The sequence below is a fragment of the Pseudomonas sp. 21 genome, from assembly GCF_000955805.1.
Lineage (GTDB): Bacteria > Pseudomonadota > Gammaproteobacteria > Pseudomonadales > Pseudomonadaceae > Pseudomonas.
Map to the genome: position 1 here is coordinate 1 of NZ_JYOA01000008.1, position 42,537 is coordinate 42,537.

Consider the following 42,537-nt stretch of genomic DNA (forward strand, 5'->3'; position numbering starts at 1 on the left):
TCGTTCTGAAAATGGAACGCTAGAAGCGATTTTTGCCGTCTGGTGGAGAAAAGGCGTCGAAATTAATCTCTCTTCCCATGCAGTGACGCACTGCAAACCCACTTCCCGGCTCAGCCGGCACCCACTGAAAGCAAATCGAGGATTTCACCATGACCAACGCCACCTACAACCGCCTGGACAAAGACAATGCCGCCGTCCTGCTGGTCGACCACCAGGCCGGCCTGCTCTCGCTGGTCCGCGACATCGATCCGGACAAGTTCAAGAACAACGTCCTCGCCCTGGGTGACCTGGCCAAGTTCTTCAACCTGCCGACCATCCTCACCACCAGCTTCGAAACCGGCCCCAACGGCCCGCTGGTCCCCGAGCTGAAAGCGCAGTTCCCGGACGCCCCGTACATCGCCCGCCCCGGCCAGATCAACGCCTGGGACAACGAGGACTTCGTCAAGGCGGTGAAGGCCACCGGCAAGAAGCAGCTGATCATCGCCGGCGTGGTGACCGAGGTCTGCGTGGCGTTCCCGGCGCTGTCGGCCCTGGCCGAAGGGTTCGATGTGTTCGTTGTGGCGGACGCCTCCGGCACCTTCAACGAGATGACCCGCGACGCCGCCTGGCGCCGGATGGAAGCGGCCGGTGCGCAACTGATGACCTGGTTCGGCGTGGCCTGTGAGCTGCACCGCGACTGGCGCAACGATATCGAAGGCCTGGCGGCGCTGTGCTCGAACCACATCCCGGATTACCGGAACCTGATGACCAGCTACAACGCGCTGACTGCGGGCAAGTAACTCTCCCGGCGTAACCAAAACCGGAGCCTCCTGCAGGCTCCGGTTTTGCTTTTTTGTAGGAGCGAGGGGCACGCCTAGTTCTTGCTCGCGAACCGCCGTGGCACGGTGCCTGTTCGTAGGAGCGGACTTTGTCCGCGATGTGTCTGCCTCGTGCCTTTGTTTCCTGCGCCGCTTCGGCGTGCGCGCGAACTTCCTGTTTCGCCCCCTCGGGCGAGTCACTTTGCCAGACGACGCAAAGTAACCAAAGGTCTTGCCCCGGACATCCGGTTTTTCGCTTGGGGCGAAAAATACCCTCGCTGAATCGAAGTTTCAGGGGCACGCCGCGAAGGGCCATCCCTGGCCCATCGCGGCTCTCGCGGCATCCATGCCGCTCAACCCCTGAAACTCCAATCCAACGAGGCCTCCTGAACGGGGCGATCCGGAGTGCGCGGGTGTTTCTCTGGAAGACTTCTCAAGCCAGAGCCAGAGCCAGAGCCAGAGCCAGAGCCAGGGCGCGGCGCATGGAGTTCCTGTAGGAGCGAGCTTGCTCGCGAACCTTTGAACCGAGGTCGCTGGCTGGCCAATCGCGGACGGAGTCCGCTCCTGCAAAAACATCAGGCTACGTGGGAGCGGACTCCGTCCGCGATCGCCATCCAACTGCAGAGGAGTAACGTCAGGCAACTCAGCGCGTAAAGTCCTCCGCACTGTGCCGCTCCGGCAACGCATCATCGCCCCAGGTACGGTTCACCCGCCGTCCGCGCTGCACTGCCGGGCGCGCGGCGATTTCGTCGGTCCAGCGGCGCACATGGGTGTAGCTTTCCACGTCGAGGAACTCGGCGGCCTCGTACACCTGGTTGTTCAGCAGCGCGCCGTACCAGGGCCAGATCGCCATGTCGGCGATGCTGTATTCGTCGCCGGCAATGTAGCGGTTCTCGGCCAACTGGCGGTCGAGTACGTCGAGCTGGCGCTTGACCTCCATGGCGTAGCGGTTGATCGGGTACTCGTACTTCTCCGGCGCGTAGGCGTAGAAGTGGCCGAAGCCGCCGCCGAGGAAGGGCGCACTGCCCATCTGCCAGAACAGCCAGTTCAGCGTCTCGGTGCGCTTGGCCAGGTCCCTGGGCAGGAAATGGCCGAATTTCTCCGCGAGGTAGACCAGGATCGAGCCGGATTCGAAGACGCGTTGTTCCGGCGTGACGCTGGTGTCCAGCAGGGCCGGGATCTTCGAGTTCGGGTTGATCCCGACGAAGCCGCTGCCGAACTGGTCGCCGTCGCCGATCCTGATCAGCCAGGCGTCGTACTCGGCGCCGGCCACGCCCAGCTCCAGCAGTTCCTCCAGCAGGATGGTGACTTTCACGCCGTTGGGCGTGGCCAGCGAATACAACTGCAGCGGGTGCTTGCCGCGTGGCAGCTGCTTGTCATGGGTCGGGCCGGCGATGGGCCGATTGATGCTGGCGAAGGCGCCGCCGTTGCTCTTGTCCCAGGTCCAGACGCGGGGTGGAGTGTAGGTATCGTTCGCCATCTCGAAATCTCGCTTCAGGGTTGACTGTGGGGATGCTAACCGCCCGCTCGCCAGCACGTCAGGCGCTTTTTTCTCGGCCACTGTTGCTGGGCGAACAGTGGCGGGGATCTCGGCGAGGTGGTTGTTAGCTTATGCATAAACGATATTAAAAATAAGTTGATGCATGATTTGAGATTATAAAAGAATCGCCGCTCAGTCCAATGGCGAAGCTCTGAAATGGCGCTCTCGCTCTTCCGCGCCGAATCGCGTCTCGTACAGAGAGCCCCATGTCCGCCCAGCTTGCTCCCGCCGCATTCATCCGCCTCGAAGGGGTCGGCAAGTCCTTTGCCGACAACCGCGTGTTGGCCGATCTGGAGCTGGATATTCGCCCCGGCGAGGTCCTCGCCCTGCTTGGCGCCAACGGCGCGGGCAAGTCGACGCTGGTGAAGATCATCGCCGGCTCCCACGGCCACGATGCCGGGCAGTTGCTGATCGATGGCGAGGCAGTCCGTTTCGCCTCGCCTCACGATGCCCGGCGCCACGGCATAGTCGCGGTGCACCAGCAGGTGGAACAGGGCGTGGTGCCCGGCCTGAGCGTCGCGGAAAACCTCCTGCTGGACGAGCTCTGCGGCGCCTCCGGCTCCCTGGTCTTCCGCCCGGGCGAAGCGCTCAGGCGCGCGGCCGAAATCGCCGCCGGCCTGCAGTTGAAGCTGCCACTGCAGGCACCCATCGAAAGCCTCGGCACCGCCGAGCGGCAACTGGTGATCCTCTCCCGCGCGCTGGCATTGAAAACGCGTCTGCTGATCCTCGACGAACCCACTGCATCGCTGTCGACCGTCGAAGCCGAGCGCCTGTTCCATCTCATCGACCACCTGCGCGAACGCGGCGTGGCGATCCTCTACATCTCCCATCGGCTGTCCGATCTACAGCGCGTGGCGGACCGTGCGTTGGTCCTGCGGGACGGCCGCCTGGTCGGGGAGTTCGCCGCACCGCTGGACCTCGCCGCCGCCGTGGAATCCATGCTCGGCGCCGCGTTGGGCGACGTGCAGTTGCAGCCGCCGGAGCGGGGCAGGACCGTGCTGTCCCTGCGCGACTGGCAGCTCGAAGCCCGGAACGCGGCATTCGAGCTGGACCTGCACGAAGGCGAGGTGGTCGCCCTGACCGGCCTGCTCGGCGCCGGCAAGAGCGAGATCGCCGAAGTGCTGTTCGGCCTGCGCCGCCACCACGCCGGATCGATCCGCCTCGATGGCCGCGACTGGCTGCCCCGGACGCCGCGCGAAGCGATTTCCGCGGGCGTTTACTTCGCCGCCGAAGACCGCGCGCGCAATTCGCGGGTGCCCGGTTTCTCGGTGCGCGCCAGCATGACCTTGCCATTCCTGCGCAGCTTCACCCGCTTCGGCTTCATCGACCGCAACGCCGAGCGCACCAAAGTCGCCGAGCAGGTCGCCGCACTCGGGATCAAGGGGCCCGGCATTGAGTTCCCGCTGGAGCTGCTTTCCGGCGGCAACCAGCAGAAGGTCATTCTCGCCCGCTGGCTGCTGGGGCAGGGCCGCGTGCTGATCCTCGACGAACCCTTCCAGGGCGTCGACGTGCGTGCCCGCCGCGACATCGGCCAACGTATCCGCGCCAGTGCCGCCGGCCGCGCCACGCTGGTGATCTGCAGCGACCCGGACGAGGCCCTGGAAATCGCTGACCGCATCCTCGTCGTGCGCGACGGCGCGGTGGTCGCCGAGCTACCCCGGCACGACCTGCAGCGCAGCGAAATCGTTGCCCATCTCACCCCATCCAACCCTTCACGCCAGGAAACTGCGCGTATCTAGAAAGGAGCCGTGCGTGTCCAGAACTGCCGTGGGCAGCCCAGCGACGTCGCTCGTCGCACGCTTGCTCGACTTCCTCATCCACTACGCGCTGCTCCTGCTGCTGGCCCTGCTGGTGCTGGTGTTCGCGCTGCTGGAGCCGGCCTTCCTGCGGGTCGGCAACCTGTTCCTGGTGTTGCAGTCGGTGTCCATCGTCGCGCTGCTCGCCCTGGGCGTGACCCTGAGCATGGCCGTGGGCGGGCTGGACCTGTCCATCGGCGCGGTCGCGGCGCTGAGCCTGATGAGCGCCAGCTACGTGATGGTGGTGCTGGACTGGGGCCCGCTCGCGGCGATCCTCGTCAGCCTCGGCCTTGGCACCCTGGTCGGGCTGCTCAATGGCTGGCTGATCGTGCGCATGCGCGTGCCGGACATCCTCGCCACGCTGGGCAGCATGTTCCTGGTGGTCGGCGTGCAGCTGATCCCCACCGGCGGCCGCTCCATCGCCGTCGGCATGACCCTGCCCAACGGCGACGAAGCGCCAGGCGCCTTCGCCAGCTGGTTCCTCGCCTTGGGTCGCGCGCAGCTGTGGGACCGCGTGCCGGTGCCCGTGGTGGTGATGCTCGGCTGCGCGCTGCTGGTCTGGCTGTTCCTCGAACGCACGCGGCCGGGTCGGCTGTTCTACGCCATCGGCGGCAACGAGCAGGCCGCGCGTCTCGCCGGCGCGGCGGTCGAGCGCTACAAGCTGCTCGCCTACGTGCTCTCGGCGCTGCTCGCTTCGCTGGGTGGATTGCTGCTGGCGGCGCGCCTGGGGCGGGGTGATGTCAGCTCCGGCAACGGACTGGTGCTCGATGCCCTCGGTGCCGCGCTGATCGGCTTCGCCGTGCTCGGCGCGCAGAAGCCCAATGCCTTCGGCACCCTGGTCGGCGCGGTGCTGGTGGCGACCCTGCTCAACGGCCTGACCATGCTCAACGCGCCTTACTACGCGCAGGATTTCGTCAAGGGCGCCGTGCTGGTCTCGGCCCTGATGTTCACCTTCGGTCTGGCCCGGCGCGGGCGCTGATCGTCACCTTATTTCGGAGATTCAACGGATGAAGTTCACCCCTGCCAAATCCCTGCGCGCACTGTTCGCCGCCGGGCTTTTATTGTCCGGCGCAGCTACTGCCGAAGCCGCTGGCCTGCCCGGCGCGCCGGCACCTTTCGACAAGGGCGGCGTGCAGATCGCGCTGGTCGGCTACCTGTTCTCCGGCGACTTTCCCGAGGCCTACCTGCGCGGCGTGGAGAAGCAGGCCGACGCGCTGGATGTGAAGTTGCGCGTGTTCGATGCCCGCCAGCAGGCGGCCACCCAGCGCGAGATGCTGGAGCAGGCCATCGACCTGGGCGTGGACGGCATCATCGTCCAGCTCGGCCTGGCGGAGACCCTCAAGGATTCCATCGACAAGGCGCTGGCCAAGGGCATCAAGGTGGTGACCTTCGACGTCGACGTGAACGACCCGCGCATTACCCGCGTCGAGCAGGATCACCGCGAGCTGGCACGCCTGGCGCTCAAGCAGGTACTGCAGGACAACGGCAACAAATTCGACGCTGGCTATGTGTACATCGACGGCTTTACGCCCATGGAGCGCCGCGACGAAATCTGGCGCCAGGTGAAGGCCGAGAACCCCGGTATCGTCGAGAAGGCGCGCTTCGGCACGCTCAACGCGCCCATCGCCAACTCGGTGGCCGACCAGGCCAGCGCGGTGTTGCGGGCCAACCCTGGCATCAGCGTGTTCTTCGCACCCTTCGACGAGTTCGCCAAGGGCGTGAAGATCGCCGTGGACGAAGCCGGGCTGGGCAAGCAGGTGAAGATCTACAGCGCCGACATCTCCACGGCCGACATCCAGATCATGAAGGAGGAGGGCAGCGCCTGGAGCGCCACCGCCGCGGTCAATCCCGAAGTGGCCGGTGCCATCAGCGTGCGCAGCCTGGCGCTGCGCATTGCCGGGGAGAATCCCGGCGAGCAGGTGCTGGTGCCGCCGACCCTGATCACCCGCCAGCAACTGCTCGACCTGGACGTGAAGAACGTCCGCGACCTGGCGCGCAAGGTGCCGGCCTTCGGCGAGGCGCAGAAGGTCGCGCAGGCGCCGTGGATCCCGCTGGCGAACTGAGGACTGGGCTATGCACGACAAGGCCCGGCGCCTGAAGAAGGCGCGCTCGCCCAAGGGCGACCCGCGTTACGGCGAGCGCCTGCCGCCGGGGCAGGTGCTGACCGAGCGCTTTCCGATCCTCCATGAGGGCGAGGTGCCGGAGTACGCGCGCGAGACCTGGCGCTTGCGCCTCTCCGGCGCGCTGTCGCACAGGCTGTCGCAAGAGCCGCCGCAGGCGCTGGAACTGAGCCTGGACGACCTGCTGGCCTTGCCGCAGCGCGAGCTGGTCTGCGACATCCATTGCGTCACGCGCTGGTCGAAGTTCGATACCGCGTGGCGTGGCGTGCACCTGGCCGACCTGCTCGCGCACTACGGTGTGGAACCGACTGGGCAATTTGTCATGGCCCATGCGGATCACGACTACGAGACCAACCTGCCGCTGCAGGACCTGTTGCGTCCGGACAGCCTGCTCGCCACGCACTACGCCGGCGAACCGCTGACCCCGGTGCACGGCTGGCCGCTGCGGCTGGTGATCGCCGGGCGCTATTTCTGGAAGAGTGCGAAGTGGCTGCGCGAGCTGCACTTCAGCGACAGCGATCGTCTCGGATTCTGGGAACGCAATGGCTTCCACAACGAGGCTGACCCGTTCCGTGAGGAGCGTTTTTCTGGCGCGGCGCTGGATATTCCCGAGGACGAATGGGAGCGCAAGGCCTTCGATTGAAAGGCCCGGCTGTTGCTGGGCAAACACCCGGGGCTGTTGCTGGGACAACACTGTAACTAGTTATAAACAAAGCATTTTTTATTCGTTTGAAAGCATTCTGCCACTAGCTAGGATGACGCCTTCCCCATCGGGTCAGGGATGACCCGCGATACCGAGAGCCGCGCCTTTTCGCTCATCACGAAAAGAGACCGGCCGTGACACCTGGAGCGTTTTCCCGAGCACTGTTTTCTCCACCTGAGCGGAGGACAGTCGCTCGCGGTTTCCGGACTTCCGACACCAGCCGCTCAAGTCAAAAGAACCCAAAAAGCGGAGTTCCGGACTCGCCGCCAACGGCGAGTGGCGCTCTTTAAGCGAGACAGGAGTATTTCGCGTGTTATCCCGTTCCCTTATTGCCGTTGCGGTGGCCTCGGTCATCGCCCAGGCCTCCGCGCATGCCGACGAAACTTCGTCGACCCCCGAGGCCACCACCAAGCTGGAGACCGTGCTGGTCACCGGCACCCGCGGAAACAACCGCACCCTGCTGGATTCCCCCGTACCGGTCGACGTCCTTACCGCGCAGGACCTGCAATCCACCGGCGCCGTCGGCGGCGAGCTGGGTCAGGCCCTGGCGACGCTGCTGCCGTCCTTCAACTTCCCGCGCCAGTCCAACTCCGGTGGCGCCGACCACGTGCGCGCCGCCCAGCTGCGGGGCATGAGCCCCGACCAGGTGCTGGTGCTGATCAACGGCAAGCGCCAGCACACCTCGGCGCTGGTCAACGACTCGTCGAAGATCGGCCGCGGCACCGCGCCGGTGGACTTCAACTCCATCCCCATCAGCGCCATCAAGCGCATCGAAGTGCTGCGCGACGGCGCCGGTGCGCAGTACGGCTCCGACGCCATCGCCGGGGTGATCAACATCATCCTCGACGATGCCCCCGAAGGCGGCGAGGTCACCACCAGCTACGGCGCCTACCACACCCACCAGGACGCCATCGGCAAGACCACCACCGACGGGCAGAACTCCTACACCGCGGCCAAGGCCGGCACGCGGCTGGGCGAAGACGGCTTCATCCGTGGCGGCGCCGAATTCATCAACCGCGAACCGACCAACCGCGCCGGCTACGACGGTTTCGCCGACACCCCCGGCCAGCGCAACTACGTGATGGGCGATGGCCTGGCGCGGGACGTCAACGCCTGGTTCAACGGCGACCTCGCGCTGGGTGGCGGCAAGCTCTATTCCTTCGGCCTGTACAACGAGCGCCACACCACCGGTGCGGAGTTCTATCGCTACCCGGACGAGCACCCGGAGATCTACCCCAACGGCTACCTGCCGCAGTCCCTGGGCGACAACCTCGACCTCTCCGGCACCCTCGGCTACAAGGGGCTGATCGCCGATACCTGGGACTACGACGCCAGCGTCACCCACGGCCGCAACCGCTTCGAATCCTCGACCCGGCGCACGCTCAACGCCTCGCTCGGCGAAGACACACCGACTCGCTTCGACACCGGCGACTACGAGCTGCGCCAGAGCGTCGCCAACCTTGACCTCAGCCGCGAGCTGAGCCTTGCCGGGCGGCCTTTCGTGCTCGCGCTCGGTGGTGAATACCGCTACGAAAACTACCTCACCACCGCCGGCGACGAGGCCTCGTACTACGGCGTTGGCGCAGACGGCGCCAACGGCCTGCGCCCCAGCGAAGAGTCGGATATCGACCGCAATGTCTTCGGCACCTACATCGATCTGTCGGGGGATCTCACCGACCAGTTCTTCGTCGATGCCGCTGCCCGCTGGGAGCGCTACGACGATGCCGGCAGCAAGCTCACCGGCAAGCTCAGCGGGCGCTATCAGCTGACTCCGGTACTGGCCCTGCGCGGCGCGGCGTCCACCAACTTCCGTGCGCCCTCGCTGGCCCAGGTCGGCTACCAGAGCACCACCAGCAACTTCGGCGACGGCGGCACGCTCACCGATATCCGCGTGCTCTCGGTGAACGACCCGATCGCCCGCGCGCTGGGCGCCGAGAAGCTCGACCCGGAGACCTCGAAGAACTTCAGCCTGGGCCTGACCGCGCAGCTCAATGAGCGTTTCGACCTGTCCTTCGACGTGTTCCGCATCGACGTCGACGACCGCATCACCCTGTCCCAGCGCATCGGCAGCGATGCCATGGAACAGTTCATCCAGGACAACTTCGGCGTGGCCGGCGTGCATGACGTGAACTTCTTCACCAACGCCGCCGACACCCGCACCGATGGCGCCGAGCTGGTGCTCAACTACCACCAGCCCTTCGTTGGCGGGCAACTGGGCGTGACCACCGCGTACACCTACAACCACACCAAGGTGCGCAGCACCAAGGCCACTCCGCAGCAGCTCTCCAACCTGGGTATCGGCGAGGACGCGCTGGTCGGCGTGGAGGAGCGCAACACCCTGACCGATGCCGCCCCCAAGGATCGCTTCATCCTCACCACCACCTGGAGCGACGCGCAGTGGAACCTGCTCGGTCGCCTGACCCGGCAGGGCGAAACCACCCGCGTGTTCGACTTCGGTGATGGCTACCACCCGGAGCAGACCTACGGCGCGGTGTGGCAGCTGGATGCCGAGGTGGCCTACAAGTTCACCCCGCAGTTCAGCCTGGCGGTGGGCGGCAACAACCTCACCGACAACTACCCGGAACGCTCCAGCTCCGAGATCAACTACGGCGGCAACCTGCCGTACGACGTGCTCTCGCCGATCGGCTCCAACGGCGCGTACTACTACGCCCGCGCGAGCTATTCGTTCTGATCCGCTCTTCTGAAAATCACGGGGGCCGCATTGCGGCCCCGACTCCTTTTGCGGAGCCGACTCATGGCTGACAACTTCGCCGCTGACAAGCCGGCCGGCCCGCGCCGGCACCTGGGCGCCGTCCACGCGCTGCTGCTGACGCTGGGCATGGTGATCACCAGCGACATCCTCAAGACCGCGCCCACCGTGGCGCTCAACGTCGGCCAGGAGCACTTCTACCTGGTGTGGATTCTCGGCGGCCTGCTGTCGATGGTCGGCGCGCTGTGCTACGTGGAAATGGCCTCGGCCTTCGCCCATCCCGGTGGCGACTACCACTTCCTCGAACGCGCCTACGGCCAGCGGGTGGGCTTCCTGTTCGCCTGGTCGCGCTTCGCCATCCTGCATACCGGGTGGATCGCGCTGATGGCCTTCCTCTTCGCCGATCACTTCAGCGCCTTGCTCGGCCTCGGCCAGTTGGGCAACGTGCTGCTGGCGGGCGGGTTGGTGGCCGCGCTGGTGGCGCTCAACCTCGTCGGCTGGCGGACCAGCTTCGGCACCCAGGCCGGGCTGGTGGTGCTGGTGGCGGCGGGCTTTCTCGGCATAGTCGGGGCCGGCCTGTGGCTGGAGTGGCGCGGGTTCGTCCCGCCCGTTGCACCGCCGGTGGAACCGGAGCAGGTCGGCGTGGCCGGGTTCTCCGCCGCGCTGATCTACGTGTTCCTCGCCTTCGGTGGCTGGAGCGACGCGGCCACGCTGTCAGCGGAGCTGCGTGACAACCGCCGGGGTATCTTCACGGCCATGCTTGGCGCACTGGCGGCCTTGCTGCTGATCTATCTGGCGCTGAACTGGGCGTTCATTCGCGGCCTGGGCTTCGACGGTCTCGCCGCCAGCGGAGCGCCGGCCCTGGAACTGCTCGGGCTGGCCTTTGGCGCGCCGGGTATCGGCCTGATCATGGCAGTGGTGGTGGTCTCCGCCGTCGCCAGCATCAACTCCACGCTGATCGTCGGCAGCCGCACGACTTACGCCGCGGCGAGCGATGTACCGGCGCTGCGTGTGCTCGGCCGCTGGGACGTGCGCCACGGCGTACCGCGCGCCGCACTGCTGGCCGAGGGTGTGGTGGCGCTGCTGCTGATCGCGGTCGGCGGCTGGAGCGGCCACGGCTTCAACACCATGGTGGAGTACATGACCCCGGTGTACTGGCTGTTCCTCAGCCTGAGCAGCGTGGCGCTGATCGTCCTGCGCCGCCGCCACCCGGAAGTGCCGCGGCCGATCCGCGTGCCGCTCTACCCCTGGCTGCCGCTGGGCTTCCTCGCCGTGTGCCTGTACATGCTGTATTCCAGCGTCGCCTTTGTCGGCTGGGGCGCCTTGCTCGGCGTCGGTGTGCTGGCGCTGGGCGCCGTGCTGCAACTGATCCTGCGCCCGCGAGCGGCGCAGGCGCAAAACTGGTCGGAGGAGGGGGCGTGATGCGCGCGAAGGCACTCTGGCGCAATGGCGCCGTGGCTGTGCTACTGGCGGCGTTGGTCGGCCTGTGGCTCAATGAGCCGTCTGCCAGCGCCAGTGGTGAAGCCAGCGGCCGGCGCATGCTGCGCACCGAGCTGTACCTGGAAGCGGTGGAACTGTCGCAGTGGGAAGACTTCCTCGCCCGCGAGGTGACGCCGCGTTTCCCCGATGGCCTGAGCTGGCTCGACTTGCACGGCCAGTGGCGCGGCCCCAGTGGCGGGCCGGAGAAGCTGCCGTCGCGGATGCTGATCCTCATCCACGCCGACAACCCCTACACCCGCCAGGCGCTGGCGCAGATCGGCGCGGACTTCAAGCAGCGCTTCGGCACCGCGGTGCTGCAGGTCAGCAGCCCGGTTCGAGCGCGCGACCCGGACTGGACGCCGCAGCGCCTGGACAACCCTCAGCTGTCGCGCTGAAGCCCGGCCTCGATCAGGTCGAGCATGTAGCGCGGCAGGGCGAACGCCGCCTGGTGTACCTCGGGGGTGTAGTAGCGGGTCACCAGGCCGCTTTTCGCGAAGCGCTGGCGCAGGGTTTCCAGGTCGGTGCGGCGGACCTTCTCGCTGTTCGACGCCCAGCCGAAGGCCATGCTGCCGCCGATGTAGGTCGGCACCGCGGCGTGGAAGAAACCCCAGTCGGCGAAGTTGTCCGCCAGCTGCCGCGCCGTGCCGCCCAGCTCTTCGGGCTGGAGGAAGGGCACGCCATTCTGTGTGGCAAGGATGCCGCTGGCGCCCAGGCGTTGCTGGCAGTTGCGGTAGAACGCAGCGGTGAACAGGCTGGCGGCCGGGCCGCCTGGATCGGTGGAGTCGCAAAGGATCAGGTCGAAGCTCTCGCGGCTCTGCGCCAGGTACTCCAGGCCATCGGCGTAGATCAGCCGCAGGCGCGGGTCGTCCAGCGCGCCGGCCGAGTGATTCGGCAGCAGCTCGCGGCACAGTTCGACCACCTGCGGGTCGATCTCCACCGCGACGATTTCCTCGATGCCGGCATGCCGCACGATTTCCCGCAGGATGCCGCCATCGCCCACCCCGATCACCAGCACGCGGCGCACCGCGCCATGGGCGAGGATCGGCACATGGGCGAGTATCTCGTGGTAGACGAACTCGTCCGCCTCGGTGGTCTGCACCACGCCATCCAGCGTCAGCACACGGCCGAAGCGCCGGTTGCGGAACACCTGCACCTCCTGCTGGCCGGTATTGCCCTGGTAGATCGGCTCATCGACGCTCAGCGCCTGCGCGTAACCCTCGTACAGCGTTTCGCGGAATTCACTCATCAGAAGGAAACCTGCGCTGGTTGCGACAGCCGCAGCACGGAGAGGTCGCCGGTGATGCGCTTCCACGCCAGGCGAATCGCCTCGATGTCCTGGCCACGCGCGGCGCTGTCCTCATGCAGGATCACGATCACCTTGGTGCTCAAGCGCTCCGGCGCCGGCGCGCCGTGGTCACGCCACTGACCGTAGGCATCGTAGGCGGTGAAGCCGTCCGGGAAGCGCGGCGTTACCTCCTGGTCGAGGAACTGCCGCCAGCGCTGCTCGCTGATCTTCTCCTTGCCGTTCTCCTGGCCCAGCGCGAAATACAGCTCGGTACGCAGCCACTGCGCCTGTGCCGGCCGCGTGGGATCGCCCTGGAGGGTGGAAGTGGAAGGATTGGTGGTATGGACGGAAGGAGCGGGCGGGGTGGCACAGCCGAACAGCGCCAGGGCGAGGCTGGCGGCGAGCAGGTGGCGGAGCATGGGACTTCCTTGCGATGGGATGACAGTTGGACCAGATCGCCACTATAGAAGCTCGTCTGTTATTTCCTTAAATATTAAAAAAGCATTCTCATATGCCGGAGCTTGAGACTCGTGAATTGTCATGGAAGCGCTCTAGGACGAGGATAGCCGCCCGAAGCGAAGTTTTTGCGAGTTGGTTAGATTCAATATTCACTACGGTTCTTTGCTAAGCGCTGGATGGGATATCCATGTTGCCGAAAGTCACTTCAAGGATTCGCTGGAATTCGTTTTAGAGTCGTAACTGAAACTATCACGAACAACACCGACATCATCGAAGCCGAATTGCGGGAAGACACGACAGAAACCGTCGTTCCCTCGCCATCTTGTCCCGCCGCCGCACCTTCCTAGAATCGGCCCCATTCGCAGCACTTCATTCCAATCGATTCAGGGAGCTCCACCATGATGAACGCCATGCAGATGCCGATGAACACCAACGCCATGATGCCGATGATGGGCATGCCGATGATGATGGCGACCATGGAATGCGAGATGCTCGACGACGGCATGCTGTGCCGCATGAAGCCGGCCATGGGCATGGAAATGGCCCTGTTCCGCAACAGCGCCGAGATGATGGCGATGATGATGAACTGCGGCATGCCGATGATGATGCACTGCGGCAACCTGATGATGATGGGCCTGTCCCAGCCGGCCATGGCGATGATGCCGATGATGGGCATGATGAACCCGATGATGCAGATGCCGATGATGGGTATGAACATGGGCATGCCCGCCATGAAGTGCATGATGGAGTGCTCCCTGCAGGGCGACATGATGCTGTGCAAGATGATGCCGATGCAGGGCATGAGCCTGGACATGCTGAAGAACTGCTGCCAGCTGATGAACAAGATGATGGACTGCGGCATGCCCATGATGATGAGCTGCAACGGCATGCCGATAATGTGCTGCACCTGCTGATTGCAGGGCGCTGAAATGAAAAGGCCCGGCGGGGGAACCCGCCGGGCCTTTTGTATTCTTGGGGGCTGAAAAAGGTGGACGCACTTTTGCCCTAGGCACGGCTGATGTCACAAAGAGTGGCAGAGAATAAATACGTAATCATTAAGCTGGTTTTTTTGTGCATTAGAAGTTTGGTCGATAATCAAAGCTGGAAGAGGCGGCTTCGTCTTTGAAAGCAAGGATCGGAGACTTCTTGTTAAGAAGGTCATTGATCAATGAGCTTGGGAACATTTGGATTGAATTGTTGAATAACTCAACTTTCCTGTTGAAAATGGCGATGGCGGCCGCTACGTTTTCCTGCTGCTCGCTTATTTCCCGTAATTGCCCCTTGAACAAGTCGCTTGATTTTAGGACGGGATAAGCCTCGATAGTCACTGTCAGAGCGCTTCGCAATTCTTTTGTGGCTGCTTGTACATCAACCAGCGAACTGCCGTCCGCGGCCTGAGGCAATCTAGCAACTGCACTGCGTAGCTGTGTAGTTTTCTCCAATAGATACTGTTCGTGCGCCTTGAAGGCAGAAACTGACTCGCCTATGGCATCAAGAATCTTTGTTTTCCCCCTTTCATAAGTCAATACATCGGCCCAGGCGCGCTGTGCGCCGTTGTGGGTGCCAACTATTCCATTGTAAAGACTGAAGGGTATAGCGACAGCAGCGACTAAGATAATGATAAGTAATTCCATGGCTACTCGTTCCTTGCTTATGGGGATCTTGGTGTGCTGGGTACTTCGAAATTATCATCATAATACTCTGCTAGCCTGTGAGTCATGCTGAGCAGTCGTTGAAGCTGTGGCAGTTCAATGCCTTCCTTGATCTTTGAGATAAATAGGTGCCTAGCTAGGATGGTAATGCCGATATCTTTGAATTGCAGGATGTCATTGTCCAGGCTGACACAAAGAGTGCCGCTTGAGGAGAATTCAAGATTCAAATTTTGGAACTCAGTTCCCATGAGGGTAATATGCTGCAGTGATGCTGGTTTTGCGAATTTAGAACACTCGATCTCAGAGTGTCCCGAAAGAGTGAACTTATCGTTGAAGTCTGGAGATGATGTCTCCCAGGTGATTGGATAAGTTGCTTCTCCCACTGGGTCAGAACGCACATAAATATTTTTTACCCAGGGAAAGTCAATGATAAGGCTATAACGGTATTTTTCCTGCGCCTTATCGTCACGAGTATCCAGTGCGCTCTTGTAGTATTTTAACTTGTAAAGCTTGTAGGTGAGTTCATGTATCTCCCCGTGATACTCCCCTGTCAGCGAGAGGAAGAGTTCACCTTGATTCCCTCGTCTGTAGTCTCTAAATTTTTCCCTCAAGTCAAGTAAATTGTTCGAAGAAGTACCGTCAAATGCCGCCAGGCTATTTGAAAAGTACGATGAAAGCTGTGCAATCTTGTGTGAGATGTCAGATGATTGGCTGCTTTGTTGCATGAGCATCGCAACGCCAATGAATGACGCCGTCAAGGCTAGCATGCTCACAAAAATTGCTTTGTCGGATGGATTTCCGTCTGAGCCTAAAAGAGCAATGGCTGCTACCAGTGCTCCGCAAATAATCAGGATAATCGGTACCGTTTTGTTGGGGTAAAGTGATACGGGATACTGGCAGGCTATATCCACGGCCTTTACCAGTTCTTCTTGGCTCCTGGCCGAATCTGCTGCTTCCTCTACTTGTCTGAGTACCCCGCTGATGCTGTCGCTTTCGCTATCGAACATGGCTGTTTCCTTTATGCACTCGCTAGTTCAGTAGCCCAGCTTGCCGGGGAAGAACGACAGCGGCGGATGGGTGGCCTTCCATTCGGCGCTGATCTTTTTGGCCTGTTCAATCTGTTCGGGGGTCAAGTGAGTGGCAATTTTCTTGAGAGTTTCCTGGGTGAATTCAAGTACATTGCCTCCGCCGTTGAGTTCCAGTATTAGCGACATCAAACCATAGCTTTTAACGTAGTCTGTTTCGAGGCCCCATCTATTGTTGGGGTCGGAAAGCGAGTAGGCGTAATCACCAAACATGGACTCATAGCCAGTCTCAGCACCTTTTTTCAGCCAAATTTGAGAGCTCTTCAAGTCACCTTCTTTCTGGAATGCTCCAGCATGCGCGAACATAGCCATGGGATATCCTCCTTCAGCAGATTGTTTGAATAACTCCTTTATACGCGCCGAGCGATTCCATGGAAATAGAAAGAATCCTTCCCCTTCTTTATACTGAGTAGCCAAGTACCACTGAGCGATTGGGTAACCGCCAGCAACTGATTTTTCCAGCCACGTATCATCATTGGTCAGAAAGTGAAGCACGTACATTGCCTCGACATCGCCTTTTTCAGCCAATGCTTTAGCTGTCTCTCGGCCTTGTAGTAGCCAATCTCCCGCCGATTTTTGGCCTTTAGGGCAATTGCCCATAGCTGCGCATAAATCGCTGCCCTTGCCTGAGAGCCGGTACATGGCATAGTAGTCCCCTTGATCGGCAGCGGCGGTGTACCACTTTTCCGCCTCGGCGGTCATATAGCGCTTATTTAAACGTATTGCCTCTCCTAAGTAGTATTGAGCTTCGTGATCTCCGGCCTCTGCTGCAACTTTAAGAAAGGGCTCGGCTGAAATTGCCTTGTACTGATTGTATAGAGTGATTCCTCGAAGTTTGGCGGCTTGTTGTTCTGGCGTAAGCTGGCCAGCCAGTGCCAATGTATAAGTCATCACCAGTGCGAGGAGTGTAATGAATTTATTAAATATCACTCTCTAGATCCTCGGTCCAGTGTAGACACTATTTCCACCTGGCAAATAAGTCACGCCATAGTAATTTGTAATTCTGCAATGGCTATCTCGGAGTGCGCCGAGTAACTTCACGCATTCTGCGTATCGAATTCGCATGGAGTTATTTGTAGGTGTCTTTGCTTCATCAATATCTGGTGCTTTCCTCATGAAATCATCCATTTTAAATCGATTATCGCAGTAAACTTGCCCTTGGGGTTCGTAACTGCCAAATCGATTCATTCGCGAGCAGGCCTGGTCGAATTGCTTTTGTGCATCGATAACACCATTTGGCGTGCTTCCGACATTATCAATAATCCATTTCAGTATTCGTTCGATGGCTTGCTGCTGGAGTAGGTGGGACTGTTCCTGGGTAAAGGTCTCTTTACGTCCTTGTGTTCCTTGATGAGTACTGATCTGTTCTGTGACGTCAAAGCTCTTGGGTGTCGAGATCAGCGTCATCAGTAAAGGGCCCAGTCCTTCCGGAATGCACTCCACCACCCAACGCCGGAGCTCATCCTGGTTCTCATAATTAAGAATCGCGTGCGCAATCGGCCCGCCCTTGCCGCCCGAGGTAATGGCTTCGTACAGCGACATCACCGCATCGGCGATCCTCAGTCCTGTATCAAGCTGTTTGTTGGCGTGGTTGAGCAGGTAGAGCATGCCGACATCGATGCCCAGGGCGCCGGCGAGGTTGAGCCGGGCGAGCAGTTGCATGGCGTCATCGGTGATCCATTCCATGCGTTTCTGCTGGTTGTTGTGTAGTTCGCGACGCACTAGGTTGAGCAGGTCGGTGATGGCTTCATAGCCCACGGCGAAGGAGAGGCTGCCCTGTATGCCGGGGCCGGCGATCACCGCGGCCTTGAGGCGGAGGATGAGGCAGCCCTTGCTGACGGAAAGGCCGATGTCGCCTTTGAGGCCAATGCCAATGGCCGCACCCAGCCCGCCTTCCAGCCGGGCCACGCTGAGCCACTCGCTGTCGGGGGTGGCCTGACCGGGCATGGCTGGGATTTGCTTGAGTGAGACCAGGGTTTTGGGCGGTGCCCAGTTGAGGGCTCCGGTGGCGAGGATGCCAGCCTGTACGCCGGCGAAGAGGTTGAAGCCGGCTTTGGCGCCATCTTCGATCTTGACCTTGCTGCCGAGCCCGGTGGTCTTGGGTTCGTTGCTGGCGGTGGCGGCGATGCTGGCTGTGCCGGGCTTGCGAGTGGCTGGTTGGATGGGGTCCAGGCTGGCGCCATAGCCGGCGTTGCCGACGCCGATTTTCAAGGCACCGGAGAGCAGCGCAGAGGCGCCGGCAAATCCCCAGGCGCGCATGGAAAGATGCAGTGAAAATTTGCCAATGTTCATGGCGCGTGGAGTAGGGTCGCCGCTGAGCCGATAGGGAATCGGTAGTTCCTGCGCCTGGCTGCGTTCGGGCAGGTCGAACTTGAAGATCTCCACCTCGCCGCGTGCGAGGTTGATGTCCAGGCTCAGTTCGCCGCTGAGTGAAAACAGGGCTTTCTTGACCACCGCGCCGGTTTGCAGGTCTTTTTGCGGGGGGGTGAGTAAGCGGACCAGTGCTGCCGACGGGCTATTGTCGAACAACCTCAGACCTTGTTGCGCGTCTTTCTTGAAGAGCATTTGCCGCAGTTGCTTGCTCCAGTCTTCGCGGGCCTTGGCGGTGCTGAGGGTTTTAACCTGGTAGTGCTGGGCTTGCAGGTAGCGGTGGAAGGCATCGCCATCGAACCAGCCTTCCTTGTCGAACCAGTCGCCCTGGGCGGGGATCCGTAGGGCGCCGTTCTCGATCAGCCAATCGTGAAAGTCGCCGGTGGCGTGGTCCTTGGCGGCCTTGCCGTTGCTGTTGCCTGGGAGTTTTTTCAACCCTTTGAGCATGTCGAGACTGATGTGGTGCATGGGCGTTTCTAGGCTGAAGGGCCAACTGACTTCGCGCAGCGGGAAGCCGGTCTTGACCAGGCGGTCCAGCGGTTTGGGCACGAAGCTTTCGGGGTTCCAGAGCAGGTGGCGACGCACCTTGTCGCGGGCGACCTGGTCGATGGCCGCTTGGTGGAGCTCGTCCATCCGGACTTGTAACTGGTCCCACTGCTCGCGCTCCTGGTCGAGCAGGCCGGCGGGAGGGGCAACGTTCTGGGCACTGGCGGCGACCCAGCGTTGGTACTTGCTGCGCAACTCTGACTCAACTTTGCGCTGCGCATCCAGTGTCGCGATGTACTGATGGAAGCGGGCAATACCGCTGGCGACCTTCCCTTGGGTATCGATGAGGGCGAACTCCGGTACGGCCAAGCCATAGTTGGCGACCTGGGAGATCAAGCCGATGTAGTTGAACAGGCTCTTGCGCCCATCCATCCAGAGCAGCACGCCGATGAGTTCTCCGCGGCACTCCCGGTATTCGCCGATGCATTGAGTGGCTTCTTCGTAACGGGTCTTGAATTCGCACAATACTTCGCCCATTTGCTTCAGGGCTTTGGCCAGCGAGCCGTATTGGCTAATCAACTTTGCTCGCGCTTCGTTGTAGGCCTGCACGGCCTTGCGCGCGGCCTCGGCTTCGGCGGTGAAGAACAGCCCGTCGCGGTAGGTGTAGCCCTGACTCTGGGCCTTGAAGATGGCCAGTTTACGTAGCTGGTCCCACTCCTCGAGTTCCGCACGGCGCTGGGTGTAGAGGGAGGAAGCCTGATTACGTGGATCGGTGAATAGCGCGGCGTACTCAGATTTGAAAGTTTCCAACAGTCGGGGCTCTTTTTCCTCGAACCGCTCCATCCGGGCCTTCTGCTCACCGACGAGAAACTGGCTCAAGCGCGGGTCAAGGAAGTATTCCAGCAAACCACTGTCGTCCAGCCCCTTCTGGCGCTCCTCCAGGGGTTTTTCCGTGCTGATGAGGGCACTGAGCTCACGGGATTTCTGGCGAATTGCATTGGCCGCCGCTGCGGGTAGCAACCAGAAAGCCGATTTGTCATCGTTGGTGCTGGATGTCGGGTCTTCGCTGGGTGCGTAGACAATGTCGTCGAAGACCGGCGAGCAGAGCACGCGAGGGGTGCCGAATTGCTCGCCTGATGCAGGCTGGCAGGCGCTGCCGGATTTTGGGGGAAGTTGCAGGACTGTAACTGGGCTGCTGGTGGGTTGGTTTTCGGATGGCGCGGGAGATTGGGTGCTCATGTATGCCGGAGTCCTTTCAAGGGCGTAGCGCTTGCAGTTGCAGGTAGTGGTTGAACGCGGCGTTTGGCTCTTCGAGGATGTTCAGGACATCCGCCCGCTTGGCCAACGATCCGCCCAGGCACAGCTTGGCTAGGTTGAGCAGCCAATCGGCCTCGATGATGTCGTGCTCGGTGAGGAATTCGAGGTTGCTCAGCAGCGCGGGCAATTGCGCCGATGTTGGCTGGCCAAAAGCCTCGAAGTGCTGGTCGAGCCAGTACAGCCAGCGCAGGGTGCGGTGGGTGGCGGCGGTCTCGGGAGGCTGTCGGTACGGCGGCTTGAGTGGATCGCCCGCGGCCGGGGCATCCCAGCACAACCAGGCGCCACGTGGGTTACCGATGTGTTTGGGGGCTGGGCTGTAGACGCGGCGCCAGGGACCGAACAGGCCGGGCTGGGCGGTGAGCGCGAGGGCGGCCCATTTCGCCGGGCGGTAGTAGGCGGAGAGGCTCAGGCCTGCACCTTCGTGCAGATAGAGCAGGTCGCGGGCGTGTACTTGGGCGACGACAGATTCGTCGGCCTCCAGGGCAATACCGTTGACGTATTTGCTGGCGCGGTACAACGCCCCACGGGACAGCGTGGAGTTTGCTGGAAACTGGCACCAGAGCGGACCGTGGCTGGCCATATGCAGGTTCCCGGTGCCGGCGAACAGGGGCAGCGCGGTATAGGGCAGGCCAAGGCTGCTGGCTCGCAGCGAGCCCGTCAGTTCCGGGCTCTGACTCTGATCGAAGATGAACAGCTGGGTGCCCTCGCCGGGGCCGCTGTCAGCTCGCTCCAGTCGGGCGAGAAAGGCATTCAACCCCGCAGGCATGGGCAGTCCTCCCGCGTGCAGACACCATTGGTTTGCTTGCCGCAAACCGGCCCTTCGAGACTGCGTGGTATCGGGGGCGGTGCAGCAGGGGCCTCGGCTTCGGCGCCGGGGAGCGTCGGCAATTCCGGTGCGAGGCCCGCCGGCCCGCGCATGTCGAAATGCGCCGACTTGATCAGGTGGTCGCCCTGGGTGCCGTATTCGATGCCGCAGTTGTCCATCGTGATGTAGCTGCCGCCGGCGTTGATGACGATGCGCTTCTTGGCGGTGAGGCGGATTTCATCCTCGGTGCTGACGATGTCCACGGCCTTGCGGGCGAGCAGTTCCAGGCGGTCGTTCTGCGCTTGGATGCTCACCGGGCCCTGGTTGGCGAAGAGCTTCATGCCCAGCTTGCGCACAAAGACGCTGATGTTCTGGCCGACGGCGACGGTGAAGCGCTTGACCACACTGACGTCCATGTTGCCGCCAGCGGTGGCGAGCAGGCTCTGCGCGGCGGCAATCTGCAGGTGCTGGCCGCTGGTGAGGGCGATGCCGTCAGGTGCACTGGCGAGGATGCCGGGTTGCTGCAGCAGGTCGAGGGCGCCCTTGAGTTGTTCGGGGGCGTAGAGGTCCGGTGCCTCGACGATGGCGAGGGCAGCGTCGCGGGCCATGTTGCGCAGTTGTTCGAAGGATTCCTGCAACTCCCGCAGGGCTGCCTGCATGTCCAGGCTCTGGCCTTGGGCACCGGGCTGCGCGTCGGCACTGATGAACAGGCCCTTGCCGGCACGTATGGCGCCGTGGCCATCGCTGCGCAGTTCGAAGCCTTCGCCGCGTTTCTGTTTCTGTGCGTCCACCAGGTGCCCGAGGTTGAGCTGGCTCTTGCCGCTGTGCTCGGTGGAGAGCTTGATGTGTTCCTGGCCGCGCGTGTCATCCAGGCGCAGTTTGTTGTTGGCCGGCGTGCGCAGGACGTTGCGCTTGTAGTTCTGCAGGGTGACGAGGTCGGGGTGCCGCGAGTCGTGCATGGCGTGGGCGATGTAGGGGCGGTCCGGGTCGCCGTTTTCGAATTCGACGCGCACTTCGGTGCCCTGGATCAGCGGAAAATGCAGGCCATAGGTGTCGCCGGCATAGGGCCGCGCCAGCCGTAACCACAGGCTCTCGCGCCCGGCCGGCCAGGTATCGCGGTCAAAAAGGAAGTGGCACTTGTAGCGGCCTTCCTTGTCGATGTGGCCATACAGGTCGTTGGGCTCGGGGCTGGTGACGCGCGCGGGAATGCTGCCGGCGATCACCGGCCGGGCCGGGACTTCGGGGCGGAAGCAGATCTGTTCGTCATACGGAATGGCCTCGAATTGCACCTCGAAGCTGCGGTCGCGGGCGGCGCGGCTGTGCAGGCGGACGATCACTGCACCGGGCGCGAAGGCTTCGTCGATGTCATCGAGCTTCAGCACCTGGCCGGGGAGCAGGACGGGGCTGCTGGTGCTGCCGGTCAGGCGCGTACGGCCGTTGAGGTAGCGCTCCTGGGCGAGGCGCGCGTAGAAGTAGCCGCTTTCGCTCTCCAGGTCTTCATCCTGGGCGTAGGCGTCGCCGAGCGTCTGGTGCGGCTCGCCGTAGTGATAGGCCTCGCCATAGGTGGTTTGCGGCGACTTGAGCAGGTCGATCTGTGCATCCAGCGAAGCGCCGGCATCGCGGTAGTGATAAGCGCGGTTGCTGACTTGCTGCAGCACCAGTTCATCGCGACTCTGCAGGCCCCAGACGGCATCCTGCCCGCTGGACTCCAGCGATGACAGCGGACGCAACGGCAGGGATGGCGCGGGCAGGTAGTGGCGTTGGTCGTCGTGGAACTCCAGCACCTCGATGCGCAGGCGCTCGTCCATGCTGAAGCGGTACCAGATGCCGACCTCGGCGGTGAGGCGCTGGATGAACGCCAGGTCGTCCTCGCCGTACTGCATCACCTGTTCGCGTTGCGGGTACTCGCGGGTCAGCTGGAAGAGGAAATCCTGCCCGGCGAAGTTGTTGCGCCGCAACACCTGCTCGACGATCTCCGGCACGCTCTGGTTCTGGTATAGGCGGTACTGGCGGGCGAGCCCCAGCAGCTTCAGGCGCGGCACGAAAGTCACTTTGTAGCGCGACTCATCCCGCGAGTAGGCCAGCAGGGCAAAGCGAGTGATGGTGCCGTACAGCGTGCGCAGGGGCGGAGCGATTGGCGGCGTGTAGCCGGGAATGCCCAACTGCTCCGGCGGCGCGCGCAGGCTGAAGCTGGCGTCCTTGCAGAGGAAGGCGTCGGCCGGGAGATCGCGGTGGGTGCTGGTGAATTCGATGCGGTAGGTGAAGGGCTGGCTGAGGGCTTCATTGCCGCTGAAGGCCAGGACATCCAGCGGTGCGTCAACGTCCCTGATGCTGAGGGTATGGCGACTGTGGTCGAAGAAGCGGTGAGCGGCGTTGATGAGCATGGCAGGCGTCCGTTCCAGGGGAACGACTATCCCGCCAGTTAGGCAATCGCCTTGTCAGTCAGACCCGTCTGGAAACCGCGTCTGATCGTTCGTCAAGCGTGAGGGACTCAGCCTCAGTCCAACCGCTCCGCATAGGTCGTCACCAGATACGCCACCGCCTCGCTGTCCGACGGGTTGCGGTAGCTGTGCGGCTGGTCGGCGTAGAACAGGATGGAGTCCCCGGTACCGAGGAGGAAGCGTTCCTGGTTGACGCTGATTTCCAGCACGCCCTGGGCGACCACCAGGTTTTCCTGGGTGCCCGGCGCGTGGCCGGTGGAGTGTTCGGTGGCCAGGCCTTTGAGGCGCAGTTCGTAGAATTCCACCTGGCGCGAGACGTCGAAGGGGAACAGGGCGCGGCTGACGAAGGCGCCGTCGCCGCTGACCAGGCGCTTGCTGTCGCGCGCGGGCAGTACGGCCACGCCTTCGAAGGCGCGGTCGTCGAGAAAGGCGGCGACCGAGACCTTCAGGCCCTGGGCGATCTTGCACAGCACCTTGATCGACGGGACGCTGCGCCCGGATTCGATCTGCGCGAGCATGGTGCGGCTCACGCCGCAGAGGCGGGCGAGGCCGTCGAGGGAGAGGTTGCGCTTGGCGCGCAGGCGCAGCAGGTTGCTGGCGACGCGCTCGCCGATGGGGTCTTCGGGTGTGTCGGGCGCGGGATCAAACGCCACGGCGGGCAACTCCGTGGCGAGCGGCAGGCCCATGGATCAGGCCTCGCGGCGGCCGCTGTCGCGGCTCTGCTGGACGATCTGCAAGGCGTCGTAGCCGGCGCGCTGCGCGTACAGCATCCACATCAGCTCGGCCTGGCGGCGTGCCTGGCGGCGCGTGCGGTGGCGGGCGAGGTCGATGATGTTGTCGGTGCGGTCCATGGCGGCTCCAGAAGGCTTGCAGACAAGCCGGTTGCGGTGAAGTTGGAGCTAGCCTAGCGTCGATTCTATTAGAACTAGAAATACTGAATTTGCATTTGGTAATTACTTATTCGGCTATAACGGCCGCGACGGGAAATCCGCCTGCACGGCCACGGACACCGCGTCCGGTCGCCAGAATTCCTGGTCGAATTCCACCAGCAGGCCGTCCTCGGCGTAGTTCAGCCGCTCCAGTACCAGGTTGCTGGCGCCGCAGGCCAGTTGCAGCAGCTCGGCCTGGTCGTCGTTGACCGTGCCCAGGCGCAGGTTCAGCGTGCAGCGCGTCTGTACCTTGCCGAAGCGCTCGCGCAGCACGGTGGTCAGCGAACGGTCCAGGCGCGCATCGAGCAGGTCCGGGCACCAGCTGGCGAGCAGGGTGTTGATCTCCACTAGCACCGGGCGGCCGTCGATCAGCCGGCGGCGGTGCAGGCGGAACACCGGCTCGTCCGGCGAGGGCAGGTTCATCCGCGCGGCCAACCAGGCGCCGGCACGGCGGCGTTCGGCGCTCAGGCATTCGGTGAGCGGCTCGCGGCCTTGCCGGCGCACGTAGTCCATGAAGCTGACCAGCCGCGTCGGGTCGTAGTCGATGCGCGGCGGGCTGAGGTACCAGCCGCGGCGGTTCTCGCGGTAGATCAGGCCTTCGGTTTCCAGCTGCTGCAGGGCCTGGCGCAGGGTCACGCGGGTGCAGTCGAAGCGCTCGGCGAGGTCGCGCTCGGGAGGCAGTTTCTGCCCGGCGAGGAAGCGCCCCTGGGCGATGTCCGCGGCCAACTGGTCGCGGATGCGCGCGTAGTGCGGCGGGATGGCCTGGTAGAGCATGGCGTTTCTCAGGAGTTGCCGGCCAGTGCCGGAGCGCTGGGCGGTTCGTCATGCAGCTCGCGCTGCCAGGCCAGCAGGCCGTAGATCGCCAGCACCACGAAGCCGGCGTAGAGCCCGGCGGTGAGGTACAGCGCCTTGTAGAGGAAGACCCCGGTGTAGAGCACGTCGAGGATGATCCACAGCCACCAGCTGGCGACGTACTTGCGCGCCGCCCAGAAGCTCGCCACCAGGCTGAAGGCGGTCAGCGCGGCGTCCATCCAGGGCAGGGCGGCGTCGGTGTGGGTGTGCATCGCCCAGCCCAGGGCGAAGGCGCCCACGGCACCGGCCAGGCAACTGGTGATAGCGGTAGAGAGGGGCAGGCGTTCGACGCGCACCTTGCCGTGGTCGCTGCCACCCTTGCTCCACTGCCACCAGCCGTAGAACTGCAGCACCACGAAGACCAGTTGCAGGAGCATGTCGGAGTAGAGCTTCACGCTGAAGAAGATCCAGGCGTAGAGCAGCACCGCGACCACGTTCACCGGCCAGCACCAGCGGATGCGCCTTGCGGTGAGCCAGACGCCGAGCACGTTGACGATCACCGCGATGATTTCCAGAGCAGACATCTTGCGCTTACCTCAGAAGTTGACGCTCGCCGTCAGGCGAGCCGTGCGCGGCGCACCCTGGAACAGGTAGCCGTCGCCGAAATATTCACCGACATCGCGCCAGTAGCGCTTGTCGAACAGGTTGTCGACGCTCAGCCGCAGCACGGTCGGGTAGTCGCCGATACGGGTGCTGAAGCGTGCGCCGGCGTCATACAGGGTGTAGCCGCCGACTTCTACTGCGCCATCACGGTCAGCATATTTGGCGCCGCTGTAGCGCGCCGCGCCCAGCAGCGAAAGCCCCGGCACTTCGGCCAACGCGTAGTCCGCCTGCAGGCTCGCGCGCAGGCGCGGGACGTTGATCGCCTGGTGGCCTTCGTAGTCGTCGGTACCGCTGTTCACCACCCGCGAGCGGATCGCCGCGAGGCTGCCGCTCAATTGCAGCGCGGAGGTTACCCGGCCACTGGCGGACAACTCCAGCCCGCTGTTCTTCTGTTGGCCCTGCTGCACGTAGGTGAAGCTGCCGTCGCCGTTGGGGCGGGCGAACTGGTAGGCCTGGTGGATCTGGAACAGCGCGGCGCTCCAGTCGAAGCCGGGCAGTTCCTGCTTGATGCCGAACTCGACCTGGCGCGAGGAGGTGGGCGCCAGGGTGTCGCCGGCGTTGCTGGCGAACCAGGGTGCCTCGCCCCCCAGGGACAGGCCCTTGCTGTAGCTGCCGTAGATCGAGATATCCGCGCGGGGCTTGAAGATCACCGCGCCATTGGGCAGGAACTCCGAGCGGCGGGTATGCCGGGTGGTGTCGCCTTCGCTGTCGAAGGTGCGTTCGTCCAGGCGCACCTGGCGGCCGCCCAGCACGACCTGCCATTGGTCATTCAGTGAGACACGGTCGCTGGCGAACAGGCCGTACTGGCGGCTGTCGAGGTGGCGGTAGCTGTGGCCGGGCTCGCCGTCGAAAGGCTCCACCGCGCCGATGCCGCTGTAGATGTTGCCGGTGCCGACCCATTCGTTGAGCTCCGGGCGGCTGTCCAGCACGCGGCGGAAGGCCGAGGTGCCGACGGTCAGTTCGTGGCGTAGCCAGCCGGTGGCGAACTGGCCGTGCAGGGCGGCCTCCAGCTCGTCGTTGCGGCGGGTGTCGTCGGGGCTGCGGAAGTCGTAGAGGTCGTAGTCGCCTTCGGGGCTGAAGTAGTTGGGCACTGCCGAGTCGGCGCAGCTGGCGGCGCCGTAGCAGCCCCAGGGGAAGGCGCTGTAGTCGTCGATCACCACCTTGCTGCGCGAGGCGCTGAGGGTGCCGGTCCAGGCGTCGTCGAAGCGGTATTCGAAGCGGGTGTTGAGGTTCAGCGATTCGATGCGCACCGGGTCGGCCCAGCTCTGGTAGCCGAGGCGGTCGTGCGGGTCGATGCCGTGGGGCAGCTGCGTGCCGCCGAGCAACTGGTAGCCGGGTGCCGAGGGCTGGCGACGGTTCTGGTATTCGGCGTCGAACTGCCAGAGGGCGTTGGGCGAGAGGTTCCAGTCCAGCGCCAGGGAGGCGAAATCGCGTTGGCCGTCGGTGTGGTCGATGTAGGAGCGCAGATCGTCGTGGGCGAGGTTCACTCGCACGCCGACGGTCTGCTCGCTGCCGAGCCAGGCACCGACGTCGGTGGCGACGTAGCGGCCGCCTTCATCATCGGTGCCCAGCGTCACCGAGCGCACATCCTGCGGGCGCTTGGTGACGTAGTTGATCACGCCACCGGGCTCGGACACGCCGCTCTGCAGGCCGGACAAGCCCTTGAGCACTTCGACCTGCTCCTTGTTTTCCAGCGCCACGTTCTGCTCGCCGGTGATGGTGCGGCCGTTGATCTTGTAGCTGCTGGCGGCGTTGAGCGAGTAGCCGCGGATCTCGAAGTTCTCGTAGTAGCCCACCGGTGCGTAGGCCTCGCCGGTGGAGGCGTCGTTCTTCAGCACGTCGCTGAGCAGGCGCGCCTGCTGGTCCTTGAGCAGGGCCTGGTTGAACACCGAGATGGACGCCGGCGTGTCCAGCAGCGGGGCTTCGCCGAAGCCGCCGACCGAGGCGCGATTGCTCGCGTAACTCTCGGTGTCATGGCCGATCACCGTCACGGTGTCCAGGGTCGTGGTGTCCTCGGCGTGGCCGGGGCCGCTGGCCAGCAGCACGGCCAGGGTCAGCAGGCTGAGGGGGAATCGCGTGCGCGCGGGGCGCGGCAGGTACTGCATGGAACGCTCCTGAAGATCGCCGGGGCGTGCGCCGGGAATGCACGGGGCCGAGCCCCTCCCGCGCGAAACGGATGGCCTTGGATGTGAAACGCGAGTGCCCGCGAACGGGCGGTCAGGCCGGAGCTGCTCCGGTGGTCAATGGCAGGGTCGGCTCTGCGGCCCACTCCTGCAGCGAGCCGTCGTAGATCGCGACCCGCGTTTCCCCGGCCAGCGTCAGCGCCAGGGCCAGGGCGGCGGCGGAGATGCCGCCGCCGCAGTACAGCAACAGCGGTGGCTCGGCCTGGCGCAGCCCGGCCAGGGCTTCCCCCAGCGCCGCACCGCGCCGGTAGCGGCCGTCGTCGTCGAACAGGCTGCGCGCGGGCAGGTTGCTGCTGCCGGGGATGTGCCCACGGCGGGCGTAACGGGTGACGGCGCTGCCGTCGAAGAGGGCGGCGGACAGGGCGCAGACCAGCGTGCCTTCAGCTTCGCCTGCTACGACTTTTTCAACACCCTGGCGGTCGATCCAGAAGCCGTCCCGGTACTGCGCCGGGGCTGACAGTGCCCCGGTTGCCGCCTCTGAAGATCCGCCTTGTTCCAGCGAATATCCGGCGGCGATCCAGGCACGTAGTCCACCATCCAGCACGGCTGCGTCAATGCCCAGGCTGCGCAGCATCCACCACAGGCGGGCGGCCCAGAAACCGTCGCTGCGGTCATGGATCACGATCAGCGAATCGTCGTGAAGGCCGAGCTTTCGCAGGGCATCCTTCGCCCGTTGCGGATCAGGTAGGGCGAAGCTGAAGGACGCCTGTGGATCGGCCAGATCGCCGAGCAGATCGGCATGGCGCGCTCCGCGAATGTGTCCGGCAAGCCAGCCGGCGTGGCCGCTCTCGACGCGGTAGTCGCCGTCGAACTCGGGGGCGGCCAGCTCCACGCTGGCGTCCAGCAGGCACAGGCGCGGGTCGTCCAGAGTGGCGGCCAACCAGTCGACTGTGACGAGAGGTTCGTTCATCTCAGTTCACCTTCGCGGCCAGTTGGCGAATGTGATTGAACAAGCGCTGGCCTTCGGCTTCGAGGAACCAGCGGGTGTGGCCGATCAGGTAGTTGTCGTAGGCCAGTGAGGCGCTCTCGGCCGAGCCGAGGATGCCGTGGAAGTAGATGACTTCGGACAGCGCGAAATCCGCGTGCACCAGCGGTAGCAGCGCCGCCAGTGCAAGCAGGTCGTCGCGGCTCAGCGGGCGCACGCTGGCATAGCCTTGCAGCAGGGCGTCCAGCGCATCCAGGTCGGCGACGGCAGCGCGGCCCTGGTCCAGCTCCAGCCAGGGCACCAGGTTGCGCTCGATGGCGGTCGCCAGGTCGAACAACGCATAGCTGCGGTCGCTCAGGCCGAAGTCCAGCACCGAGACTACCTGCGCGTGCGGGCCGTCTTCGCTCCATAGCAGGTTGGAGGCATGCCAGTCGTTGTGGGTCCACAGCGCCGGCTGGCGTTGCAGGTAGGGCAACAGTTCGCGTTGCAGCGGCAGGTGCAGGTCGCTCAGGGTTTCCTTCCACGGGCGCGCCTGCAGGTAGTCGGCGAGGGCGGGCGCCTGCTCGAAAGTCGCTTCGATGGCGGCGAGCGGGTCCGGCGCGCCAAACAGTTTCAGGTTGCTCAGCAGTACGCCGGCGCTGCGCGAGGGGGCGTCGAAGCCTTCGGCGGCGCGGTGCAGTTTCGCCAGGGCGGCGCCGGCGGCAAAGGCGTGGGCGTTGTGCAGGAAGGGCGTCCAGGACAGTGCGTCGCGGTAGAGGTCCAGGCCTTGGGCCTTCTCGTGGACTTCATAGGTCCAGCCGTCCCGTTCGATGGCGCTGCGGCCCAGCCGATCGCGCAGTACCTGCGCCACGGGCGCGCCGCGGCGGGCCAGGTGAGCGAGGAAGGCGTGCTCTTCCGCCAGCCAGTCAGCGCTGCGCACGCTGGGGTGGTGGCGCTTGACGAACAGCGGGCCGCTGGCGCTCTCCACCAGTGCGGCGGCGGAGAAGGGCCGCGGGCTGTGCCAGGTCAGGCGGGCTTCGGCGCCGGCCTGCGGGAAGTCTTGCAGCAGCGCGGCGACCTCCGCTTCGGTCAGCGCGGGCCAGTCGGCTTCCACCGGCTCCAGGCCCATGCCATGGCTCAGGCGTTTCGTCATGCTGGGTTCTCCACTTGCCAGGCATTGCTGGTGGCGCCGCGCCAGACGTCGGGGTCGCGCAGCACACCGTATTCATGCAGCCACTGGGCATAGGGCTGCAGCAGTTCTTCGCGCTGTTCGCCCCAGCGGCCCTGATGCAGCCAGCTGGGCGCGATGCGCCGCAGGGATTCTGCCAGCATCTGCCGGGGAAAGTAGGGAATGGTGCGTTCGTAGACCGGTAGTGCGGCCTCTGGCTCCGCTGCTGCGGCGAGAAAACCTCGCGCGGTGACCGCGAGGAAACGCCGGGCGATGTCGGGGTTGGCATCGAGCCAGTCCTCTCGCGCGCCCAGCAGGTAGCTGTGGTAGGGCGGGGCGCCGATCTCGTCCACCGGCAGCACCACGCGGCGTTCATCGGCGATGGGGCTTGGCAGCAGCGCTTCCCAGGCCCAGTAGCCGCCGAAGCTGGCATCGGCGAGGCCGGCGGCCAGGTCTTCCGGGCGCAATTCGCGGAAGCCGGCGTCCACCAGTTGCACCGCATCCGGGTCGCCGCCATCGCGGGACACCAGGTGGCGCACCATGGCCAGGCCGCGCGGCGTCGGGTTGAGCGCCAGGCGCTTGCCCTGCAGGTCGCGGGGGCGGCGGATGCCGCTGTCGGTGAGGGTCTGGATCGATTCCAGGCCGCGATGGTTGATGGCGGCCACGCCGATCAGTGGCTGGCCGAGTTCGCGGCGTACCAGCAGGCGATTGCTGGGGAACACGCCGAACGCAGCGGCGCCGCGCATCAGGTGGTCGAGGGTGTCGCCATGGTAGGGGTCGTGCACCACCAGTTCCACGTCCAGCCCCGCGTCGCGGTACCAGCCGCGTTCACGGGCGAGGTAGAAACCGGCCGAATTGGGCCAGGGGTGGAAGTATTCGAGCATGACCCGCAAGGCAAACATGGAACCTTTCTCCGATACGGCCAGCGGCCGGCGACTGCGATGGGGCGTATTGAAGGGGAGGCCATTTGGTATATACCAATATGATTTTCACTGGTTTTTATAATCGCATGGAATAAAAGGGCTATCGGCGGGCTGAGCGAAACCTGCAGGACACGGAAACGGAGAATTTCGCTCGAATCGCTCTGGCGCGGGCGTCGCAGGTTATGACCTCATGCGATTTAGATATTTATGGTTATAAGAAGTCGGCGATAAAGTAACGACTTCTTCTAAGTCACGGCGCAAGCAGGACCATGAGCCAATCCCCCTGGGGCGCAACGCCCGTGCTGACCCTGCCGCAGGGCGAGAAGCAGCCGTTGTCGATCCGCGCCAAGGCGCTGGTGTTTTCCGACCCGCGCTCGCGCCAGTTGCTGGAATTCCTCGACCGTGTCGGGCCCAGCGAAGTGCCGGTGCTGATCAATGGCGAGACCGGCACCGGCAAGGAGCTGGTGGCGCGCTACATCCACAGCGCCAGCGGGCGCAAGGGCGCGTTCGTCGCGGTGAACTGCGGCGCGATCAACGAGAACCTCGCCGAGAGCGAACTGTTCGGCCACGAGGCCGGTGCTTTTTCCGGCGCCACGGGCCGGCGCGCCGGCTGGTTCGAGGAGGCCGATGGCGGCACCCTGTTCCTCGACGAGATCGGCGACCTGCCGATGCCACTGCAGGTGAAGCTGCTGCGTGCCTTGCAGGAGCAGGAGATCGTCCGCGTCGGCTCGCGCAAGCCGATCAAGGTGGACATCCGCCTGGTCACTGCCACCAACGTCGACCTGGAGCAGGCGGTGGACGCCGGCAATTTCCGCCTCGACCTGTTCTACCGCATCAACGTCGCCCAGGCCCGCGTGTTGCCCCTGCGCGAGCGCCCGCTGGACATCATGCCGCTGGTGGAGCACTTCCGCCGGCTCTACGCCCAGCGCCTGAAGATCGCCGAGCCGATGTTCTCCGAAGCCGCCGTCAGCGCGCTGCTGGACTACGCCTGGCCGGGCAACATCCGCGAGCTGGAGAACGTCGTGCACCTGGCGTTGCTGGTGGCGGGGGAGAAGGCGGTGCGGCCCGAGCACCTGAAGTTTTCCGCCGCGCTGTCCGGCCTGCGCATGGGCGCGGGGGCGCCGAGCGGGTTACCGCAGGAGATCATTCGCGACCAGTTGCAGCGCCTGTTCGAAGTACCGGGGGAAACCCTGCTGCACGACCTGGAAGACCTGATCGTCCGCGAGTCCTTCGCCCACTGCGGTTTCAACCAGCTGCGCACCGCCGCGCTGCTGGGTATCAGCCGCAACGCCATGCGCACGCTGCTGGTCAACCACGGCCTGCTCAAGGGCCGCGCCAAGGCCTGATCAGTCGCGGCGGCGCCGGCGCGCACTGGCCGCGGCAACATCCCGGCGCAGCAGCGGCAGCAGTTCCTCGCCCAGGTGGATCGCCTCTTCCAGGTGCGGGTAGCCGGAGAGGATGAAGGTATCCACGCCCAACTGGTGATACTCCTCGATGCGCTCGGCGACTTCCGCGTAACTCCCTACCAGCGCCGTACCCGCGCCACCGCGCACCAGGCCGACACCGGCCCAGAGGTTGGGTGACACTTCCAGGTCGCGCACGCCATGGGCGCGGCCCTGGGTCAGGCTGATCTGTCGCGATTGCCCCACCGATTCGTAAGCCGCCAGTTGCTGTTGGGCGCGCTCGATGGCGTCGCGCGGAATCTCCTCCAGCAGGCGCCCGACGTGGGCCCAGGCCTGGCGCGAGTCCGCGGCGGCGAACACGTGCAGGCGCAGGCCGAAGCGCAGCTCGCGGCCATGGGCGGCGGCCAGTTCGCGCAGGCGCAGGATGCGCTCGCGGATCATCGCCGGCGGTTCGCCCCACATCAGGTAGCTCTGCGCGTGGCTGGCGGCGATGCGTTCGGCCACGTCCGAGGCGCCGCCGAAGCAGATCGGCGGCAGCGTCGCCTCGCGCGCAATGGGCACCGGGCTGCCGGTGCGGTAGTGCCGCCCGTGGTGCTCGCGCCCGGCCCAGGTGGCGCGGAACACGTCGAGGAATTCGGCGCCGCGGGCGTAGCGCTCGTCGTGTTCGAGGAAGTCGCCCAGGGCGCGCTGCTCGAAGCGGCTGGAGCCGCTGACCAGGTGCAGCAGCAGGCGGTTGTCGCTGAGCTGTTGCAGGGTGGCGGCCTTGTGCGCGGTGTAGGCGGGCAGCTCGACGCCGGGACGCAGGGTCAGCAGGAACTTCAGCCGGCGTACTTCCTGGACCATCAGCGCGACGATCAGCCAGGGGTCTTCGAAGCCGCTGGCGGTGGGCACCATGATGCCGTCGAAGGCCGCCTGCTCGGCGGCGCGCACCACCTGGCGCAGGTAGTCGAGGGTCGGCGCGCGCTCGCCCTGCTGGAACAGCCCGACCTTGGGCAGGCCGCTGCTGGTGAGGTGGTGACCGTCGCCGTTGGTGGGCAGGAACCAGTCGATCTCGATGCTTCGGGCTTTGGGTTCAGCGGCCAATCCGGGTGTCCTTTTCAGCTTCGTTTTGCAGCAGCGGCAGGACCCGTTCGCCGAAGCGCAGGACCTCGCGCACCGCGTTGGGCGCCTGCAGGATGACCTGCTCAAGGCCGGCGCCGTGCAGCTCGCGCAGGCGGCTGGCGACCTGGGCATGGCTGCCCACCAGCACGGGCGATTCGCCGGGCGCCGGCAGCCACAGGTTGGGGTGGATTTCGCTGCGCCGGGCGGGGTGCCCGGCGCGCTCGGCGAGCAGTTCGATCACGCGCGCATCGGCGCGACGGCGCTTGCCCCTGGCCGGTGCGGCGAAAGCCTGCGCCTGCCGGGCGGCCTCGTCCCAGGCCTGCTCCTCGCTGTCGCGGGCGATGATGCCGAAGCTGGCGACATGGCTTAGCGGCCGGCCGACACGGCGCGCGGCCTGATTCAGGCGCGCGATGGTTTCGCCCAGCTGTGCGACGCTGCCGCCCTGCACCACGCAGACGTCCGCGCGGCTGGCGATACGCTCGGCGCCGAGTGTCTCGTCCAGCAGCAGCGGCGTGGGCGGCAGGTTGCGCAGGCCAAGGCCGGCGTTCTCCAGCTGGAAGTAGCGGCCGTTGTGGTCCAGCGGCGTGGCCGGGGCGTGCAGCAGGCGTTGCAGGATGTCGAGGAACTCGTCGATGCGTTCGTGGCGCTGGTCGCGGTTGAGCAGCTCGCCGAAAGCGCGGCGCAGGCTGCCGCGATCGCTGTCCGGGAGGTGCAGGCGCACGCGCCCGGCGGACAGCGATTGCAGGCTCTGCAGGGTGGTCGCCAGCGCGGCCGGGAGCATGGCTTCCGCCGGCAGGCTCAGGGTCAGCCCGAGGCGCCGGGTATGCGCGCACAAGGCGGCGGCGACCATCAGGCTGTCCGGCTGGCTGGGCCCGCCGGGCAGGTAGAGGTCGTCGAAGCCGGCGTATTCCACGGCCTGGGCCAGTTGCACCCATTCCGAGGGTTGCGCCTGCCAGTCCAGGCCGCGCCGGGTGCCGCTGGCGCAGAGCTTCCAGGCGAAGCGCAGGCTCATCCGGCGACCGCCAGCGGCCGCCCGCCAGGCTTTACACCAGGTTGCCAGCCGAGCGCCGGGGCAATCTCCCGCGCCAGCTGCTCCAGGCGCCGCAGCACCTGGGCCTGGGTGGAGCTTTCCGATTGCACCACGGCGATGAAGTAGTCCGCGTAGGGCAGCAGCGACGGGTCGTTGCGAACGCTGGCGATCACCTCCTCGGGATGGCCATGGTGGACGTTGAGCAGGCGCAGGTGGCTGTCCAGGTCGGCGGCCTCGTCGATCAGCCCTTCGCGGATCAGGCGGGGCACGTGCAATTCGATATCCGGCGCCAGTTCCGCGCGGGACTGTACCTTGTCCTCGGCGGGGAAGACCGCGCGCACCACGCCGATGCGCGGCCGGCGCGTTTCATCCTGCCAGGCGCCGAGGTAGGCGTCGGCCAGCGGTTTCTGCACCGTCAGCGGATCGTGGGTGGCTGTGCCCAGCAGCAGGCCATTGCCTTGCTCGGCGGCGTACATCGCGCCGGCTTCGCTGCCGTGGGAATGCCAGAGTCGTTCCCGCAGCCCGGCCGCCGGGGGGTGCAGGCGCAGCTGCGCCTCGCCGGGCAGCGGTGCGCCGAGCAGGGCGGCCTGCAGTGCGCGCTGGGAGTGCTGGAAATCCTCCTGGCGGCGCTGGGCGTCGCGGCCGAAGGCGTTGAACATCTCCAGGTTGGCGCCACCGCTGCCCAGGCCCAGTTGCAGTCGGCCGGCGGACAGCGCGTCGAGTACGGCGGCGTCTTCGGCTAGGCGTAGCGAATCCTCCAGCGGCAGGGTGACGACCGCCGTACCCAGTTCGATGCGCCGGGTGCGCGCGGCGATGTTGGCGAACAGCAGCAGTGGCGAAGGCAGCTGGCCGAAGCCGCCGCTCAGGTGGTGCTGGGCGATCCAGCCGCCGTCGAAGCCCAGCGCCTCGGCGAATTCGAACTGCTCCTGCAGGTCGCGGTAGACCTGGCGCGGGTCGCTGCCGAAGGCGTGGGTGAGGAAGCCGAGCTTGAACGACTTCTGCGGTTTGGGTGCGCTCATGCCGGGATCTCCTGTGCGAGTGCGCGCTGCCGGCTCGGTTGCCAGCCCAGCGCGGGGGCGATGTCGCGGGCGACGGTTTCCAGGTGGCGCAGGGCTTCGGCGAAGCCGGTGGAGGTGGTCTGCACCTGGACGATCAGTTGGTCATCGGCGCCCAGCGGTGCATCGGCACGCAGCTGCCCGGCAATCTTTGCCGGGTCGCCGTGAAGTACGCCGAGGGCGTCGAGTACTGCCTCGAAGCCTTGTGCCGGGTCGGCGTGGCCGATGCCGATACGCCGCTGGCGTTCGACGTAGGCGAGGATGTCCTGGCGCAGGGTCGAACCTGCTGCCGCTGCATCGGCACCGGGAAAGACAGCGCGTACCAGCGCCACGCGAGGCGTGCCCGAGTGAGCGGGACTCCAGGCCCGGCGGTAGCGCTCGATCACCTGCGAGCGCGGTTCGGCACCGGCCGTGGGGTTGGGGGCGAGGATCAGCCCGTTGCCGCGGGCGGCGACCTGTTCGACGCGCGAAGTGGCTTCCCACAGGCGTTGCTCCAGACCTTCGGCGGCGGGGCGCAATACACGGCCTTCGGCATTCAGCGGTTCGCCGGCCAGCGCCTGGCGCAGGCGCTCAAGGCGCTGGTCGTACTGTGCGTGGCGGCCTTCCAGAGTCTGGCCGAAGGCGGCGAAGCTGTCCGGGTCGAAGCCGGCGCCCAGGCCCAGTTGCAGGCGGCCCTGGCTGATCAGGTCGAGCACCGAGGCATCTTCGGCCAGGCGCAGGGCGTTCTCCTGGTTGAGCACGACGATACCGGTGCCCAGCTGGATGTGGCGGGTGCGTTCGGCCGCGGCGCCGAGCAGCACCAGCGGCGAGGGCAGGCGGCCGTTCTCGCTGGCGAAGTGGTGCTGGGCCAGCCAGCCGCTGTCGAAGCCCAGCTCCTCGGCGGCTTCGAACAGCTCCAGGGTCTGCTGGTACAGGCGCGGCTCGAACTGCGGGGCGTACACGCGGTTGAGGAAGCCCAGGCGGAAGCTGCTGTGAACAGTGCGGCGGGTCATGGCTTTGGCTCCGTGAGAGTGGCCTGGCCCAGCAGCGGCGTCAGCGCGGCGCCGAGGCGCTCGCTGTCGGCCGGTGCGCCGGGCAGGGCGTTGAACGGGCTGAGGGTGAGGTAGCCCTTGGCGACCCACACCGCTTCGTCCTCGGCATTGCTGGCGTCCGGCGGCGGCGACCAGGCGAAGCCGATGCCCGGCTTGCCGGCCAGCTTGGCGTCGAGCTTGCCGAGGTCTTCGGTGTAGAGGGCGTGGAAGGGCACATAGCGGCCGATGCGGGTCAGTCGCGCACCCTGGAGTTTCTCCAGCGGTGGCAGGTTGAGGTTCAGGCCCACGCCCTTGGGCAGCAGTGCGCCGTCGGCCTGGCGATGCCGGTCCAGCGCATCCACCAAATGGGTGACGAGGGCGGCGATGCGCGGGCTGTCCTGTTCCTTCAGGTCGGCGCTGACGGCGAGGGCCGGCACGCCGGAGAGCACCGCGACGCTGGCGGCGTTGAAGGTGCCCGAAGCGCTGTTGAGGGCGCCGAGGTTGTTGCCGGGATTGGGCCCGACTATCACCAGGTCCGGGTGCGGCAGGACCTTTTCCAGCCCCAGCAGCACCGCCATCACCGGCGTGCCGCTGATGCGGATGTCCACCTGTTTGCCCGCGCAGCTGTCGGTTTCGCAAAGGCCTTTTTCGGTGGTGGTGAGGTAGTAGCTGTCCGGATAGGCCGGGTCGTCGTCGCGGCCGACCTGCGTCTCGCGGCCGAAGAAGAAGGCGCCGCCCCGTGCACTCTGGTCGCTGTAGGGCGCGGCGATGCGCACGGTGTGCCCGTCGGCCTTGAGCGCGCTGTACAACGCGCGGATGTTCGGATGGCGGTAGCCGTCGTCGTTGCTGAGCAGGATGTTCAGCGCGAACGCCGGCTGCGCGACGGCGCAGCCGGCGGCCAGCAGCAGGGCCGTGACCCTCATGCCGCGCTCCCGGCGAAACGATTGGCCGGACGCTCCAGGCCGAGGTTCTCGCGCAGGGTCGCGCCTTCATATTCGCGGCGCAGCAGGCCGCGCTCCTGCAACAGCGGCACGACCTCGTCGACGAATACCTCGATGCCGCCCGGCAGGTACGGGAAGAACACGTTGAAGCCGTCGCAGGCGCGGGCCTGGAACCAGGCGTCGAAGGTGTCGGCGATGTCTTCGGCGGTGCCGATCACCGGGTTGCCGCCGGCCAGGCGCAGGTACAGCTGACGAATCGTCAGGCCCTCGTTGCGCGCCAGTTCCAGCACCTTGTCGCGGCGGCTGCCACGCTGGCCGACCGGGGTCTCCGGCAGCGGGCCGTCGAGGTCGTGGGCGGAGAGGTCGATGTCCTCGCCGAGGGTGTCGGCCAGCAGGCGCAGGCCCAGCACCGGGTCCACCAGGCTCTGGAATTCCTCGAACAGTTCGCGGGCCTCTTCGCGGGTGCGGCCGATGAAGGGCGTGATGCCAGGGAGGATCTTGATGCCGTCCGGGTTGCGGCCCAGCGCAGCGGCGCGTTGCTTCACGTCGGTGTAGAAGGCCTGGGCGGCGGGGATGGTCTCGGCCATGGCGAAGATGACTTCCGCCACGCGGGCGGCCAGCGCCTTGCCGGCGTCCGAGGCGCCGGCCTGGACCAGCACCGGGTGGCCCTGGGGCGGGCGCGCCACGTTGAGCGGGCCGCGCACGGAGAAGTATTCGCCCTGGTGGTCGAGCACGTGCAGCTTGGTCGGGTCGAAGTACTGCCCGCTGGCCTTGTCGCGCACGAAGGCGTCGTCGTCCCAGCTGTCCCACAGGCCCTTGACCACGTCGTGAAACTCTTCGGCGCGACGGTAGCGCTCGGCGTGGTCGATGTGCGCTTCGCGGCCGAAGTTCCAGGCTTCGTCGGAAACCACCGACGTCACCAGGTTCCAGGCGGCGCGCCCCTTGGACAGGTAGTCGAGCGAGGCGAACTTGCGGGCGATGTGGTACGGCTCGTTGTAGCTGGTGGTGGCGGTGGCGATCAGGCCGATGCGGCTGGTGACGGCGGCCAGCGCGGCCATCAGGGTCAGCGGCTCGAAGTGCTCGCCGCGCGCGGTGCGGCTCAGGGCGTCGAGGTGATGGCCCCAGAGCGCGACCACGTCGGCGACGAACAGCGCGTCGAAGCGGCCGCGCTCGGCGGTCTGCGCTACCTGCTTGAAATAGTCGAAATCCAGGCTGGCGTCGGCCTGGGCCCTGGGGTGGCGCCAGGCGGCGACGTGGTGGCCGCTGTTGGCGAGGAAGGCGCCGAGCTTGAGCTGGTCGGTACGGCGGGTCATGTCTTGTCTCCCGTGCGAGGCGGGCGCCGGTTTGGCGCCCGTCGGCTTGTGCAAGGTCAGAAGTTGTAGGCCAGGCCCGTGTACCAGTAGCCGCCGGTGGTGCCGTAGGGCGAGAAGTTGCCGTACGGGAAGGCGCCGGAGGTGCTGGGCAGGTTCGTGCGGTCGGGGTAGACGTTGAACAGGTTGTTGGCCCCGGCGGTGAGGGTCAGGTTGCGGGTCAGGTGGTAGTCGACGTTGAGGTCGGTGATCCACTGCGGGTCGAAGGTGCGGTCGTAGACCTCGGCGGTGCCGTACTGGGTGTACTCGCCGTAGCGGGTCAGGTTCAGGCTCACGTCGAACTGGCCGATGCTCCAGTCGGCGCCCAGCAGCAGGCGCGATTCCGGCTGGCCGTGCTTGAGGTTGCCCTGGCGTTGGCGGTCGTAGCCGCCGTCCGGGCCGAGAGCGGACTGGGCCACGGAGGAGGCGTGGATCTTGTCGATCTCGGTGGTGTTCCAGTTGAAGCCGGCGTTGTAGCGGATGCTGCCGTAGGCACCCAGTTCCTGGCGGAAGTCGCCGACGATGTCGACGCCACGGGTGGTGGTGTCCAGGGCGTTGGTGAAGTAGGTGACGTACTGGTTGGGGTTGAGGCCGGCGCCGGCGAGGATGTCCTGGATCGCCTGGGTGCCGCCCAGGTAGCCGGTCTGGGCGATGCGGTCGCGGATCTTGATCTGGTAGGCGTCGATGGTCAGGCTGCTGGCCGGGGTCGGCTGCAGGGTCAGGCCGACGCTGTAGTTGGTGGATTTCTCCGGGCTCAGGGTGGAGGCGCCGAGCGCCTGCGCGACGTCCGAACTCACCGCGACGTTGCGGTAGTCGATCAGGTTGCCGTTGACGCTGCTCTGCGAGGTCGAGCTGTAGATCTGCTGGGCCAGCGAGGGCGCGCGGAAGCCGGTGCTGGCGGTGCCGCGCAGGGCCAGGATCGGGGTCAGCTGGTAGCGGGTGGAGAGCTTGCCGTTGGTGGTCACGCCCGAGCCGTCGTTGTAGTGCTCGTAGCGCCCGGCGAGGTCGACGTGCCACTTGTCGGTGAAGTCCTGGCCGATCTCGCCGTAGCCGGCGTAGCTGGTGCGGCCCTTGGAGGCGGCATCGGCCGGGGTGGTGCCGGCGCCGGAGATGGTGCCGGGGGCGATCAGCGCGCCGTTGGCGCCGTACTGGTAGTCGCCATAGCCGTAGGAGGCGTACTCGCCCTTGCCGATCTTGTAGTTCTCGTAGCGGTGCTCCAGGCCCCAGGAAATCTGCGTGGGCTTGGCCAGGCCGAGGTCGAAGGCACGGGTCAGGTCGAGGTTGCTCGTCCACTGGCTGAAGGTCTTCACGCCGGTGTCGACGTTGGTGGGCGAATCCGCGCCGTAGCTGAGGTTGTAGGTATCGGTCAGCGTGGCGCGGGCGTGGTCCTGGCCGTAGGTGGTGGACAGGTCGTAGTCCCAGCCGGCCGCCTCGCCCTTGCCGCCGAAGGCGAACTGGAAGTCGTTCTCGATGAACCGCAGGTTGTCCTCGATGCCTTCGGGGTAAGGCGTCGGGATGCCGTTGAAGCTGGCCGGCTGGTGGAACGCCAGTGGCTTGGACGACTCGCGGTTGGTGTAGGTGGAGAAGGAGTACAGGGTCAGGGCGTCGTTTACCGGCAGCTCGGCGTTGTAGCCCAGGCTGAAGTTCTCCACCTTCGGCAGGCCGGTGCCGTAGTAGGTGTGCTGCAGGCTGGTGTTGCCGGCGGAGTCGGTATAGGGCGCGTTGTCGGAGCGGTCGGAGATGTTCTGGTGCTTGTAGTCCAGGGCGAAGTTGACGAAGCCCTCGTTGCCCAGTTCGAAGCCGATGTTGCCGCTCTGCCGGGCGGTCTCGCCGTCGCCGTTCTCGTAGTTCTGGCCGTAGGTGCTGGCCAGGCGGCCGCCGTGGTCGGTCTGCTTGAGCACCACGTTGATGACCCCGCCGATGGCGTCGGAGCCGTACTGGGCGGAGGCGCCGTCACGCAAGACTTCGACGTGGTCCACCAGGGCGGTGGGGATCATGTCCAGGTCCACCGGCTGCGAGCCGGAGTTCAGGTAGGTGCCGTTGTTGAGCAGGGCGCTGTTGTGCCGGCGCTTGCCGTTGACCAGTACCAGCACCTGGTCGCCGTTGAGGCCGCGCAGGCTGATCGGGCGGACCACCGAGGTGGAGCCGAAGCCGGAGGAGGCCGGCAGGTTCAGCGAGGGCAGCACGCGGCTCAGGGCGCGGGTCAGGTCGCCCTGGCCGGTGGCTTCCAGCTGCTTGCTGGAGATCACGTCCACCGGCGCCGGGCTGTCGGCCAGGGTGCGCGCCTGGCCGCGGTTGCCGACCACCACCACGGTGCTCAGGCGGTTATCGGTGGTGCTGCCGCTGGTGCTGGCGTCGGCATCGGCGGCGAGCGCCGGCAGGGCCTGGGTGACGGCGAGGAACAGAAGGCTATGGGTGAACAGCGTGCGGGCGGTCGATGCGCTCCGGGCACGGGTGACTGCGGTCATGGTTACGCTCCAAGGTTTGCTCCCGGCTGGCGCCCGTCTGGGTGGCCGCTGCGGGTTATCGTGTCGACGGCATCGGGGCCGCGTTGGCGAACGGCTTGTTGCTGGGAGGGACTGGTCGCGTTCAGTCGGAAGGCAGGCTCAAGCTCATGGCGCTGATAACGCAAGCGCTGTGCCAGTCTGGAAAGGCCTTGTCTTTCAGTGGTTTGCCGGTGGCGCTGGAATTTCCCTGCTGGGTTTGCAGCAGTGCTGATCCAGGCTGTTGCTTTTCATCCAGCCGCTGGCGAGGCACTGCTCCGCGGTGGCGCGATGCTGCATTTGCAGCAAGGGGCACGCAGGCCGGTTCGGGCGTTCGCCCTGGTACTGGCACAGGCCTTGCTCCGGCGCTGCTTTCCCTTATCTGCCTGGAGAGACGCATGCCCAGACCCGGCCCGCGCAACCTGATCACCGATATCCCCGGCCTGCTGGTCGGCCACGCCACCGATGAACGCGTACAGACCGGCGTTACGGTGCTGCGCCCGGACGGCGTGTGGACCGCCAGCGTGGACATTCGTGGCGGTGGCCCCGGCGGGCGTGAATCCGCCGCGCTGGAACCGGAGAACATGGTGGGGCAGCTGCATGCGCTGGTGTTTTCCGGTGGCTCGGTGTTCGGCCTGGGCGCGGCCGATGGCGTCAGTGCGGAGCTGTCGGCGCGCAATATCGGCCTGCACCTGAAGGCCGGTGCGCCGGCCATTCCCATCGTGCCGGCGGCGGTGCTGCACGACCTCGCCAATGGTGGTGACAAGGGCTGGGGCATCGACCCGCCGTACCGCGAACTGGGCCGCGAGGCGCTGGCCAACCTGGGCGTGGAGTTCGCCCTCGGCGCAGTGGGCGCCGGTCGCGGTGCCATGGCCGGTGTGCTGCCGGGCGGATTGGGTTCGGCCTCGCTGGACCTGGGCGACGGCCTGCTGGTGGGCGCGCTGGTGGTGGCCAATCCCATCGGCAGCGTCTACATGCCCGACGGCGAGACCTTCTGGGCCTGGCCCTGGGAGCAGGGCGGCGAGTTCGGCGGACGCGTGCCCGTGCGGCGGATGGATTGCAGCGAGCCGATGCCGGAGCTTTCACGGCTGGACTCGATGGGCCGCTTGCAGGCCGGCGCCAACACCACGCTGGCGGTGGTGGCGTGCAATGCGCAGCTGACCACGGCCGAGTGCAAGCGCCTGGCGATCATGGCGCAGGACGGTATCGCCCGTGCGGTGCGCCCGGCACACCTGCCATTCGACGGCGACAGCCTGTTCGCCATGGCGTCCGGCGATGTCGAGCTGGTGGATGGCCAGCGCCGTCAGGTGGAGCTTTCGCGCATCGGCTCGGCGGCTGCCGATTGCGTGGCACGGGCGATTGCGCGGGGTGTCTATCTTGCGCGTGCGCGCTCCTGAGAGCAGAGCGGGCGGAAGACAATCGCGGACAGAGTCCGCTCCTACGCCCACGAATGAATGCGGACTCCCCTGTAGGAGCGGGCCATGCCCGCGATCCGCGCGCATGTCACGCTCTTCCTGTCGCTGAGGCCGGAGTGGGCGGAAGGCAATCGCGGACAGAG

35 protein-coding genes are annotated in these 42,537 nt (G+C 65.4%); 11 read left to right on the top strand and 24 right to left on the bottom strand.

What is annotated here, in order from left to right:
* The first annotated feature begins 149 nt into the window (after positions 1–149).
* Entirely contained in the window at positions 150–779 is a 630-nt protein-coding gene (gene ycaC, locus UB43_RS19440) for an isochorismate family cysteine hydrolase YcaC (RefSeq protein WP_045214256.1), read from the top strand.
* 661 nt (positions 780–1,440) lie between these two features.
* Here ycaC and yghU read toward each other — a convergent pair.
* Positions 1,441–2,277, bottom strand: a complete 837-nt coding sequence (yghU, locus tag UB43_RS19445) for a glutathione-dependent disulfide-bond oxidoreductase (RefSeq protein ID WP_045214258.1) — start codon at positions 2,275–2,277, stop codon at positions 1,441–1,443.
* A gap of 266 nt (positions 2,278–2,543) precedes the next feature.
* Here yghU and UB43_RS19450 point away from each other — a divergent pair, with 266 nt between their 5' ends.
* The 7 genes from UB43_RS19450 to UB43_RS19480 all read left to right on the top strand — a co-directional run bounded on the left by UB43_RS19450 (position 2,544) and on the right by UB43_RS19480 (position 11,540).
* Positions 2,544–4,076: a sugar ABC transporter ATP-binding protein gene (locus UB43_RS19450; RefSeq protein WP_045214261.1), complete on the top strand. Its 1,533-nt coding sequence runs from the start codon at positions 2,544–2,546 to the stop codon at positions 4,074–4,076.
* Positions 4,077–4,089: 13 nt separating this feature from the next.
* Entirely contained in the window at positions 4,090–5,112 is a 1,023-nt protein-coding gene (locus tag UB43_RS19455; RefSeq protein ID WP_045214264.1) for an ABC transporter permease, read from the top strand.
* A gap of 28 nt (positions 5,113–5,140) precedes the next feature.
* Positions 5,141–6,196 (top strand): substrate-binding domain-containing protein, encoded by a 1,056-nt coding sequence (locus UB43_RS19460; RefSeq protein ID WP_045214266.1) that lies wholly within the window; start codon positions 5,141–5,143, stop codon positions 6,194–6,196.
* A 10-nt stretch (positions 6,197–6,206) separates the two neighbouring features.
* On the top strand, positions 6,207–6,896 hold the full coding sequence (locus UB43_RS19465) for a sulfite oxidase-like oxidoreductase (RefSeq protein WP_045214268.1): 690 nt from the start codon (positions 6,207–6,209) through the stop codon (positions 6,894–6,896).
* Positions 6,897–7,266: 370 nt separating this feature from the next.
* Positions 7,267–9,648, top strand: coding sequence for a TonB-dependent siderophore receptor (locus UB43_RS19470; RefSeq protein WP_045214271.1), 2,382 nt, complete (start codon positions 7,267–7,269; stop codon positions 9,646–9,648).
* A 63-nt stretch (positions 9,649–9,711) separates the two neighbouring features.
* Entirely contained in the window at positions 9,712–11,088 is a 1,377-nt protein-coding gene (locus UB43_RS19475) for an APC family permease (protein ID WP_045214273.1), read from the top strand.
* Positions 11,088–11,540 carry a DUF3574 domain-containing protein gene (locus tag UB43_RS19480; protein ID WP_045214276.1) on the top strand — a complete coding sequence of 151 codons (453 nt, stop codon included), beginning with the start codon at positions 11,088–11,090 and terminating at the stop codon, positions 11,538–11,540. The genes UB43_RS19475 and UB43_RS19480 overlap by 1 nt, the downstream gene beginning before the upstream one ends.
* On the opposite strand, the gene speE is transcribed toward UB43_RS19480, so the two are convergent.
* Both speE and UB43_RS19490 read right to left on the bottom strand, forming a co-directional pair.
* Positions 11,525–12,391, bottom strand: a complete 867-nt coding sequence (gene speE, locus UB43_RS19485) for a polyamine aminopropyltransferase (protein WP_045214277.1) — start codon at positions 12,389–12,391, stop codon at positions 11,525–11,527. The two genes, UB43_RS19480 and speE, sit on opposite strands and share 16 nt — an antisense overlap.
* Positions 12,391–12,849 (bottom strand): DUF3574 domain-containing protein, encoded by a 459-nt coding sequence (locus UB43_RS19490; RefSeq protein ID WP_045214279.1) that lies wholly within the window; start codon positions 12,847–12,849, stop codon positions 12,391–12,393. The genes speE and UB43_RS19490 overlap by 1 nt, the downstream gene beginning before the upstream one ends.
* A 438-nt stretch (positions 12,850–13,287) precedes the next feature.
* Between UB43_RS19490 and UB43_RS19495 the strand changes: the two genes are divergently transcribed.
* A complete protein-coding gene (locus tag UB43_RS19495; RefSeq protein ID WP_045214282.1) occupies positions 13,288–13,803 on the top strand; it encodes a hypothetical protein in 516 nt (171 codons plus the stop codon).
* A gap of 162 nt (positions 13,804–13,965) precedes the next feature.
* Here UB43_RS19495 and UB43_RS19500 read toward each other — a convergent pair whose 3' ends face one another.
* The 14 genes from UB43_RS19500 to UB43_RS19555 form a co-directional block, all read right to left on the bottom strand.
* Complete coding sequence (locus tag UB43_RS19500; RefSeq protein ID WP_045214284.1) at positions 13,966–14,523, bottom strand: LemA family protein; 558 nt, start codon at positions 14,521–14,523, stop codon at positions 13,966–13,968.
* Between the two features lie 17 nt (positions 14,524–14,540).
* Positions 14,541–15,548, bottom strand: coding sequence for a hypothetical protein (locus UB43_RS29605; protein WP_156160453.1), 1,008 nt, complete (start codon positions 15,546–15,548; stop codon positions 14,541–14,543).
* A gap of 27 nt (positions 15,549–15,575) precedes the next feature.
* Positions 15,576–16,556 (bottom strand): tetratricopeptide repeat protein, encoded by a 981-nt coding sequence (locus UB43_RS19505; RefSeq protein ID WP_052969573.1) that lies wholly within the window; start codon positions 16,554–16,556, stop codon positions 15,576–15,578.
* Between the two features lie 3 nt (positions 16,557–16,559).
* A complete protein-coding gene (locus UB43_RS19510) occupies positions 16,560–19,721 on the bottom strand; it encodes a hypothetical protein (protein WP_156160454.1) in 3,162 nt (1,053 codons plus the stop codon).
* 16 nt (positions 19,722–19,737) lie between these two features.
* Entirely contained in the window at positions 19,738–20,565 is an 828-nt protein-coding gene (locus UB43_RS19515; protein WP_052969574.1) for a hypothetical protein, read from the bottom strand.
* Entirely contained in the window at positions 20,550–22,988 is a 2,439-nt protein-coding gene (locus tag UB43_RS19520; RefSeq protein WP_082085872.1) for a type VI secretion system Vgr family protein, read from the bottom strand. Before UB43_RS19520 ends, UB43_RS19515 begins: the two co-directional genes overlap by 16 nt.
* A 113-nt stretch (positions 22,989–23,101) precedes the next feature.
* On the bottom strand, positions 23,102–23,731 hold the full coding sequence (locus UB43_RS19525; protein ID WP_045214287.1) for a helix-turn-helix domain-containing protein: 630 nt from the start codon (positions 23,729–23,731) through the stop codon (positions 23,102–23,104).
* Positions 23,732–23,734: 3 nt separating this feature from the next.
* Positions 23,735–23,896 carry a hypothetical protein gene (locus UB43_RS29850; protein ID WP_089285704.1) on the bottom strand — a complete coding sequence of 54 codons (162 nt, stop codon included), beginning with the start codon at positions 23,894–23,896 and terminating at the stop codon, positions 23,735–23,737.
* A 114-nt stretch (positions 23,897–24,010) separates the two neighbouring features.
* Positions 24,011–24,748, bottom strand: coding sequence for a UTRA domain-containing protein (locus tag UB43_RS19530; RefSeq protein ID WP_045214289.1), 738 nt, complete (start codon positions 24,746–24,748; stop codon positions 24,011–24,013).
* 8 nt (positions 24,749–24,756) lie between these two features.
* Positions 24,757–25,350: a nicotinamide riboside transporter PnuC gene (gene pnuC, locus UB43_RS19535; RefSeq protein ID WP_045214292.1), complete on the bottom strand. Its 594-nt coding sequence runs from the start codon at positions 25,348–25,350 to the stop codon at positions 24,757–24,759.
* Positions 25,351–25,362: 12 nt separating this feature from the next.
* Entirely contained in the window at positions 25,363–27,534 is a 2,172-nt protein-coding gene (locus UB43_RS19540; RefSeq protein WP_045214295.1) for a TonB-dependent siderophore receptor, read from the bottom strand.
* A 112-nt stretch (positions 27,535–27,646) separates the two neighbouring features.
* Complete coding sequence (locus UB43_RS19545; protein ID WP_045214297.1) at positions 27,647–28,522, bottom strand: sulfurtransferase; 876 nt, start codon at positions 28,520–28,522, stop codon at positions 27,647–27,649.
* A 1-nt stretch (position 28,523) separates the two neighbouring features.
* Positions 28,524–29,669, bottom strand: coding sequence for a phosphotransferase enzyme family protein (locus UB43_RS19550; protein ID WP_045214298.1), 1,146 nt, complete (start codon positions 29,667–29,669; stop codon positions 28,524–28,526).
* Positions 29,666–30,586, bottom strand: a complete 921-nt coding sequence (locus tag UB43_RS19555) for an ABC transporter substrate-binding protein (protein WP_045214300.1) — start codon at positions 30,584–30,586, stop codon at positions 29,666–29,668. The genes UB43_RS19550 and UB43_RS19555 overlap by 4 nt, the downstream gene beginning before the upstream one ends.
* Positions 30,587–30,876: 290 nt before the next feature.
* On the opposite strand from UB43_RS19555, the gene UB43_RS19560 reads away from it, so the two are divergent.
* Entirely contained in the window at positions 30,877–31,953 is a 1,077-nt protein-coding gene (locus UB43_RS19560) for a sigma-54-dependent Fis family transcriptional regulator (RefSeq protein WP_045214302.1), read from the top strand.
* Here the strand turns inward: UB43_RS19560 and UB43_RS19565 are convergent, their stop codons facing one another.
* Genes UB43_RS19565 through UB43_RS19595 form a run of 7 tightly spaced genes read right to left on the bottom strand, consistent with a single transcriptional unit; the run spans position 31,954 to position 40,964 of the window.
* Positions 31,954–33,093 carry an LLM class flavin-dependent oxidoreductase gene (locus tag UB43_RS19565; protein WP_045214304.1) on the bottom strand — a complete coding sequence of 380 codons (1,140 nt, stop codon included), beginning with the start codon at positions 33,091–33,093 and terminating at the stop codon, positions 31,954–31,956.
* Positions 33,083–34,123 (bottom strand): LLM class flavin-dependent oxidoreductase, encoded by a 1,041-nt coding sequence (locus UB43_RS19570; protein WP_045214305.1) that lies wholly within the window; start codon positions 34,121–34,123, stop codon positions 33,083–33,085. The genes UB43_RS19565 and UB43_RS19570 overlap by 11 nt, the downstream gene beginning before the upstream one ends.
* Positions 34,120–35,160, bottom strand: a complete 1,041-nt coding sequence (locus UB43_RS19575) for an LLM class flavin-dependent oxidoreductase (protein WP_045214307.1) — start codon at positions 35,158–35,160, stop codon at positions 34,120–34,122. Before UB43_RS19575 ends, UB43_RS19570 begins: the two co-directional genes overlap by 4 nt.
* Entirely contained in the window at positions 35,157–36,188 is a 1,032-nt protein-coding gene (locus UB43_RS19580; protein ID WP_045214309.1) for an LLM class flavin-dependent oxidoreductase, read from the bottom strand. The genes UB43_RS19575 and UB43_RS19580 overlap by 4 nt, the downstream gene beginning before the upstream one ends.
* Positions 36,185–37,129 (bottom strand): 5'/3'-nucleotidase SurE, encoded by a 945-nt coding sequence (locus UB43_RS19585; RefSeq protein ID WP_045214311.1) that lies wholly within the window; start codon positions 37,127–37,129, stop codon positions 36,185–36,187. Before UB43_RS19585 ends, UB43_RS19580 begins: the two co-directional genes overlap by 4 nt.
* Entirely contained in the window at positions 37,126–38,460 is a 1,335-nt protein-coding gene (locus tag UB43_RS19590) for an LLM class flavin-dependent oxidoreductase (protein ID WP_045214314.1), read from the bottom strand. Before UB43_RS19590 ends, UB43_RS19585 begins: the two co-directional genes overlap by 4 nt.
* A gap of 56 nt (positions 38,461–38,516) precedes the next feature.
* Positions 38,517–40,964: a TonB-dependent siderophore receptor gene (locus UB43_RS19595; RefSeq protein WP_045214315.1), complete on the bottom strand. Its 2,448-nt coding sequence runs from the start codon at positions 40,962–40,964 to the stop codon at positions 38,517–38,519.
* A gap of 413 nt (positions 40,965–41,377) precedes the next feature.
* Here UB43_RS19595 and UB43_RS19600 point away from each other — a divergent pair, with 413 nt between their 5' ends.
* Entirely contained in the window at positions 41,378–42,376 is a 999-nt protein-coding gene (locus UB43_RS19600; protein ID WP_045214316.1) for a P1 family peptidase, read from the top strand.
* Positions 42,377–42,537: the final 161 nt, after the last annotated feature.

Coding starts and splice junctions, on each gene's coding strand:
- UB43_RS19530 (WP_045214289.1), bottom strand. CDS start 24,748: ATGCTCTACCAGGCCATCCCGCCGCACTACGCGCGCATCCGCGACCAG.
- ycaC (WP_045214256.1), top strand. CDS start 150: ATGACCAACGCCACCTACAACCGCCTGGACAAAGACAATGCCGCCGTC.
- UB43_RS19495 (WP_045214282.1), top strand. CDS start 13,288: ATGATGAACGCCATGCAGATGCCGATGAACACCAACGCCATGATGCCG.
- UB43_RS29605 (WP_156160453.1), bottom strand. CDS start 15,548: ATGTTCGATAGCGAAAGCGACAGCATCAGCGGGGTACTCAGACAAGTA.
- UB43_RS19585 (WP_045214311.1), bottom strand. CDS start 37,129: ATGAGGGTCACGGCCCTGCTGCTGGCCGCCGGCTGCGCCGTCGCGCAG.
- UB43_RS19540 (WP_045214295.1), bottom strand. CDS start 27,534: ATGCAGTACCTGCCGCGCCCCGCGCGCACGCGATTCCCCCTCAGCCTG.
- UB43_RS19525 (WP_045214287.1), bottom strand. CDS start 23,731: ATGGGCCTGCCGCTCGCCACGGAGTTGCCCGCCGTGGCGTTTGATCCC.
- UB43_RS19480 (WP_045214276.1), top strand. CDS start 11,088: ATGCGCGCGAAGGCACTCTGGCGCAATGGCGCCGTGGCTGTGCTACTG.
- UB43_RS19555 (WP_045214300.1), bottom strand. CDS start 30,586: ATGTTTGCCTTGCGGGTCATGCTCGAATACTTCCACCCCTGGCCCAAT.
- UB43_RS19465 (WP_045214268.1), top strand. CDS start 6,207: ATGCACGACAAGGCCCGGCGCCTGAAGAAGGCGCGCTCGCCCAAGGGC.
- pnuC (WP_045214292.1), bottom strand. CDS start 25,350: ATGTCTGCTCTGGAAATCATCGCGGTGATCGTCAACGTGCTCGGCGTC.
- UB43_RS19515 (WP_052969574.1), bottom strand. CDS start 20,565: ATGCCTGCGGGGTTGAATGCCTTTCTCGCCCGACTGGAGCGAGCTGAC.
- UB43_RS19475 (WP_045214273.1), top strand. CDS start 9,712: ATGGCTGACAACTTCGCCGCTGACAAGCCGGCCGGCCCGCGCCGGCAC.
- UB43_RS19510 (WP_156160454.1), bottom strand. CDS start 19,721: ATGAGCACCCAATCTCCCGCGCCATCCGAAAACCAACCCACCAGCAGC.
- UB43_RS29850 (WP_089285704.1), bottom strand. CDS start 23,896: ATGGACCGCACCGACAACATCATCGACCTCGCCCGCCACCGCACGCGC.
- UB43_RS19595 (WP_045214315.1), bottom strand. CDS start 40,964: ATGACCGCAGTCACCCGTGCCCGGAGCGCATCGACCGCCCGCACGCTG.
- UB43_RS19590 (WP_045214314.1), bottom strand. CDS start 38,460: ATGACCCGCCGTACCGACCAGCTCAAGCTCGGCGCCTTCCTCGCCAAC.
- UB43_RS19520 (WP_082085872.1), bottom strand. CDS start 22,988: ATGCTCATCAACGCCGCTCACCGCTTCTTCGACCACAGTCGCCATACC.
- UB43_RS19450 (WP_045214261.1), top strand. CDS start 2,544: ATGTCCGCCCAGCTTGCTCCCGCCGCATTCATCCGCCTCGAAGGGGTC.
- UB43_RS19560 (WP_045214302.1), top strand. CDS start 30,877: ATGAGCCAATCCCCCTGGGGCGCAACGCCCGTGCTGACCCTGCCGCAG.
- UB43_RS19460 (WP_045214266.1), top strand. CDS start 5,141: ATGAAGTTCACCCCTGCCAAATCCCTGCGCGCACTGTTCGCCGCCGGG.
- UB43_RS19500 (WP_045214284.1), bottom strand. CDS start 14,523: ATGGAATTACTTATCATTATCTTAGTCGCTGCTGTCGCTATACCCTTC.
- UB43_RS19550 (WP_045214298.1), bottom strand. CDS start 29,669: ATGACGAAACGCCTGAGCCATGGCATGGGCCTGGAGCCGGTGGAAGCC.
- UB43_RS19545 (WP_045214297.1), bottom strand. CDS start 28,522: ATGAACGAACCTCTCGTCACAGTCGACTGGTTGGCCGCCACTCTGGAC.
- UB43_RS19570 (WP_045214305.1), bottom strand. CDS start 34,123: ATGAGCCTGCGCTTCGCCTGGAAGCTCTGCGCCAGCGGCACCCGGCGC.
- UB43_RS19580 (WP_045214309.1), bottom strand. CDS start 36,188: ATGACCCGCCGCACTGTTCACAGCAGCTTCCGCCTGGGCTTCCTCAAC.
- yghU (WP_045214258.1), bottom strand. CDS start 2,277: ATGGCGAACGATACCTACACTCCACCCCGCGTCTGGACCTGGGACAAG.
- UB43_RS19600 (WP_045214316.1), top strand. CDS start 41,378: ATGCCCAGACCCGGCCCGCGCAACCTGATCACCGATATCCCCGGCCTG.
- UB43_RS19575 (WP_045214307.1), bottom strand. CDS start 35,160: ATGAGCGCACCCAAACCGCAGAAGTCGTTCAAGCTCGGCTTCCTCACC.
- UB43_RS19490 (WP_045214279.1), bottom strand. CDS start 12,849: ATGCTCCGCCACCTGCTCGCCGCCAGCCTCGCCCTGGCGCTGTTCGGC.
- speE (WP_045214277.1), bottom strand. CDS start 12,391: ATGAGTGAATTCCGCGAAACGCTGTACGAGGGTTACGCGCAGGCGCTG.